Genomic DNA, 51,808 nt, shown 5'->3' on the forward strand with positions numbered 1-51,808 from the left:
GGCGCGGGGGGTGGGTGCACCCGCGGCGCGCCGCGGGGCCGGGGGGGGGCCCCCGGCGCGCCCCCCCCCCGCCCGCGCTGAACCACCCCGGGCCCCAGCCTGGTATTTCCCCGGGGCGGCCCCCGCCCGCGGCGGGGCCCCTCCTCTGTTTGTGATCGAAGTTAGGTTAGGCTAACCTAACTGACGCACCCCACCCCCCGCTCCCCCGCCCGGAGGAAAGTTGATGCGCTCGCATCTGCTGAACGAGACGACCGCGGACCTCTACCGGCGCTCCGTCACCGCCGGCGTCGACCGCGTCGCCGCCCGGCTCGCCGCCACGCAGCGGCCCCACACCGGCATATCCGTCGGCGAACTCGCGCCGGTCATCGACCGGATCGACCTCGACGAGCCGCTGGCCGACGCCGCCGCCGCCCTCGACGAGCTGGAGGACGTCTACCTCCGCGACGCCGTGTACTTCCACCACCCGCGCTACCTGGGCCACCTCAACTGCCCGGTGGTCATCCCGGCCGTGGTCGGCGAGGCGGTCCTGTCGGCCGTCAACTCCTCCCTCGACACCTGGGACCAGTCCATCGGCGGCACCCTCATCGAGCGCCGGCTGATCGACTGGACCGCCCGCCGCATCGGCCTCGGCGAGGACGCCGACGGCGTCTTCACCTCCGGCGGCAGCCAGTCCAACTTTCACGCGCTGCTCCTCGCCCGCGACGAGGCCTGCCGGACCGCCATGCGCCGCGCCCGTGACGAGGGCGCCGAGCGCACCAAGGCCGAACTGCTCCCGAAACTCCGCATCTTCGCCTCGGAGGCGAGCCACTTCAGCGTGCAGAAGTCGGCCGCCATGCTGGGCCTGGGCTACGAGGCGGTCATCCGCGTGCCCGTCGACCGCCACCGCCGCATGGACACCGCGGTGCTGGCCCTGGAGCTGGAGAGCTGCGCCGGCGAAGGCCTCGTCCCCATGGCCGTCGTCGCCACCGCCGGCACCACCGACTTCGGGTCCATCGACCCGCTCCCCGAGATCGCCCGGCTGGCCGCGGAACACTCCGCGTGGATGCACGTGGACGCCGCCTACGGCTGCGGCCTGCTGGTCTCCCCCACCCGCCGGCACCTCCTCGACGGCATCGAGAAGGCCGACTCGGTCACCGTCGACTACCACAAGTCGTTCTTCCAGCCCGTGAGTTCCAGCGCGATGCTGGTGCGCGACCGCACCACGCTGGGGCACGCCACGTACCACGCCGACTACCTCAACCCGCGCCGCATGGCCGAGGAGCGGATCCCGAACCAGGTCGACAAGTCGATCCAGACCACGCGCCGCTTCGACGCGCTCAAGCTGTGGATGACCCTGCGCGTGATGGGCGCCGACGGGGTCGGCTCCCTCTTCGACCAGGTCGTCGACCTGGCCGCCGCCGGCCACGGCCTCATCGCGGCCGACCCGCGCTTCGAGGTCGTCGTGGAGCCGCAGCTCTCCACCCTCGTCTTCCGCTACCTCCCCGGCGGCGACCTGCGCCCCGACCTCGTGGACGAGGCCCAGCTGCACGCCCGCAAGGCCCTGTTCGCCTCCGGTGAGGCCGTCGTCGCCGGAACCAAGGTCGACGGGAGGCAGTACCTGAAGTTCACCCTCCTCAACCCGCAGACCACGACGTCCGACATCACGGCCGTCCTCGACCTCCTCGCCGCCCACGCCGAGCAGTTCCTGGGAGAATCCCTTGCCGTCCACCGCTAAGCCCCACGACTTCATCGGCATCGGCCTGGGCCCCTTCAACCTGGGACTCGCCTGCCTGACCGCACCGCTCGACGAGCTCGACGGGCTCTTCATCGAGTCGAAGCCGCACTTCGAATGGCACGCCGGAATGTTCGTGGACGGCGCGCACCTCCAGACGCCGTTCATGTCGGACCTGGTCACCCTCGCCGACCCGACCTCGCCCTTCTCCTTCCTGAACTACCTGAAGGACAAGGACCGGCTGTACTCCTTCTACATACGGGAGAACTTCTACCCGCTGCGCGCCGAGTACGACGACTACTGCCGCTGGGCCGCCGACCGGCTCGACAACGTCCTCTACTCCACCACCGTCACCGAGGTCACCCACGACGAGGCCACCGGCCTGTACGAGGTCCACACGGACGGCGGGGAGACGTTCCGCGCCCGCCGTCTGGTCCTGGGCACCGGCACCCCGCCGTACGTCCCCCCGTCCTGCGAGGGCCTGGGCGGCGACTTCCTGCACAACTCCTCGTACATGCGGCACAAGGAGGCCCTCCAGGCGAAGGAGTCGATCACCCTCGTCGGCTCCGGCCAGAGCGCGGCCGAGATCTACTACGACCTGCTCGCCGAGATCGACGTACACGGCTACCGGCTCGACTGGATCACCCGCTCGCCGCGCTTCTTCCCCCTCGAGTACACCAAACTCACCCTGGAGATGACCTCACCGGAGTACGTGGACTACTTCCACGCCCTCCCCGAGGAGACCCGCTACCGGCTGGAGACCCAGCAGAAGAACCTCTTCAAGGGCATCGACGGCGACCTGGTCAACGCCATCTTCGACCTGCTCTACCAGAAGAAGGTCACCATGCCGGGCGCGGTCCCCACCACCCTCCTCACCAACACCTCCCTCAACAGCACGGCGTACGACACCACCACGGGCACGTACACCCTGGGCCTGCGCCAGGAGGAGCAGGAGCGGGACTTCACCCTCACCACGCAGGGCCTGGTCCTGGCCACCGGCTACCGGTACCGCGTACCGGAGTTCCTGGACCCGGTCCGCGACCGGCTGAACTTCGACGGCCACGGCCGCCTCGACGCGGCGCGCAACTACAGCATCGACGTGACCGGCCGCGGGGTGTACCTGCAGAACGGCACCACCCACAACCACTCCCTCACCTCGCCCGACCTGGGCATGGGCGCGTACCGCAACGCGTACCTCGTCGGCGAGCTGCTCGGCCGCGAGCACTACAAGGTCGAGAAGTCCATCGCGTTCCAGCAGTTCGCGGCCCCGGAAGGCGTCCCCGCATGAGCACCACCCCCGCCCCCCTGTTCTCCCGCACCGACCCGGCCCTGGGCACCTTCTCCGTCCGGCCCCTGGACCCCTTCTCGGACGCGGAACTCCTGCACGGCTGGGTCACGCACCCCAAGGCGTCGTTCTGGATGATGCAGGACGCCTCCCTCACCGAGGTCGAGCGCGAGTACGTCCGCATCACCGCGCACGACCACCACCACGCCTTCCTCGGCCTCCACGAGGGCCGCCCGGCCTTCCTGATGGAGAGCTACGACCCCTCCCGCCTGGAGCTCGTCGGCCTGTACGAGGCGAGCCCCGGCGACGTGGGCATGCACTTCCTGGTGGCCCCGACGGACACCCCCCTCGCCGGCTTCACCCGCGCCGTGATCACGACCGTGATGGCCGCCCTCTTCGCCGACCCCGCCACCCGGCGCGTCGTGGTCGAACCGGACGTCCGCAACACGGCGGTCCACGCCCTCAACGAGGCCGTCGGCTTCGTCCCCGAGCGCGAGGTCCGCAAGCCCGAGAAGGTCGCCCTGCTCAGCTTCTGCACCCGCGAGCAGTTCGAGGCGGCCACCGCCCTCACGACGGGAGTCACGGCATGAGCCTGACAGACGCCGTCTCCCACCTCTCCCCCGAGCGGTGGGCCCGCGCGAACCGCGCCCTGGTGCGCAAGGCCCTCGCGGAGTTCTCCCACGAGCGCCTGCTGACCCCGAAGGAGCTGGGGTCCGGCCTCTACCGCGTCCTCAGCGACGACGGGACGGTCGAGTACCGCTTCCGTGCGGCCCTGCACGCCCTGGACCACTGGGCGGTGGACGAGCAGTCGATCACCCGCCACCGGGACGGGGAGCAGCTGGAGCCGGACGCCCTGGACTTCCACACGGAGTTCCGGCAGACCCTGGGCCTGAGCGCGGAGGTCCTGCCCGTCTACCTGGAGGAGATCTCCTCCACCCTGGCCGGCACGGCCTTCAAGTACACGAAGCCGCAGACCCCCTCCCCGGTGCTGGCCAAGTCCTCCTTCCAGGACATCGAGACGGGCATGACGGAGGGCCACCCCTGCTTCGTCGCCAACAACGGCCGCCTGGGTTTCGGCGTGCACGAGTACCTCGCGTACGCCCCGGAGGCGGCGAGCCCGGTCCACCTGGTGTGGGTGGCGGCCCACAAGGACGTCTCCACCTTCACGGCGGGCGCGGGCCTGGACCACGACACGTTCCTGCGCGAGGAGCTGGGCGAGGCCGCGACGGCGGGCTTCCGCGCGAGGCTGACCGCCCTGGGCCTCGACCCGGCGGACTACCACTTCCTCCCCGTCCACCCCTGGCAGTGGTGGAACAAGACCACGGTCACCTTCGCCGCCGAGATCGCCAACCGCCGCCTGGTCCTGCTGGGCGAGGGCGAGGACGCCTACCTCCCCCAGCAGTCGATCCGCACCTTCTTCAACACCACCACCCCGACGAAGCACTACGTCAAGACGGCCATCTCGGTCCTCAACATGGGCTTCATGCGCGGCCTCTCCGCCGCCTACATGGAGGCCACCCCGGCCATCAACGACTGGCTGCACCAGCTGATCGAGTCGGACGACATCCTCCGGTCCGTCGACTTCTCGATCATCCGCGAGCGCGCGGCGATCGGCTACCACCACCGCCAGTACGAGCGCGCGACGGACCGCTACTCGCCGTACCGCAAGATGCTGGCGGCCCTGTGGCGCGAGTCCCCGGTGAACTCCCTCCGGGAGGGCGAACGCCTCGCGACCATGGCCTCGCTGCTGCACGTGGACGCGGACGGCAGGTCCTTCGTCGGCGCCCTCATCGCGGAATCGGGCCTCACCCCGGCGCAATGGCTCAAGCCGTACCTCCGCGCCTACCTCCTCCCCCTCCTGCACTGCTTCTACCGGTACGACCTCGCGTACATGCCGCACGGCGAGAACACCATCCTGGTCATCAAGGACGGGGTCGTTCAGCGGGCGGTCTTCAAGGACATCGCCGAGGAGATCGTGGTCATGGACCCGGACGCGGTCCTCCCGCCGGCGGTGGAGCGGATCAAGGCCGACGTCCCGGAGGACATGAGGCTCCTGTCCGTCTTCACGGACGTCTTCGACTGCTTCTTCCGCTTCCTGAACGCGATCCTGGTGGAGGAGGGCATCTGCACGGAGGAGGTGTTCTGGCGGGCGGTGGCGGACTGCGCCCACGACTACCAGGACTCCCTCCCCGCCCTGGCGGACCGCTTCGCGCGCTACGACCTCTTCACACCGGAGTTCCAGCTGTCCTGCCTGAACCGCCTGCAACTGCGCGACAACCGGCAGATGGTCGACCTGGCCGACCCGTCGGCGGCCCTCCAACTGATCGGCACCCTCAAAAACCCCCTCGCCCCCTTCGCCCGACGCTGACGCCCCGGGCGGGCGGGCGATACGAACGCCATGGCCCCAGACAAAGATGGATCGGTCCATGGGTATCAATTCAAAGGAGCCAAAAACCCTAAATCCACGTTTAAGAAGATTCTCGCAAATATTTTTGTGATTCGAGTCGAGGATGGAACACTCGTGTACCCGCCTGAAGCAACTCTCATGCCGGGAGGCTGGCCTTGATCGCGAGCACGCCTGTCGCACGATGGTCCTGGAGTGATGTCAGGGATGAGGCAGACCCGGTGGGGGCGGCTGTTCGCCATCTCTCTTCGGTACTCCAAGTCTTGGCTCGGCACAGGCTCGGAACCCTGCAGGGTGGCCGAGTAGAGGTAGCGGTACCGGAGCCCGGGCGCCGGAGGTTCTTGTTGCAGGCCGACATGCCGGCCGGCGCCCTTCAAGACGCGGACTCGGGGGCCGAAGGGGAATTGGTAGCGGAAATCCAGGAAAGCCTCGCCGTTGGCGAGATGCCCAGTGTGGAGATGATCGCACGGTGTAGCGGCGCCGTCGAAGGAACCGCCAGCGAGGATCCAGTCGAAACGCCGTTCGTTATCAGTGTCCGTGTGTCGACTGACTTCTTCCACGTGGACCTCGCAACGTACACCGACGCCTGGATGCCGTACGATCTCCGCGGGCGGCAGCACGCGGCCGTGTTCCAAGCGAACCGCCCGCGTTTGGCCGCGGTTTTGAAGGCTCTCGCGGAGACGCTCGGCGTCGAGACCGACCCCGATGACCCCACCTGGTTTGGCATTCCGACCGACGTGGGCGTCGATAACCACTTCGAGGACGACGGCTCTCCTTCGGACCGCTGGGGCCGGTTCGAGATCCCGCATCGAAATGAAGTATTCCGCTTGAACTCGACATCCGAGCCTGGTTATCGGCGGCAGGCCTCCGGGCCTGTCCGGTACGTTCCGGCAATCGGCGGCCACGGAATCTTGGGTTACCTGTGGGCGTCGGACGAGGAAGGGGCCGCGAGCTTCGAGCCGTGTGAGGCCGCTGACCTGGACGGGTACCGAGCTGGCCTGGTCTGGCTGGACCGACTACGGGAGGCGTACGTCCAAGGGTTGTCTCCCGCCGCCGCGCTCGCCCAGCTCGGAGCGCATGCCGGAGATCCCGTGGCTGGGCGGGCCGATGTGGGTGGGACGGCCGAGGTGGAGGAGCTCTGGCAGCTACTGGAACTAGCGCAGGGGTGAGGACTCCGTCCAGGTCCCAGATCCGACGACGAGTGTGGGAAGGACCGTCATGCACGGTGATCTCGCCGACCAGGGCCCCGTTTCCGGCGGGGGTCACACGCCGGACGCCACCTCCCACACCCCCGCCGGGGCGGGCTCCCGACCCGGCCCCCGGAAGCGCACCCGCCCCGCGCCCTGCTAGCGTCCGCGCCCATGGCGGAATTCACCCACAGGCGGCACATCACCTCGGTCACGCAGCTCGGTTCCGCGCAGCTCGAACAGGTCAGGCTGTGCGGAACCGCGTACGACGACGAGGACCTCCCGGCGGAGCGCCGCCTGAATCAGGACGCCCCCGACGACGAGGCCGTGCTATACGCGTGCGAACTCTGGGACGTGGTGGCGGCCGACGGAACGCCCCTCTACGAGGCGTGGTTCTACCAGTCGGACAGCGGCTCGATCTTCCGGGCCGGCACCACGGAGATGGTCGCGCAGATCATCCAGTGCGGCCTGGAATGCGAGGACCCGCAGCGCGAGCTGGAACTGGGCACCGCCATGACCCGCGCCGGCCTCCTCCCCCCGGGCGACTCGGAGTACGACCGCTTCGCATCGGGGGTCAGCTGACGCTCATCCCTCGCTCCGGCCACTCGCCGGCTTCCGCATGCATGGCGTTGATCTTCCGCGACGCCTTCAGGAAGGTGTAGTCCACCACACCGTCGTCAGCGCCCGCGCGGTGCAGATCCTTTTGCATGGTCAGCCGCCGCGAAAAGGCATGCGGATCGTCACCGAATTCGTAACCGACCACATACGGATCCTCGGAAGCCTTGCGAAAATAGACCAGCGAAGCCACTGCCACTCACCCTCGATATCTTCCCGCTCATTTCCTGCGCGTGGCGGCGCCACCTCCCCCGGGTCGATTCCCGGCGACGGGCCGGGCCCCGGGTCGCGGCCAGCCCTGGCGCCCATCGAACTGCCTGACCCTCCGGGGTCACCAGACGTGACTACACCAGTCAATGCACTACAAGAGGTGCCGCACCTGCTCGTAGACAGCAACGCGCTGTTCAGCCCCAACATCGGGCATGCAATATTCCCGTGCGCGAACTTGCTGAAGGAATTCAGCCGGCAGGGCAAGGTGGTATGTCAGCACATAAAACCACAGGTCTCCCCGCCAAACCCATTCTCCGTCGGTGACAACATTGTCGCCACCGAGGATTCTTTCGCCTGACCCCAGAACATCCTTTACCGACCCCATGAAGGACAGGATCTCGTAACCACTGTCGAGATAGCCCAGAATCGCAGCCTCGTCAGACCGCGCCGTCTCTCGCACGAGATCCCTGATCGAACCATTCGGGATTCCAGCCACCGTCGGCCACAGCTCCTCGCAGAGCCCGAGAATCTTCCCGAGGCATTCACCCTCCCCGGCTCGACGAATCCATCCGCATCGCCTCTGGTCCAGTGCCTGCTTCGATACGTCCAGATCAGCCGCGTCCCCGCTCACGCCGCCACCTCCCGTCCGGCGCCGCCGCATCCGGCTCGATCCCCCGCACCGGCGGGAACACCGCTCCGCCGGGCCCGGTGTTACGCCGTTCCTCGAAGCCGGCCGCTCGGCCGCAGCCGCCCGCAGCTCAGCCCACTCCTCGTCAAAACCCATTCCCTCAAGCCCCCTTGGTGCACGCCGGCCGCCTCCCCCGGTTCGACAGATCGTTGCACGGACCTGCGACAGCGCAGGAGGGCGCCCACGGCTGACGGTCCCCTTCACGCCACCCGGCGACGCCGGGCCGGCGCTATTCCCACGGGACCTCCGGGGCGCGGTGGTAGGTGATGCCCTGGGCCTCCAGGCGGGGGGCCTGGGCGGCCAGGCGGAGGCGGTACGCGGGCCAGTCCAGGGCGGCCGCCGGGGACCAGCCGAGTTCCGCGAGGCCCAGGAGGCGGGGGAAGGCCATCAGTTCCCACTCGGACCGGGTCGCGATGTTCTCCGTCCAGAGGGCGGCCTCGACCCCGAGGACCGAGGATTCGGGGACGTCCGGGAGGTAGGAGCCCGGGTTCCAGGAGTAGGAGCGCTGGACCGGGACGTAGCCGGCCCAGGACAGGCCCGGCTTCGTCGCCTTGTCGTACTTCATGTCCAGGTAGGCGCGGTCCGCCGGGGAGAGGATCAGGGGGTGGCCCGCCCTGGCCGCCGCGGCGACCGCCGACCGGTCCGCGGCGGGCGTCTTATCGTGGCCCCAGTACTGGAGCACCGCCCCCCGCGCCGGGCGGGCGCCGGCCAGCTGGTGCCAGGCCACCACCGTCTTGCCGTGCTTCGCCACCACCGCCTGGGCGCGGTCCATGAAGGCCGCGTAGTCCGCCGCCGGGGTGGAGTGCGCCTCGTCGCCGCCGATGTGGAGGTAGCGGCCGGGGGTGAGGGCGGCGATCTCGCCGAGGACGTCGTCGACGAACTCGTACGTGCGCTCCTTGCCCACGCACAGCGAGCTGAAGCCGACCTTGGTCCCGGTGTAGCGCTCGGGGGCCCTGCCGTCGCAGTTCAGCTCCGCGTAGGAGGCCAGGGCGGCGTTGACGTGGCCCGGCATGTCGATCTCCGGGACGACGTCGACGTAGCGCTGCGCCGCGTAGGCGACCAGGTCCCGGTACGCGGCCTTGGTCCAGTACCCGCCCGGGCCGCCGCCGACCTCGCTCGCGCCGCCGTACGTCGCGAGGCGCGGCCAGGAGTCGATGGCGATGCGCCAGCCCTGGTCGTCGGTGAGGTGCAGGTGCAGCGTGTTGATCTTGTACTGGGCGAGCTGGTCGACGTACCGCTTGACCTGCTCCACCGGGAAGTGGTGGCGGGCGACGTCCACCATCGCCCCCCGGTACGCGAAGCGCGGCGTGTCCGTGACCTCGCCGCCCGGCACCACGCCCGCGCCCCGCACCGGCAGCAGCTGCCGCAGCGTCTGCCCGGCGTGGAAGAGGCCCGCCGGGGTGCGCGCGGTCAGGGTGACCCCGGAGGCGGTGGTCCGCAGCCGGTAGCCCTCCGCGCCCAGCTCCCGGGCCGCGTCGTCCAGCCGCAGCCGGATCCCGTCCCCCTCCTGCCCCTGCGCCACCGGCAGCGGCAGCCCGCTCGGCCCGCGCAGCTGCTCCGCGAGGAGTTCGCCGACCTGCCGGACCTCCCGCGGCGCGTCCGGCCCGGTACGGATCACCGTGCCGGGGCCGAAGGCGTACCCGGCGCCTCCGGCCCGCGCGGAGGCGGGCGCCGGCAGGAGCCGTTCGTAGGGGGCGAGGGCGGCGCGCCGCCCGGCGCCGGGTCTGGCGTCGTCGCCGTGGGCCGCGGTACAGGAGACGGCGGCGCCGAGGCCGCCAAGGACGAGGAGGGTGCCGAGCGCGCGTCGCAGGACTCTCATGGGCCAGGTATAGGCCAACAGGGGCTCCGGCGTGGAGGGGTGGGCCGGTGGGACAATCACCGGATGGCGGAAATCATCCAGAAGGACGGTACGTGGACCTTCGACGGGGACGCGGTGCGCATCGTGCCGGGCCGCGACAAGGGGGTGGGACTGCTGCGGCAGCATCTCGGCGAGGTGCTGGTGCCGCTGCGGGCGATCGCGGGGATCAGCCATGAGCCGGGGCGCAAGGCGGGCCGCCTGCGGCTGCGGCTGCGCGACGGGGCGGACCCACTGCTCCAGGTGACGGGCGGGCGCCTGCCGGAGGCTTCGGACCCGTACCGGCTGTCCGTGGAGCCGGACCGCGGCGGGGTGGCGGAGTACTTCGTGGACGAGGTGCGCAACGCCCTGCTGCTGGACCAGGTGGACCCCGGACCGTGTGACGCGTACCTGCTGCCGGGGCCGCCGGTGCCGATCGCCTTCGGCGCGGGTGACGGGACGGCCTCCTTCGACGGTGACCGGGTGGTCCTGGACTGGAACTGGACCACCGAGGAGGCCAAGCGCTCGGGCGGGCCGCGCGAGTTCCGGCTCGCGGACGTGCGGGCGGTGGAGTGGTCCCCGTCCAAGGGGCTGGACAACGGCTGGCTCCGGTTCACCCTGGCGGGCGCCACGGGTACCCCCGCGCCCAAGTACGACCCGTGCACGGTCGAGCTGTTCGGCTTCAAGAAGGATCCGCTGATGGCGCTGGTCGCGGCGGCCGTGGCCGTACGGATGCCCCATCCGGCGGCCGCCGCGCCCGGGCCGGCCGGGGCGCTGCCGCTCGCGGAGTCGTCGGCGGCCCTGGCGGGCGAGCCCGTGGACCACGACACCCTGCTGCGGCGGCTGCGCGAGGCGGGCGACCTGCACCAGGCGGGCGTCCTCACCGCCGACGAGTTCGCGGCGGCGAAGGCGGCGATTTTGGGTCGTTTCTGACCACCCAGGACCGGAATCTCCCCTTCCCTGGTCCAGACCAGCGGGATCCTGCCCGATTCCGGGCAGGATCTTTGCGTTTCACCCCTTGGACAGTCAATATCTACTGGTGCTCGACCGCCGCCCGTCCCATGACGACCTCGTCGACCACCTGGTGCGCAGCACCGCGCTGCAGCGCGGCGAGGCCGCCCGGGTGGTGCTCGACGTGCTCGCGTACTTCAACGAGACGACCGAGGAGTTCGTCCGCCGACGCCACCGCGAGCTGCAGTCGGGCGGCGCGGTCAACGCGGAGATCTTCGAGCGGATCGCGGCCGAGCTGCCGCACCGTGCCGTGGCGCCCCCGGAGCTCTCGCTCCGGCAGCTGCGCCGCATCGTCTACGGCTGACGGGGCCGGGGCGGCCCCGTGGCCGCGCGCGGACGAGCAGGACACCGAACTTCAGGAGGGGCAACACCGTATGTGCGGAATCGTCGGTTACATCGGCAAGCGTGACGTGGCACCGCTGCTGCTGGAGGGCCTGGCACGACTGGAGTACCGCGGCTACGACTCCGCGGGCATCGTCGTCAACAGCCCGAAGGCCGCCGCGCTGAAGATGGTCAAGGCCAAGGGCCGCGTCCGCGACCTGGAGGCCCGCGTCCCCAAGCGCTTCGCCGGCACCACGGGCATCGCCCACACCCGCTGGGCCACCCACGGCGCCCCGAGCGACACCAACTCGCACCCGCACCTGGACCCCGAGAACAAGGTCGCCGTCGTCCACAACGGCATCGTCGACAACGCCGCCGAGCTGCGCGCCAAGCTGGAGGCCGAGGGCGTCGTCTTCGCGTCCGAGACCGACACCGAGGTGATCACCCACCTGATCGCCCGCTCCCGGGCCGACAGCCTGGAGGAGAAGGTCCGCGAGGCGCTGAAGGTCATCGAGGGCACCTACGGCATCGCCGTGATGCACGCCGACTTCGCCGACCGCATCGTCGTCGCCCGCAACGGCTCGCCCGTCATCCTCGGCATCGGCGAGAAGGAGATGCTCGTCGCCTCCGACGTCGCCGCGCTGATCGCCCACACCCGCCAGGTCGTGACCCTCAACGACGGCGAGATGGCCACCCTCAAGGCCGACGACTTCCGCACCTACACCACGAGCGGTACGACGACCACCGCCACCCCGGAGACCGTGGAGTGGGAGGCCGCCTCCTACGACATGGGCGGCCACGACACCTACATGCACAAGGAGATCTCCGAGCAGCCCGACGCGGTCGACCGCGTGCTGCGCGGCCGGATCGACGACCGCTTCAACACCGTCCACCTGGGCGGCCTGAACCTGGACCCGCGCGAGGCCCGCGGCATCCGCCGCGTCAAGATCCTGGGCTGCGGCACCTCCTACCACGCGGGCCTCATCGGCGCCGGGCTGATCGAGAGCATGGCCCGCATCCCCGCCGACGCCGAGCCGGCCTCCGAGTTCCGCTACCGCAACCCGGTCGTGGACCCGGACACCCTCTACATCGCCGTCTCCCAGTCCGGTGAGACGTACGACGTGCTCGCGGCCGTCCAAGAGCTCAAGCGCAAGGGCGCCCGCGTCCTCGGCGTGGTCAACGTGGTCGGCTCGGCGATCGCCCGCGAGGCCGACGGCGGCGTGTACGTGCACGCCGGCCCCGAGGTGTGCGTCGTCTCCACCAAGTGCTTCACCAACACGGTGGTGGCCTTCGCGCTGCTCGCCGTGCACCTGGGCCGGATCCGGGACCTGTCGGTCACCGACGGCAAGCGGATCATCGAGGGCCTGCGCAAGCTGCCCGCGCAGATCGAGGAGATCCTCAAGGGCGAGGAGGACATCAAGCGGCTGGCGGCCGAGTACGCCGACGCCAAGTCGATGATGTTCATCGGCCGGGTCCGCGGCTACCCGGTGGCCCTGGAGGCCTCGCTGAAGCTGAAGGAGATCTCCTACATCCACGCCGAGGCCTACCCGGCCTCCGAGCTGAAGCACGGCCCGCTCGCGCTCATCGAGCCGGCCATGCCGACGGTCGCGATCGTCCCGGACGACGACCTGCTGGAGAAGAACCGCGCGGCGCTGGAGGAGATCAAGGCCCGCAGCGGCCGGATCCTGGCCGTCGCCCACCGCGAGCAGGAGAAGGCCGACCACACCATCCTCGTGCCCAAGAACGAGGACGAGCTGGACCCGATCCTGATGGGCATCCCGCTCCAGCTGCTGGCGTACCACACCGCCCTGGCCCTGGGCCGGGACATCGACAAGCCGCGCAACCTGGCGAAGTCGGTCACGGTCGAGTAGTCACCGCCGCGAGCGCGGGACGGCCCCCGGGGGATCTCCCCCGGGGGCCGTCCGCGTTCCGGAGCCGTCGCAACTGCGGGGGCACCGTAGCGCCGTGACCTGGTGTCAGGTCCGCTCAGCCCGCGGCGACCGCCCTGCCCCGGGCCCTGCCGAGCGCCATCGGCCAGTGCGCCAGCGCGGCGGTGGCCCCGTACCAGGCCAGCAGCCCCGCCACGGCGGCGACCCAGCCGCCCGCCTTGGCCAGTGCGGAGCTGTCCGCGAAGGAGGCGACGGCCAGCAGGAGGAGGGAGAGGGTCAGCAGCCCGTAGACGCCCTGGCCGAACACTCCGCTCGCCGCGGCGAGCGTCAGGCTCAGCGCGAGCATCGCGAAGAGGACGAGGAACGCTCCGGCCGCCTCGTCCGAGACCGCGGCGCCCGCGCCCTTGGCCCAGGTGAACCAGAAGACGCCGAGGCCCGCGAAGGCCGTGCCGTTGAAGCCGTCGCCGCCGCGGTACTCGAGGAGGCCGAGGAGGAAGAGCGCCGCTCCGCCGACGTACATCGCGAGCGAAACGGAGTTGGCGGCGGTCACACCGGCGAGGACGCCCGTGTGGCCGATACCGAACGCGAGAAGGGTGAGACCCAGGGCGATGGTCCCCAGGGTCGAAGTCGAGGCCGTGCTTCCCGCAGAGACACCATTGTCCACGGCGGGCTCCCTTCGATCTGCAGTTGTTTGCTGCGTCCCAGCAGCATTTATCTACCCTTTACAAGGGGGTTCACAACCGCACAACCGAGATACAGGGGGTTACGGAATGACAACAACCGGTCGCTGCGCCCGCTTCGCCAGCCGGCCCGCCACGGAGCCGAAGATCCGGCCCACGAGTCCGTGGGTGGAACCCACCACGATGGCGTCCGCCGAGTATTCCCGGCCGACCTCCTCCAGCTCGTGACAGATGTCACCGCCGCGCTCGACCAGGATCCACGGGACCTCGGCCAGATAGTCCGCGCAGGCCAGCTCCAGGCCGAGGACCTCGGTGCGGTGGTCGGGCACGTCCACGAAGACCGGCGGCTCACAGCCGGCCCACACCGTCGTGGGCAGCCGGTTGGCCACGTGCACGATGATCAGACCGGAGCCGGAACGCCGGGCCATGCCGATCGCGTAGGCCAGGGCGCGCTCACTGGACGTGGAGCCGTCGAAGCCCACCACCACGCCGTGACGGAAGGCCGGGTCACAGGGGTGACGTGTCTGTTCCACCGCGCGCAGGTCGCTCGATACGGAATCGGCGAGGTGTTTGCGCTTGCGGTCCGCGGGTTCGGAGAATTCGTGACCGGCCATGGGTGTCTCGGCGAAGAGTCCTCGGGGGAAGCGACAGGGGCGGTTTCGGCGACTCGGACTTTCTGACGACGCGGACTGGGCCCACGAGCGCTTTTGACGACGCTGCGTGACGGAACTCTGTCCGGGAAGCATCTTCCCAGCCCTTACCCACCAGGGTACGGCGACACTCCTGTCCTGCACAGGGCGTGCCGCCCTTGGAGAGCGTCCCAGGGAGCATGCCGGAGCGCGGGCGCCTTTGCAATGGCAGCTGTCCCCTACAGCCAGTGACGGGCGGTGCCCGCGCCACCCGTGCGCGCAGTGACCGAGGCGCGCCGCGCGACGTTGGACAAGGGTCCGACCGTCCAGGAAGAGCCCGCAGGGAGTACGCCGTGCCCGGTCATCCGGTTCACCCCGTCCAGCCCGTCCAGCCCGCTCCGATGACGCGGTCCGCCCGGTCCGCCCGCTCCGTGCCGTCCTCCGGACGCGCCCCGCTTCACCCGTCCGGGCAGTCCGCCGGACGGCCCCATGACGACCCGGCGGGTGACGTGGTGCGCTGGGCCGCCTTCAGCTGCCTGCTCGTCCCGGTGGTCCTGGTGGTCTACGGGACCTCGTACGGCGGGGCCGCCGTGGCGACCCTGGGGCTGGCCGCCGTGACGGCCGCCTGCCGGGTGCTGCTGCGGTACTCGGAGAAGACGCAGCGGGCCGCGGCGCGGGTGCTGACGGAGGATCCGCTTCCGTCCGGCCACCGCGGCCGGCACTCGCGCACCGGGGCCGGTTCGCACCGCGGCTGCCACGGCTCCGGTGGCCCGTCCCCGCAGGGCTGACCGGTTCGCACGTACACACCCGGTTGTTTTCAGCCAACTTCCGGACCCAGTGCTTCCCTTGCCGGAATGTCCCCCCGATCCCCCCACCACCAGCGACTACGGACTCCGGGGGACGTATCCACCCCATGGGTACTGGCCACGGCCGGATCGCGGGCTTCCTCGCCGGGTAGCGGAGTGGAACGCTTCCTGATCGAATGCTTTTCGCCAAGTTGCCAAGTCGACATAGCGCTGCGTGCTGAACTTGTCACGCCGACACCACGGGACGCAGTAGATTCGATCATGTATTTACGGCGGGGGATCCACGTGCAAGGCCGAGGGGAAACGTGCAGGTGCGACCAGACCAAGGAGTCGCGACACCCAAGGGGGGCTTAGCGCCATGAGCCAGGATTCCACCGCCGTCGTCGCGGACGCGGGCCGGAAGCTCGCGGGGCGTCGCCGCAGGGAGATCGTCGCGGTGCTGCTGTTCAGCGGCGGGCCGATCTTCGAGAGTTCCATTCCGCTGTCCGTGTTCGGCATCGACCGGCAGGACGCGGGAGTTCCACGCTACCGACTGCTCGTGTGCGCCGGTGAGGACGGTCCGCTGCGGACCACCGGCGGACTCGAACTGACCGCGCCGTACGGGCTGGAGGCGATCGCCCGGGCGGGCACCGTCGTCGTGCCGGCCTGGCGCTCCATCACTTCTCCGCCGCCGCCGGAGGCGCTCGACGCGCTGCGCCTGGCGCACGAGGAGGGGGCCCGGATCGTCGGCCTGTGCACGGGAGCCTTCGTGCTCGCCGCCGCCGGGCTGCTGGACGGCCGGCCCGCGACGACGCACTGGATGTACGCGCCGACGCTGGCCAAGCGCTACCCGTCCGTCCACGTCGACCCCCGCGAGCTCTTCGTGGACGACGGCGACGTGCTGACGTCGGCGGGCACCGCGGCCGGGATCGACCTGTGCCTGCACATCGTGCGCACCGACCACGGCAGCGAGGCGGCCGGGGCCCTGGCCCGACGGCTCGTCGTCCCGCCGCGCCGCACGGGCGGCCAGGAGCGCTACCTCGACCGGTCGCTGCCCGAGGAGATCGGCGCCGACCCGCTCGCCGAGGTCGTCGCCTGGGCGCTGGAACACCTCCACGAGCAGTTCGACGTGGAGACGCTGGCCGCCCGCGCCTACATGAGCAGGCGCACCTTCGACCGGCGGTTCCGCTCGCTCACCGGCAGCGCGCCGCTCCAGTGGCTGATCACCCAGCGGGTGCTCCAGGCGCAGCGGCTGCTGGAGACCTCGGACTACTCGGTCGACGAGGTGGCCGGCCGCTGCGGCTTCCGCTCGCCGGTCGCCCTGCGCGGCCACTTCCGCCGGCAGCTCGGGTCCTCCCCGGCCGCCTACCGCTCCGCCTACCGCGCGCGCCGGCCGCAGGCCGACGTGTCCCCGGTTTCGGAGATGCAGGGCGCCCCGGTGCCGCACCAGCGCACCCCGCAGCCCCAGCGGGCGGCGGCGGCCCTGGCCGCCTCCGGTCCGAGCGTGACGGAGCTGTACGCCCCGAGCCGGGTGCTGCGCGAGCACGCGTAGCGGCCGCGTCGAAGCGGGGAGGTCCCCCGCACCGGTCGGGCACCGGTGCGGGGGACCTTCGGCATAAGGGGACCTTCGGCATAAGGTGGGGCGCATGAACGATCGCATGGTGTGGATCGACTGCGAGATGACCGGGCTCTCGTTGACGGACGACGCACTTATCGAGGTGGCCGCGCTGGTCACCGACTCGGAACTCAACGTGCTCGGCGAAGGCGTGGACATCGTGATCCGCCCGCCGGACGCGGCCCTGGAGACCATGCCGGACGTGGTGCGCGAGATGCACACCGCCTCCGGGCTGCTCGACGAGCTGGCCGGCGGCACGACCCTGGCCGACGCCGAGGCGCAGGTCCTGGCGTACGTGCGGGAGCACGTGAAGGAGCCCCGCAAGGCCCCGCTGTGCGGGAACTCGGTCGGCACCGACCGCGGGTTCCTCTTCCGTGACATGCCCGCGCTGGAGAGCCACCTGCACTACCGGATCGTGGACGTGTCCTCGGTCAAGGAGCTGGCGCGCCGCTGGTACCCGCGGGCGTACTTCAACAGCCCGCCGAAGAGCGGCAACCACCGGGCGCTGGCGGACATCAGGGAGTCCATCGCCGAGCTGCGCTACTACCGCGAGGCGGTCTTCGTGCCGCAGCCCGGACCCGACTCGGACACCGCCCGGTCGATCGCCGCCAAGCACGTGGTGGCGGGCGAGTAGCACCCCCGGAGGGGGGGCGCGGGGGAAAGGTGGAGCGAGCACCCTCACGGACCCTGTACCCTTTTCTTCGGCCGGTCGTTCTGCGACCGGACATGGTGGGTGTAGCTCAGTTGGTAGAGCACCTGGTTGTGGTCCAGGTGGCCGCGGGTTCAAGTCCCGTCACTCACCCTGCGGGAAGGCCCCGGTTCGCGAGAGCGGACCGGGGCCTTCTGCATGTCCGTACACCCGCCGGGCGCGCCCGGGCCGGCGCAGCCGCGGGCGCGGGGGCCGGCGTACGGCTGGGGTCGCCGGGGCTCACGCCGAGTGCAGCGCCCCCAGCGACTTCGCCAGTTCTGCCGCGGTCATGACGGGGGCGACCTCGATCTCGGCGTTGAACTCGTGGAAGAGGTCCCAGGTCAGCGAGGGCATGTCCGCGCTGTCCTGGAGGTCGAAGACCATCCAGCAGGAGCGCACTCCCTCGTGGAGGCCGAAGTAGGCAGCCTCCGGCTTCACCCTGTCCATCAGCTTCTTCATCGCCTGGGGCAGGCCGCCGGTCGAGATGCCCTCATTGGTGGCGGCCGTGTCCATGTGGGCCCTGAGCATGACTCTCATGCGCGGCTCCTTCCGTCAGGGCCACCCTCCGCGCGGCACGGGGCCGCGGCAACATTTGCGCCCCCGTCCGGGCGGGCCGTCCGTACCGGCGCCGGGCGGCGGGAGCCGTACGGTGTTCCCCGCGCGGCGGAACCCCTCAGTCCAGGATTCCGACGTCGTGGAAGAACCGGTAGCGCGAGGGGTCGTCCGGCAGGAACCAGTGGAAGCCCTCCTCCAGGAAGACCGCCACCAGGTTGACGGCGATGACCAGCCCCAGGAAGCCCAGGACGAGCATCCCCGCCGTCCGGTACGGGCCGGGGGCGGCCGTCGGGACGGTCCGGGCGGCCGTGGCGTGGGCGAGGGCGAGGACGACGCCGATCGCGACGGCCGAGGCGGAGAAGAGGATCCACGCCCACACGTACAGGTGCAGGCCGAACGCCTCGCTGCCGTATCCCTTGTCGCCGGGGAGGACGTGCAGCATCGTCTGCCGCCACGCGGCGAAGGAGCCGCACATCACGGCGACCAGGGCCATGCCCCAGCCCGTCATGTAGTCCCGGCCCGTCACCACGCCGGCCGTCAGCGCGGTGCGGACGATGTATCCGGCGCCGGCCGCGGCCAGCAGCATGAACATCCGCTGCACGACGCACAGGGGGCAGGGGTACTCCCCCAGCCCGAACTGGTAGAAGAGGCCGCCGCAGACGACCGCCGTCCAGCCGGCGGCGAAGAAGCACGCGAACCAGTACTGGACCCGCCCCAGCAGGCCGCTCTCCGGCGGCGCCTCCGACAGGAGGCTGTTCATCGTGGCCACGGGTCAGTAGCTCAGGTGGAGGGCGAGGCCGCTGGTGATGTGGTGGGCCATCAGCAGGAGCACGGCGACGAGCATGACCCACCAGGCGCCGAGCATCACGGTCCGGGACGTGTCCCGGTGCATCGCGACGAGGGTGGCGAGGAGCCCGCCGAAGATGAGGGTGTCCATGAGGCGGACCGTACCGACCTGCGGACTTCCGCCCCGCGAGGCGCGCCCCCGGGGGTACGCCGGTTGCCCCGGCCGGGGTCAGTCGCCCCGGCGCCTGCGGCGGGCGCGCCGCCCGCGCGCCCCGCGGTCGCCGCCCCGGGCCCGGTCGTCGAGCGCGATCCACACCCGTACCTCGGTCCCCCCGAGCACCGAGCGCCCCAGCCGTACGTCGCCGCCCGTGGACTCCGCGACCCGCCGGACGATGTCCAGGCCGAGTCCCGTGGAACCGTCCCGCGCGCCGTCGTTGCCGCGGCGCAGGGCGGCGTCCGGGTCGGCGATGCCGGGGCCGGCGTCCGAGACCAGGACGATGACGGCGTCCCCCGCGTCGTGCACGTCGACCGCGAAGGCGGTGGCCTCCGGGGTGTGCCGGAAGACGTTGCCGAGCATCGCGTCGAGGGCGGCCGCCAGCTCCGGGCGGGCCACCGGGATGCGCACGGTCCGGTCGACGCCCGCGAGCCGGACCTCGCGGCCCTCGTCCTCCGCCAGCGCCGACCAGAAGGCCATCCGGTCGCGGATCACCTCGGAGGCGTCGCAGCCGGCCGTGGCGGCCGCGGTGGGCGGGCGCTGCTCGCGGGCGGTACGGATGATCGTGTCGACCTCCCGTTCCAGCTGCTCCACCGCCGCCCGGGTGTGCTCGGCGGCCGGGCCGTCGCCGAGGGAGGCCGCGTTGAGCCTGAGCACGGTCAGGGGCGTGCGCAGCCGGTGCGAGAGGTCGGCGGCGAGCTCCCGCTCGTTGGCGAGGAGTTCCACGACCTGGTCCGCCATCGAGTTGAACGCGACGGCCGCCGAGCGGAGCTCCTTGGGGCCGTCCTCCGGCACGCGCGCCCCGAGCCTGCCCTCCCCCAGCTGGTGTGCGGCGTCCGCGAGGCGTTCGGCGGGGCGCACCAGGCGGGCGCCGAGCCGGTCCGCGACCGCCACCGAGCCGATGACGAGCGCGAGGCCGACCCCGCCGAGGACGAGCCAGGCCGTGGTGACGCCGTTGCTGACCTCGCTCTCCGGCACGTAGATCTCGATCACGGCGATGTCCCCGGAGCCGAGGGCGACGGGCTGGAGCAGCGCGGACCCCCCGCCGGGGACGCCGGTGGTCGTCGCCCGCCCGAGGGAGCGGGTCTCGGCCACCGCCTGCGCCGAGGCCCGGCCGTCGCCGACGTCCACCGCGGCGGCGCCGCCGACCGCGGGCACGTGGACGGCCATCCGCCCGGCGGCGCCCATCTCGGTGGACTCCACGGCCCGGCGCAGCTGCGCCGGGTCGGTGGTGATGGACAGGGTCGGCCCCATGGTGGCGGCCTGCCGCTCGGCGTTGGAGAAGGCGCGGTCGCTGGCCATCTCCCGCACCACCATCGCCAGGGGCACCGCGAAGGCCAGGACCACCATGGCCGTGACCGCGAGGCACACCTTGACCAGCGCCCATCTCACGGCGTCCGCCTCACTGCGTCAGCCTCACTGCGTCCGCCTCACTGCGGTGGCTCCAGTTTGACGCCCACGCCGCGCAGGGTGTGGAGGTAGCGGGGGCGGGCGGCGGTCTCGCCGAGCTTGCGGCGCAGCCAGGACAGGTGCACGTCGATGGTCTGGTCGTCCCCGTACGACTGCTGCCACACCTCGGCGAGCAGCTCGCGCCGGGCCACGACCACCCCGGGCCGTCCGGCGAGGAAGGCCAGCAGGTCGAACTCGCGCCGGGTGAGGTCGAGCACGCAGCCGTCGAGCTCGGCCTGGCGGCGCAGCGGGTCGATGGCGAGCCCGCCGACGTGCAGCACGCGGGAGGGGGGCTCGGCCCCCGCGGCGGCGCGGGCGCGGCGCAGCACGGCGGCCATCCGGGCGGAGAGGTGCTCGACGGAGAAGGGTTTCGTCAGGTAGTCGTCAGCGCCGTCGTTGAGCAGCCGGACGATCTCGGCCTCGTCGTCGCGGGCGGTGGCGATGATGACCGGTACGTCGGTGATGCCGCGCAGCATCTTCAGGGCCTCGGAGCCGTCGAGGTCGGGCAGCCCGAGGTCGAGGATGACCACGTCGAAACGGTGGTGGGCGACTTCGCGCAGGGCCTCCAGGGCCGTGCCGACGCTCCGCACGGTGTGGGAGGCCTCGGTCAGGTGCCGGATGAGGGCGGAACGTACGAACTGGTCGTCCTCGACCACGAGCACACTAGCCATGGGCGCACGGTAGTCCATCCGGGGGACCCGGGGAGGTGCCGGGCCGGGTCTGTGACGGGTGGGGCAGGATGGGCCCCGATGCGACGAGGACCTGTACATGCCGTGGCCTGGGTGCTGGCGACCGCGGCCGCCGTGACCCTGACGTGGTGGGGCGTGCACACGGTCATGTCCGGAACGGCCTACGACCCTCCGCTCGCGGTGCCGTTGACGGCGCGGGCGCCGTCCGCCCCGCCGCCGTCCTCCGCCACGCCGGGCCCGGAGCCGTCGCCGGGCTCCCCGTCCCCGGCGGCGTCCGCCTCCGCGTCCGCGTCGGGGCCCGCTGCGGGCGGCCCTTCGGCCTCCCTGTCCGCGAAGCCGAGGCAGGCGGCGCCGCCGCCCGGCCGGAGCCCGTACCCGGAGGACGGGCAGGGCGGCGGATCCGGCACGGTGAGGAGCTACGCGGTGTCGGGGGGCCGGGTCGTCTTCGACCTCGGGACCACCTCGGCGGGGCTGGTCTCGGCCACACCGGAGGCGGGCTGGCGGATGCAGGTGTGGAAGCAGGACTTCTGGATCCGGGTCACCTTCACCCAGGGCGGCCGCGAGGTGTCGGTGTTCTGCACCTGGCACGACCACCCGCCGGTGGTGGAGATCGTCGACCCGTAGGCGGTGTCGACCCGTGGGCCGTGTCGACCCGTGGGCCGTGCCGCCCGTGGGCCTCGTCAGCGGAAGACCGAGGGCGGCGGCTGGGGGGAGGCCACCGCCGAGGCGTCCGCGACCGGGGCGGCGCCGCCGGCGAAGTCCGCGAGCGCGCGGCCGTGTTCGACCCGGCCGGGGTGCGGGTCGCTCGCCACGCGGCGCGTGAACTCCGCGACGGGCAGCTCTCGGTCGGAGGCCACGAGCACCGCGTTGCCGAAACGTTTCCCCCGCCAGACGACCGGATCCGCCGCCAGCGCCAGCTCCGCGAACCGGGAGGCGGCCGTGGCGATCTGGCCCCGCAGGTGCGCCAGCGGCGGGCCGTCCGCGAGGTTGGCCACGTACCATCCGGAGGGCGCCAGGGCCCGGCGTACGTCGTCCAGGAACTCCGCGCTGGTCAGGTGGGCCGGGGTGCGCGCCCCGCTGAACACGTCCGCGACGACCAGGTCCGCCCAGCCGTCCGGCACCTTCGCGAGCCCCGCCCGGGCGTCCACGGCCCGTACGCGGATCCGCGCCTGGGGGTCCAGCGGCAGGTGCTCCCGCACGAAGGCCACCAGGGCCCCGTCGATCTCCACCACCTGCTGCGTGGAGCGGGGGCGCACGGCGGCCGTGTAGCGGGCCAGGGTGAAGGCGCCGCCGCCCAGGTGCACCACGTTCAGGGGCCGGCGGGCCGGGGCGATCAGGTCGATGAGGTGCCCGATCCGGCGCTGGTACGCGAAGTCCAGGTGCTCGGGGTCCGCCAGGTCCACGTGCGACTGCGGGGCCCCGTCGATGAGCAGGGTCCAGGCGCGGGGGCGTTCGCGGTCCGGGACCAGCTCGGCGAGGCCACCGCCCACCTGCCCGACGACCGGTTCCGCGCCGCCCCGATTACCCCTGCTGCCCTTGCTCTTGCCTGCCACGCCCCCATTATGGCTGGTCAGCGCCTCAGCGGCAGTTGTCGGCCGCCTCGATCAGCCGGGCCGCCTCGCCGAGCGCGGCACGCAGCACCTCGGGGTCGGTGACCGGGCCCACCGCCTCGGGCGGCAGCAGCCAGCCCGTGCCGCCCGCGGTGGGCGAGGCGGCGTCGCCGAAGCGCATGCCGCGCCCGTTGGTCTGCGTACAGGCGCTCCCCGGCAGGTCCCAGGCGTCCGCCGTGCCGGGCGGGACGAGGAACCCGAGGGTCCCGCCGGAGCCGTCGTGCAGCACCGGGCCGACGCCGGGGGCGGCCTGCCCGGCGCCGCGGCGGATGATGTCCACCGCCTCCAGGCCCTGGCGGGCGGGCACGGTCACCAGGTCCGGCGCCGCGAAGGGCACGACGTACGAAGGGGCGGACGCGGCGACCGGTGACGGGACGGGCTCGGCGGCGGTCGTCGCAGCCGGTGACGGGACGGGCGCAGGGGTCGGTGACAGGACCGCCGAGGGGGCCGCGCCCGGGGTCGCGGCCGGGCTCGCGGCCGGGGAGGTCGCGCCGGGCCCGGGCGCGGTGTTCGTTCCGATGCTGTCCATGCCGGCCTCCACCAAGGGGAACCCCTCCTCGATCCGTATCCGCATGGGTTCAACGCGCGGAAGCGTCAACGGGTGCGGCGGCAAGACGCCGCAAAGGATGGCAGTTCATGGCGGATGACGGGTGAGATATCCGTTTTGTAGCCAAACACCGCATGAAGCACCCCTCGCCGGCGGTACGTTCATGCGCGCCGGAGCCCTGACTCCGGGGCGAGATCGACCGGGATCGACAGGGTCCTGCGGGACACCTGGGATTGTCCAGAGAGGCACACGTCCATGGCGGCGTCCCCCCACTCACCCAACTCCTCCTTCCGCCGGCTGCGCGGTCAGCACTCCCCGGCCGAGTTCGCGGCCATGGTCCGCCGCGCGGCCCGCGAGATCGGCGAAACGGTTTCCTGCGACGCCCGCTACATCGGCCGCGTCGAGTCGGGCGAGATCCGCTGTCCCAACTACGCCTACGAGCGGGTCTTCCTCCACATGTTCCCGGGCCGTACCCTCGCCGACTTCGGGTTCTCCCCCCGCGAGACGGTCCGCGGCCGGTCCGCGCAGCGCGCCCGGCCCGCTCCCCCGGTCTTCCCCCACCTCATCCAGCGTTCCAAGGAGAGCGACGTGCTGCGTCGCGCGTTCATGACGGGCGGCTCCGCGACCGTGGCGGCCGCGACCCTCAGCCTCACCCTGCTCGGCGACAGCCGCCGGATCCCCGCCCGCGCCGGGGAGGCCGAGGCCGCCGCGGTCGAGGACGCGGTACGCCAGATCCGGCTGCTGGACGACCGGCACGGCGCCGACGCCCTCTACCGGCGGGCGGCGCAGCCCCTGCAGACCGCCTACGCGCTGCTCGACGCGGGGGCCGCCCGGCAGTCCACCGAGGACCGGCTGCACGCGGGGGCCGGGGAACTGGCCGTCTCGGTGGGCTGGCTGGCGCACGACTCGGGCCGCTTCGAGGACGCCCGCTCGCACTACGCGGAGGCCCTGGCCACCGCCCGGGTCTCGGGGAACGCGGCCCTGGAGGCGCACGCCTTCAGCAACATGGCCTTCCTGGCCCGGGACCGCGGACGCCACCGCGAGTCGGTACGGGCGGCCCAGGCGGGCCTGCGCGCGGCCCGCCCGCTCGGCTCGCCCCGGCTGCTGGCGCTGCTGGCGCTGCGGGAGGCCGGCGGCTGGGCGGGGCTCGGGGACCGCAGGGCCTGCGAGGAGTCCCTGGCCCGGGCGCACGCGGAGTTCGCGCGGGGCGAGTGCGGCGCCGACCCGGAGTGGATGTCGTTCTTCGGCGAGGCGGAGCTGGAATCCCTGGAGTCCCGCTGCTGGGCCGCGCTCGGGGAGCACGTCCGCGCGGCCCGGCACGCCCGGCGCGCGGCGGACCTCCAGGACCCGCACTTCTCGCGGAACGTCGCCCTCTACACGGCGGAGCTCGCCGAGAACCTGGCCCGCGCCGGGGCGCCCGACGAGGCGGCCTGGGCGGGCGGCCGGGTGCTGGACCTGCTGGCCGACGTCCGCTCGACCCGGATCCGGTCCATGCTCGCGGGCACGGCCCGCACCCTGGTCCCGCACCAGCGCTCCCCGCGCGTGGGCGCCTTCCTCACCCGGCACGCCGAGGCCTGAACCGCCGCCGCGGCACCCCGGAGGCAACCGCGCGCCACCCGGCCCGGATGCCGCACACCGGAGCCGGGGTCAGCCTTCGAGGTGGCCGGTGTCGTTCCAGCGCTCCAGCGCGGGGGCCCCGTAGGCCCAGCCGAGGACGGACAGGGAGGTGGGGTCGAGCCGGATGCGGGCGCCGAAGGAGGCCTCGAAGCCGAGCCAGCGGGCGGCGAGGGTGCGCAGGATGTGGCCGTGGGCGAAGACGAGGACGTCGCGCTCCGCCGAGCGGGCCCAGGCCACGACCTCGTCGGCGCGCGCCGCGATGTCGGCGACGGACTCGCCGCCGGGGACCCCGTCGCGCCAGATCAGCCAGCCCGGCCGGACCGCCTGGATCTCGGCCGGGGTCATGCCCTCGTAGTCGCCGTAGTCCCACTCCATGAGGGTGTCCCAGGCGTCGGCCTGCGCGCCGAAGCCCGCCAGGTCGCAGCTCTCGCTGGCGCGGACCAGCGGGCTGGTGCGCACCTCCAGGCCGCGCAGGTCCGCCCAGGGCTCGCGGGCCAGGCGCTCGCCCAGCCGCTGCGCGCCCAGCCGGCCCTCCTCCAGCAGCGGCACGTCCGTGCGTCCGGTGTGCTTGCCGAGCCGGGACCATGCCGTCTGGCCGTGCCGGGCCAGCAGGATGCGCGGGGCCATCTGTGTTTCTCCTGGTCAGAGGTGCTCACCCCGGGACGCACGGCGGGCGCGACCGGGACGGGGGATGCGGTCAGGGCGTCCGTCCATCATCCCCGACGCGGGCGGCCGGCGTTCCGGCCGCCCCCGGGCCCGCCCCGCTGGGGCAAGGCGGGCTGGACCGTTTCCGCCGTATGACCACGATTGTCAGTGGCGGATGGGACACTTCCGCCCGTGAGCTCCTACCCGCCCAGCGGCCCGCCCCAGACGACGACACTGCGGCAGCGGCTCGCCGACCTGCGCGGCCCCGCCGTGCCGCCCCGCCCGCTCGACGCCCGGGCGCTCGCCGCTCTCGCCGCCAACCCCGGCTGCGGCAGACGGGCCCTGCTCGACGGCGCCGGAGTGGACAAGACCGCGCTCGCGGCCGCCCTGGGCTCCCCCGCCGCCTTCGGGCAGTCGCAGTTCGCCATCGTCCGCGGCAACTCCTTCGAGGCCAAGGTCAAGGGCGACGGCGGCGCCGAGCTGCTGCGGCTGACGCACGCCCGCCTGGGCGGCGCGGCCGAGCCGCCCGGGCGGGACGCGCGGGTGCCCGACCTGACCGCCGCCGGGCCCGAGGGGCGTGCCGCGCGGACGGCGCTGGCCCTGCGGGAGGCCACCGCCGCCGGGGCGTGGACGCTGCTGGACCATCCCATGCTGGCCCTGGAGGTCGCGGGCACCCCCGCGTACCTGGAGCCGGACGCCGTCGTGGTGCACCCCGACGGCCGCTGGACCGTCGTGGAGATCAAGTCGTTCCCGCTGATCGACGGGGCCGCCGACGCCGCGAAGGTGGGGGCCGCCGCGCGGCAGGCCGCCGTGTACGTGCTCGCCCTGGAGCAGACCGCCCGGAAACTCGCGGGAGCCGAGGTGGGCCACCAGGTGCTGCTCGTCTGCCCGAAGGACTTCTCCAACGTGCCCACCGCCGCGCTCGTGGACGTGCGCCGCGAGCGGTCGGTGACCCGCCGCCAGCTGGAGCGGCTGACCCGGGTCGAGGAGCTGGCCGACGGGCTGCCGGAGGGGCTCTGCTTCGACCCCGCGCGGCCCGCCGCCGAGCTGACCGCCGCCGTCTCCGCGGTCTCCGCCGCCTACGCCCCCGAGTGCCTCGCCGCCTGCGAGCTGGCCTTCCACTGCCGCGAGCGGTCCCGCGCCGCCGGGGAGCCGGCCGCGCTCGGCCGTTCCGTACGGGGCGAGCTGGGCGGCCTGACCACCGTCGAGGCGGCCCTCGCGGCGGCCGCCGGGGCCCGCTCCGGCGACGCCCCCGCCGACGATCCCACCGCGGCGGCGCTGCGCCGGGCGGCCCGGCTGCGCGCCGAGGCGCTGGAGGCGGCCGCCGCCCGACCCCCGTACGCACCGGAGAGCCCCGAATGCCCCTGCTGAGCACCCTGGCCCGGCTGGAGGCGGTCCGCGCGGGCCGCGCCCGGCCGCTCGCGACCGTGCGCCACCGCCACCTGGGCGAGCGGCCGCTGGTCTTCGTCCCGCTGACCACCGCCGGCGAGGCCGGGGCGCCGCTCGGCGCGATGCTGGGCACCGACCCGGACGACCCGTCCGTCTTCGTCATACCTCAGCCGCGCGACCGGGACCTGCGCTGGGAGTTCCTGGCCGCCCTGGCCGCGCAGGTGATGGCGTACGTCGACGCGTACGCGGACGTCGTGGAGCCGGCCGAGCGCACCGAGACCGACCCGGAGACCGGCAAGAAGGTCAAGGTGGAGGCCGAGCTGTGCGTGGACGCGCCGCAGATCATCGTGCCGAGCCGGGCCGGCATCGAGTACGTGCGCCTGCTGGGCCGCTCCATGCGCTTCCGCCGCACCGCCGAGGAGGACCCGGAGAACCCGTACCCGGCCCCCACCCAGGTGCCGCTGCTGGGCCGCTGGTTCACGCACCTCGCCGAACGCTCCCGCGTCCCCGGCTCCTCGATGCTGATGGCCGCCACCGAACTGCTCGGCCGGCACTGGGCGACCGGCCAGAGCAGCCTGGAGGACCAGCACCTGGGGGCCCTGCTCGGCTGGATCGACCCGCCCGAGGGCACGTCCGGGGCCGAGCGGGCGCTGCACGTGGAACTCGCCCGGGACGGGGAGGGCCTGCTGCTGTTCCCGCCGGCCGGCCCGGCCACCGACCCGGCCTTCGACAACAAGCTGCTGGCCCCGGCGATCACGCGGTTCGACGCCGCCCGCACGGCGGCGGGCGGATCCCGCGACGCGGAGCCCGTGCGGCGCGCCGAGGAGGCCGTGCGGCAGCTGGTCGAGGGGCAGATGCGGAACACCTGGCGGCAGACCTGGGAGGCGATCGCCCTGCTGCGCGCCCTGCCCCCCGGCGAGCGCACCGAGGAGCGCTGGACCCGCGACCGCTGGTCCTTCACCGGCCACCGCGACCGGGTCCGCGCGGGCGAGCCGCCGCAGCCGCGCCGCGACGACGCGGTGACGGCCGCGCAGAAGCTGGCCACGCGGGAGACCGAGCAGGTGCGCCTCGACGCGCAGGAGGCCCTGGACGACCCGCTGGTCATGGCGGGCCGGCGGTTCGCGGGCGAGGCGTTCGCCGGGGAGGTCACCGAGGTGGTGATGGAGTGGACGGACGGCAAGCGCCCCCGCCCGCGCCCGCTGGTGACGGTGGCCACCGAGGACCGGCCGCAGCTGGCGGAGGAGGGCGGCGGGAAGGTGTACCGCTCGCTGGACGGGCGCCCGCAGGCCTTCGCGTTCGTACGGTACGAGGAGGACGGGCAGCTGGTGCTGCGCGTCCTCGACAAGATGGGCGCGGGCCGGGAGCCGGTGGCCGGCTCGGTGCCGGAGAAGGGCGACCGGGACTGCTGGACCCTCTTCGAGCACGACGCGCGCGGCGGCCCGAAGCTGCCCGACCCGGAGAACACCCCGTGGACGCACGGCGGCCCTCCGGGCTCCGCGACCGCCCCCGCCCTGGACGCCGTGACCGACGAGGACCTCCTGTGACCACCGCCTTCGACCCCGGCGCGGCCGCCGGCCGGGCCACCGCCGCCATCCTCCACGACACCCTGCACGGCACCGAGCGGGGCGTGGTGGTGGACTCCCCGCCGGGGGCCGGCAAGTCCACGCTCGTGGTGCGCGCGGCCCGGGAGCTGGCCGCCGCCGGGCGCCGGCTGATGGTGGTCGCGCAGACCAACGCGCAGGTGGACGACCTGGTGCTGCGCCTCGCCGACGCGGATCCGGGGCTGAAGGTGGGCCGGCTGCACAGCAGCGACGGGGACGCCTACGACCCGGCGCTGCGCGAGCTGGCGTCCGTCACCCTGTCGGCGAAGCCGGCGGACCTGGCGGAGCTGCCGGTGACCATCTCCACCGCCGCGAAGTGGGCGTACGTCAGGGACGCGGAGCCGTGGGAGCACGCCATCGTGGACGAGGCGTACCAGATGCGCTCGGACGCGCTGCTGGCGGTGGCCGGGCTGTTCGAGCGGGCGCTGTTCGTGGGCGACCCGGGGCAGCTGGACCCGTTCAGCATGGTCGGCGCGGAGCAGTGGGCGGGTCTGTCGTACGACCCCTCCGCCTCGGCGGTCTCCACCCTGCTGGCGCACAACCCGCAGCTGCCGCAGCACCGGCTGCCGGTGTCGTGGCGGCTCCCGGCGACGGCCGCACCGCTGGTCTCGCGCGCCTTCTACCCGTACTCGCAGTTCCGCAGCGGCACCGGCCCCGGCGAGCGGCGTCTCGCGTACGGGGTCCCGTCGGACGGCTCGGGCCCGGACCGGGTCCTGGACGAGGCCGCCGAGTCGGGCTGGGGGCTGCTGGAGCTGCCGGCGCGGCACACCCCGCGCACGGACCCGGAGGCGGTGCGGGCGGTGGCGCTGGTGGTGCGCCGGGCGCTGGACCGGGGTGCGGTGACCTCCGACGAGCGGTCCGGGGGGCCCTCGCCGCTGACACCGGACCGGATCGCCGTCGGCACCGCCCACCGCGACCAGGCGGCCGCCGTGCGCTCGGCGCTGGCCGCGCTGGGCGTGGGCGGGGTCACCGTGGACACCGCGAACCGGCTCCAGGGCCGCGAGTACGACCTCACCGTGGTCCTGCACCCCCTGTCGGGCCGCCCCGACGCGACGGCGTTCCACCTGGAGACGGGCCGCCTGTGCGTGCTGGCCTCCCGGCACCGGCACGCCTGCGTGGTGGTGGCCCGGGCGGGGATAGCGGAGCTGCTGGACGACCACCCGTCGACGGAACCGGTCCAGCTGGGCGTGACGGTCAAGTTCCCGGACGGCTGGGAGGCGAACCACTCGGTCCTGGCCCACCTCGCCGAACACCGCGTCCCCTGGAGGCCGTAGCCGGGGATCCCGGTGAGGGGGGTGGGAACCGGACGGCCGGACGGTGGACGAGGCGGTGCCCGGCCCCCGCTTCGCGGGGTACCGCGACCTCGTGGCGGCCTGGCCGGGTTGAGGACCGGCCGGCGCGCTACTGCTCTCCGTACGCCATCCACTTGGCGGGGGTGGCCAGCGGTTCGAAGCCCGCGCGGGCGTAGACCTCGTGCGCGTCGGCGGTGGCCAGCAGGATGCGGCGGAGCCCGTAGGGGGCAAGCCGGGCCTTGACGGCGTCCACGAGGGCGCTGCCGAGGCCCTTGCCGCGCGCGCCGGGGTCCACGTACACGTCGCAGAGCCAGGCGAAGGTCGCCCGGTCGGTGACGACCCGCGCGTAGCCGAGCTGGGCGCCCGAAGCGCTGTCGTAGGCGCCGAAGTTCAGTGAGGCCGAGATGGCCGCGTCCTGCTTCTCGCGGCTGCGTCCGAGGGCCCAGTAGGCGTCCTGCGACAGCCAGCGGTGGACCAGCGCGGCGTCGAGCCGGTCGGGGTCGGTGGAGATCTCGTAGCCGTCCATCGGGCCATCCAAGCAGCGGCTGCCGGGGCCCGGCCAGCGGATATCGGACGGGGCGGGCGGGCCGGTCGCCGCCCGGTCAGGGCGCCGGGGGGCGGCCGGCGGTGCGGGGGCGGGCCCGGTCGGGCAGCAGGTCCCAGGAGTCGCGGCCGAGCCACTCGCCGAAGGTGGCCGGCCGGCCGGCGCCCGCGTGGTCGAGGGAGAGGGGGACGATGAGGTCGCAACTGGCGCGGCCGTCCCACCACATCGTGCCGGCGAGCGGTCCGGACACCGCCAGCAGGGTGGAGAAGCCGCAGCCGTGCTCCTGGAGGCACAGCGCGCCCGCCGTCCGGCGGTCCTCGAACTCCTCGCACTCGGCGTCCCAGGCGGCCCAGGCGGCGAGGTAGGAGGCCAGGTCGGGGAAGTCCGCCTCGTCGGGCTCGCGCGCGCACAGCTCCGCGTCGGCCCGCGCGTACGAGTCGGGGTGCGGGAACGGCTCGGTCAGCAGGTCGCGCCGCAGCCGGTCGTCCCCCGGCCACCGCCAGCCGGCGTCGGTGCGCACCACGCGGTACCCGCCTGCGTCGATTCCGGTGTCGCGCAGGTACGCGCGGTACTCGGCGGGGAAGCGGACGCCGAGTTCGCGTTCGGCGTCGGCCACCTCGGCCTCGGTCAGCGGCGGTCGCAGGGGGGCGGGGCGCGGGGGCACGGGGTGATCCTACGGGCGGCGGGCGCTACCCGGTGTGGTCCTTGCCGCTGATGCCGAAGTGCCGGCGGAGGGTCTCGCCGGCCTCGGCGAGGTCGCCCTGCCCTTCCTGGACGAGCCGGAGTACGCCTCCGGCGAGGGCCTGGCCGACGGGCTCGCGGGCGGGCTGGACGACGTCGCGGCCCTGGCGAAGGAGCCCGCCGCGGCCTGACGCGGCACCCTTGCGCGACGCTGGAGAATGGAGGGTGGCCCAGGATTCGCAGCGCAGCAGGAGGACAGGCATGGCAGAGCCCGAGCGGACCCGGCGCAGGCAGCGGCCTGCGCCCCTGCTGTTCGAGCCCTCGGCGGCCGCCACGGACCCGGAGCACTTCTTCGACCTGGAGTCGATCGAGGACCCGCGCGAGCTGCTGACCCGGGCCACCGAACTGACGCTGGCCTTCCGGGCGGCGCAGGACCGGGCGGTGGAGTTCCAGGCCTTGGCGGCGGCCCAGCTGGCGGACCCCCGGCGCTTCGACCGGCTCCCGCCGCAGGCCATCGCGGCGCTCGCGGAGTGGACCGAGGACTACGCCCGCAAGATGATCGAGTTCGGCGAGGACCTCCAGCGCGGCACCAGCCCCGACCCGGCCTGACCCGCCTCCGGCCGGCGGGGCGGGGCGGGGGCCCCGGGCGACGCGCGGCGCGCAGTGGCATATGCGCGGCGCAACATACCCCAGGACCACCCGCCCCGTCCCGGTTTTCGGTAACTCCGCGGAACGGGAGCGCTACGCCCGGTACACCTGGCATATGACGACCCTGACGACGGCTGCCGGCTGCCCCGCCCTCGACGGCCCCGACGCACGCACCGCGCCCGCGACCCAGGTCACCCCGCAGGGCGCCCTCTGGCTGGCCTCGGCCTGTGCCCGGCCGCACGACACGCTCGCCGTCTGGCAGGCGCGCCCCGGGGCGACCGCCGTACTGCCCTGCGGGACCGCGTTCGACGTCGTCAACGTTCCGCTCGTGCTGGGCCGCCGGATGCTCGACCTGCTGTGGGAGCAGGGGCCCGGCTCGGGTCCGGCCGCCGTCCACCGCGGCCGGATGCTGCTCTTCGCCACCCCCGGTACGGCCCATCGGCTTCCGGCCCTGCTCGCGTGGGAGGAGTGGGGCCCGGCCGCCCCGGCTCCGCTCTGCCACGGCCACGGCGACGCCGTCACCGTGCCCCCGCTGGCCGCCGGTCCGGGGCCTTCGCGGTGGCTGGTGGCCCCGGACACCCGGCGGCCCTGGCTCCCCGGGCCGGACCCCCTGCTCTGGGCGTTCCTGCACGCCGCCCGGGGTCCGGTATCGATTTTCGGTTCGGCCGGTACGCCTGCTAATGTCTACGACGTCAGCAGGCGCCGCTAGCTCAGTTGGTTAGAGCAGCTGACTCTTAATCAGCGGGTCCGGGGTTCGAGTCCCTGGCGGCGCACAGACGGGAGAAGGCCCCCGCTCTTCGGAGCGGGGGCCTTCTTCGTGTCCGGAAACCGCCCCCGTCAGGTCGTGATCTTGACCGTGTACGCGCCCGACTGGGTCCGGTCCGCCACCTCGATGGTGATCCGCTCCCCCGGCACGGTGAAGGTCTCCCCGACCTCCAGCGGCGCGTCCGCCAGCGGCGGGTACACCGAGCGGTCCCAGCACGCCTCCGTCCGCGGATGCCCGTCCACCACCTCGATCGGCCCGCCGCCCGAGGCGGCCTCGTTGCGGACCCGGTAGACCAGCACCCCTTCCGTGCAGGTGTCCCCGTCGTTCCCCGCGGAGCCCCGCGCCTCGACCGCGATCGCGCTGCCGGGGCCGGTGCGCACCACCGCGAGGCGGGTGCCGCCCGTACCGCCCGTGGGAGGGACCTCCGACAGCGGCTGGAGCGTGTGCAGCGAGGTGCCGGACCGTACGCAGTCCACCTGCGCGGGGTCCAGCCAGCCCAGCTTCCACTTGTGCCAGGCGAACAGGTCGGGAGCCATTCCGAACTGGCTGCCCATGACGTCCCAGTCGCCGACGTACGTGTCCCAGTCGCCCTTGCCGTCCGTCGGCCGGTGGTAGAGGTCGGGCAGGTCGAAGACGTGCCCGGTCTCGTGGGCCAGGACGTTGCGGTCGGGCGGATGCCGTTCGAAGACGGTGACGATCCGCCGCAGCTCCGCCCCGTCCGCCACGATCGGGCGGTCGAAGTTGACGACCTTGGTGGCGTCGGAGTCGACGCCCGGCGCGCCCGGGTCGGCGACGAAGTACACGACGTCGTACGCGCCGAAGTCCACCTGCGGATCGGCGGCGGCGACCGCGTCGCGCAGGTAGGCCGCCCGGTCCTCGGGGGCCCAGTCGCGCTGTATCCCGTACGCGGTCGCGGGCCGGGGCATCCGGATCCACTGCTTCTGCGGGTGCGGGACGAGCCGGAACCGCCCGTATGAGGCCCGCTCGAAGAACTCGGAGGTCGCCGGGAAGTAGTCGGAGGTGAGCTCCTCGGGCGTCACGGCGGCGCGGTGGCCGGGGAAGGAGAGGAAGACCATGACCGCGTGGAGGGTGCGCTCCGGCTTGGGGTAGGCGCCGTTCCAGGTGTCCACGCCGAGGGAGTGGTGGGCGGCCGTGCGGGTCAGCGCGCAGGGCCCCGCGGTGGTGGTGTCGGCCACCGCCGGCCCCGCGACGAGCGACATGGCGGCGAGTGCCGTCAGGGAGGTGAGGGCGGCGGCCGTACTTCGCATGCGGGAGCGGTCCACTCCCCCGGGTGCCTGCTCGAGCCGCACGTCGACCTCCGCCGCTGGTGGATTCGTCCCGTCCCATCCACCTTGAGGCGATTGTCTTACTAATGTCCTGTTCCGCTGCCCCACATGAGTGAGCGGTGCGGCAAGCCGGTGACCCCTGATGCCATGCTCATGACTACTCACCGTCATGATCGGTCACATGAGATCGGCCGACGTCACCAGGTGCTCACAAGCGCGCGCGAACGGTCGTCCGACCGTCCTCCGACCGTCGTCCGACACGCCGTCAGCAGCCCTCCCGGAAGGCGTCAGCACGGCGAAGGCCCCGGCCCCGCACGGCGACGCCGCTGGATAGGGCCTCCGGCAGCCTCTATGATCGGCACACTTTCCTGCGCGGACACTCACGAACACTGCGGGAGCCAACGGTGAGCGGAACCTCAGAGGAAACCGGTTCGGCGGCCGACAGCATCCGACCGGCCCTTACGGAGCGTCACCCGGCAGTGCCGGCGGTGCCCGAGCCGCGCGACTACCGCGCCGCCTTCGACGCGGCCCACCTCGCCATGGCCGTCGTCGGCCGGGGCGGCGAGGTGATCGCCGCCAACCGGGCCCTGGCCGCCCTCCTGGGCGCCGAGCCCGGGAGCCTCGCCGGGCGGAGCGCCGCCGACCTGGTGGACCTCGCGGCGGAGGCCCGTACCTGGCAGGCCTACCAGGAGGTGCTGCGCGGACGGCAGGCCCGGCTGCGGTGCACGCGGCGCCTCAAGCACCCCGACGGGCACTCGCTGTGGACCGAGGTCACCCTGGGGCCCGTACCCGGCACCCGGGACGTCCTGCTGTCCGTCGCCGACATCAGCGACCGGCGCGACCTCCAGGCGCGGCTGCGCCACCTCCAGATGCACGACCCGGTCACCCGGCTGCCCAACCGGGCGCTGTTCTTCGAGCGGCTCTCGGCCGCCCTGGAGGCCTCCGCGTACGGAACGGGCGGCACCGGCCGGATCGGCCTGTGCTACCTGGACCTCGACGGGTTCAAGGCCGTCAACGACACCCTGGGCCACCGCGTCGGGGACCGGCTGCTGACCGCGGTCGCCGCCCGGCTGACCCAGTGCGCCGACCAGTCCGGCTACGGCCGCTCGGGCGGCCACCTCGTCGCCCGGCTCGGCGGCGACGAGTTCGCGCTGCTGGTCGAGGACTCCACCGGCACCGAGCAGCTCGCCGACCTCGCCCGCAGCGTGCTGGCCGCCGTACAGGAGCCCTTCGACCTGGCGGGGCAGCGGCTGTCGGTGTCCGCGTCGATCGGCGTGGTGGAGCGGGACGCCGCCGGCACCTCGGCGACGGGGCTGATGCAGGCGGCGGACACCACCCTGTACTGGGCCAAGGCGGACGGCAAGGCCCGCTGGACCCTCTTCGACCCCGAGCGCAACGCGCACCGGATGACCCGCCAGGCACTGTCCTCCAGCCTGCGCCCGGCGGTGGAGCGGGGCGAGTTCGAGCTGGAGTACCAGCCGCTGGTCGACCTGGAGAGCGGGGTGGTGCGCGGGGTGGAGGCGCTGGTCCGCTGGAGGCACCCGCAGTTCGGCGTCCTGACGCCGAATCGGTTCATCGGCATCGCCGAGGAGGACGGCTCGATCGTACAGCTGGGCCAGTGGGTGCTGCGTACCGCGTGCCGGCAGGCGCGGCGCTGGCAGATCGAACAGCCCAGCGACTCGCCGGTGTTCGTCTCCGTGAACGTGGCGGTGCGCCAGGTGTGGGACTCGGACCTGGTGGGCGACGTCGCGGAGATCCTCGCCGAGACCGGACTGGCCCCGCAGCTGCTCCAGCTGGAGTTGACGGAGTCCGCGGTGATGGGGTCGGCCGGCCGGCCCCTGCAGGCCCTCCAGGCGCTCAGCGACATGGGCGTGCGGATCGCCATCGACGACTTCGGGACGGGCTACTCGAACCTCGCCTACCTGAGCCGGCTGCCGGTCTCGGTGCTGAAGCTGGACGGCTCCTTCGTCCGCGGCTTCCGCTACGAGGAGGGCACCCACCCGAACCCGGCCGACGAGACCATCGTGGAGGCCCTGGTCCAGCTCGCGCACCGGCTCGGCCTGACCGTCACCGCCGAGTGCGTGGAGACCGCCGGGCAGGCGGCCCGGCTGCGCCGCGTCGGTTGCGACACCGGGCAGGGCTGGCTGTACTCCCGCGCGGTGGCGCCGGAGCGGATCGCGGAGATGATCGCGCCGGCGCCGGGCGCCCGGTTCGCCTCCGGGACGCCGGACGCCTGACGGCACGGTCCGGGGAAACGGAACCGGAACCGCCCCGCCCCGGGAGGAGGGGCGGGGCGGGCCGGCACTCGGCGCGGGGTGGGGGGAGATCAGCAGGCGCCGAGGTCCTTCCAGACACCCCATTCACCGGTGGTGCCGGGCACCTCGTTCTGCGTCCACCACTGGGCCCGGTACCTGCGGCCGTTGTGCGACACCTCGTTGCCGGCGGTGTAGACGGTGCCCGGGACGTAGGCCGGGACGCTGCCGCAGCCGGTGGTCGGGGGCGTCGTCGGCGGTGTCGTCGGCGGCGTGGTGGGCGGGGTGGTGGGAGGCGTCGTCGGCGGGGTGGTCGGCGGGACCGTGGCACCGCCGAGGGCGTCCGAGATCTGGTTCAGCAGCGTGGTCCTGTCGTCCAGGCCGAGCAGGGAGTACATCATCGCGCCGGCCAGGCCGCGCTGCTTGCCGTAGTCGACCCGGGCCTGGATCGACTTCTGGTTCAGGCCGGTGAAGAACTCGCCGTCCTTGTAGAAGTAGGAGGCCTTGGCCTGGTCGTCCCAGTAGGTGGCCGCCGGGTTGTCGACGATCCCGCCGAGCTCCTTGTAGTTGGCGATGCCGGCCTGCTGGCTGGTGGGCCTGGCGCCGGAGGCGCCGGTGGCGGGCTGTGCGAGGCCGCCCGCCGTCCCGGCGGGGACGCCCTTCCAGCCGCGGTAGTAGAACTCGTAGCCCAGGGTCAGCTTGTTGGCGGGGAACCCGCCGGTGATGCCGTAGGCCGGGTTGCCGTCGATCCAGGAGTCGATGGCGTTGTCGACGCTGTACTTCTGGGTGCCCGGGGCGATCGGGTCGGTCGGGTCGTTCGCTCCGGAGTACAGCGGGGACTGGTGGTACGTCGGCCCGTCGCCGTCCCAGGCGCCGTGCATGTCGTACGTCATGATGTTCGCGTAGTCGAGGTACGCGCCGATCTTGTCCGTCTCGATGTACTTGATCTTGTCCTGGCCGGCCGGGAGGGCCGCGGTCAGCAGGTACTTCCTGCCGCCGTTGGCCTGGCCGTAGGCGTCGAGCTGGGTGCGGAACTCCTTGAGCAGGAGCGTGAAGTTCTGCTTGTCCTCGGGGGCGTAGTGGTTGCCGAGGTGGCCGCCGGACGAGCCCGGGTACTCCCAGTCGATGTCGATGCCGTCGAAGATCCCGGCCGCGGAGCCGGGGCCGCCGAAGCCGCCCTCGACCGGCAGGTTGCCCTTGATGTACTGGTCGATGCAGGAGGAGACCAGCTTCTTGCGGGAGGCGTCGGTCTTCGCCGCGTCGCTGAAGTACTTCGAGTACGTCCAGCCGCCGATCGAAATGTTGATCTTCAGGTGGGGGTACTTGGCCTTCAGCTGCTTGAACTGGTTGAAGACGCCCACGATCGGCTGGTCCCACTTGTCGGCGGTGCCGCTGACGCTGTCGGCCGCGCCGAAGGACTTCTGGTAGTCCGCGTACGAGTCGCCCGCGCCGTCACCGGCGTTGGGGTTGTTGTCGTCGCCCGCCGCCTTGTTGGCCTCGAAGCACGTGAGGTTGGTGGGGTGGATGTTGCCGAACGAGTAGTTGATGACATCCAGCTTGCCCGCTATGCCCCGGGTGTCGAGGTGCTTGGGGTAGAAGGCGTTGCCGTAGACGCTCCACTGGTCGTAATAGGCGATCCTCACGCCGCCGGCCGCGGCCGTGGTGGAGGCGTCGGCGGCCTGGGCGGTGCCGAGTCCCGCGAAGGCTGCCAGTGCGCCGGCGGCCAGCGCGGCCGTGGCGGCGGCCGCGACGAGGGGTTTACGGATGTGCATGTACTGCCTCCGTGGGGGTGGGAGGGAAGAACATCAGCGGTAGGTGAGAGAAGTGATAGCGATCCGCCGACACCGCAGTCAATGGTTTGGACCAAAGAAGGACTAGACCACTGAACGGTAAAACTCCCTCGTCAGAGACCTGAGCGCACAAGGAAAACCGCCCGCCACCCCGGGTGACGAGCGGTTTAAGGCTGCCTTACGCCATGCTCCGGCAAGGTTTCGGCAACAAACCAGCCGAACCCCGTTCTCCCCCGGTCCGGCCGCGCTCAGCCCGCCGTCAAGGGCTCGACGGGCATCCCGTACGCATCTGCGACGAGCCCGTACGAGCGCAACCGGGCGGCTCCGCCATGTGCGTTGGCGGTCAGCATCAGCTCGTCCGCACCCGTCCGCGCCACCAGTGCGTCGAGCCCGGCCCGCACCTCGTCGGGGGTGCCGTGGACCACGTGGGAGAGCCAGCCGTCCACGAACTCCCGCTCCAGGGGCGAGAAGTCGTACGCGGCCGCCTCCTCGGGCGTCGGGACCAGCCCGGGCCGGCCGCTGCGCAGCCGCAGCATCGACAGCGCGCCGGTGAGCACCTGCGCGCGGGCCTGCGCCGCCGTGTCGGCGGCGAGCGCCGAGACGCCGATCAGGGCGTACGGGGCGTCCAGCACCGCCGAGGGGCGGAAGCTCTCGCGGTACAGCTCCAGGGCGGGCAGGGTGCCCGCCGCGGAGAAGTGGTGGGCGTACGCGAAGGGCAGGCCCAGCTCCCCCGCGAGCCGGGCGCTGAAGCCGGAGGAGCCCAGCAGCCAGACCGGCGGGCGCCCGGCGGGTCCCTGCACCGGGCCGGGCACCGCGTGCACGCGGGCGTACGGGTGCCCGTCGGGGAAGTCGTCGTCGAGGAAGCGGATCAGCTCCGCGAGCCGCCGGGGGAACTCGTCCGCCGCCTCGTCCAGCCGCCCGGGCCCGCGCAGCGCGGCCGCCGTCCGCGGGTCGGTGCCCGGGGCCCGGCCGAGCCCGAGGTCGACCCGGCCGGGGGCGAGCGCCTCCAGGGTGCCGAACTGCTCGGCCACGGCCAGCGGGGCGTGGTTGGGCAGCATGACCCCGCCCGAGCCGAGGCGGATCCGGGAGGTGTGTGCCGCGAGGTGGGCCAGGATCACGGCCGGGGAGGAGCTGGCGACCCCGGGCATGGAGTGGTGCTCGGCGACCCAGTGGCGGTGGTAGCCGCGGGACTCGGCCTGCCGGGCGATCCGCACGCTGGTGCGCAGGGACTCGTGGGCGGTGGAGCCGCTGCCGACCGTGACCAGGTCGAGCACCGACAGCGGCACCGGCGCCGCGCCCCGGACCGCCCCGCGCACCGGATCCGCGGCCGCCTCGCGACCCCCCTCCGCGGAGGTGCCCTCCGTCCGCCCGTCCGTGCGCCGGCCCGCGTCCCCGGTGTTGCTCATCGTCGCTCCCGTCCCGTCCCGTCCCGCTCGTGCGCCCCGCGGCGCCCCGTACACCACGTACGTCTCGTACGGCGTTCGTACGAAGAACTCGAACGGGAAGTGCTCGCCGGGCATTCCCGGCAGACCGGGGCATGCCCATGCCGCTGGCATATGCCCGTCGAGTAGGCCCAGGCGGGGCGACTTGATTAAGCCATCAATCTCATCAACACACGCTCCACGTGGGCCTCTTGGTGGCTATCGTGGTAGAGCAAGCGGTAACAACCTGGTAGGGGGAAACCGTGGCGCTGAAGCCCGAGCCGACCGCGCCGTTCCACTCGGTGCAGTACGCCCTGCGCGTACTCGAAACGATCTCGCGGCACACCGGCGGTGTGACCGACGTGCAGATCGCGCGTGAGACCGGCCTGCCCGCGGTCCACCTCGCCCCCATGCTCCTCATGCTGCGGCGCGAGGGATACGTCCTCCAGGTCTCCGACGGCGCCTACGCCATAGGGGACTCCCTCGTCCTGCTCGGATCCGGCACCGACCGGCAGCAGGCCCTCCAGGAGAAGCTCCAGGACACCCTCGACAAGCTGCGCGACTCCGTCGGCGCGGCCGTGTACATCAGCCGCTACGTCGACGGCGAGGTCCGGATCACCCAGTTCGCGGACAGTCCCCGCACCCCCAAGGTCCACGAGTGGGTCGACTTCCGCTCGGCCGCACACGCCAGCGCGGTCGGCAAGTGCTTGCTGACGCAGCTCGACCAGAACGGGCGCCGCGACCACCTGTCCCGGCACAAGATCGCCCGGCTCACCTCGAAGACGATCGTCAACGAGCGGATCCTGTTCTCCAAGCTGGACTCCCAGCCCGCCACCGTCCCCGTCCTGGACCTCCAGGAGTACGCGGTGGGCACGGTCTGCGCGGCGGTCCCCATCACGGCCGGCGCCGCGGTGGGCTGCCTGGCCCTGTCCATGCCGGTCGAGCACGCCCACCGGCTGCGCGCCGCGGCCGACACCCTGAACCGCAAGGCCGCGCCGCTGCTGCTGTCGCTCACGCTCTGAGAGCGGGCGGGATACGCGGGCGCGGCGTGCCGGAACGCGCGGACCGGCCCGGAAAACACTTCGGGCGGTTCCCGGTGAACCGGAAACCGCCCGAAGATCAGGTGCGCCGCCAGGGACTCGAACCCCGGACCCGCTGATTAAGAGTCAGCTGCTCTAACCAACTGAGCTAGCGGCGCCTGCTGACAGAGAAAATACTACCTGGTCCCCGGGGGTGCTCCAAACCAGTGGGCGGGGCCCGCACGGGGGTGCGCCCCGGGGGTCCGGCTCAGCGGTCCAGGAGCTCCCGGCGGCCCTGGGCCTCGTACGCCGACAGCAGCGCGGCCAGGTCCTCCCCGTCGAGCGGCCGGTAGGAGCCGCCGGACCGGTGCCAGACCGGGCCCGGCCCGAGGAAGCCGGCCCGGCGCAGGGCGACCCGGTGGATCTTGTTCGTGGCGGTGACGGGCAGGGCGTCGAGGACCCGGACGTAGCGCGGGGCCATCTTCGTGCCGAGGTCCGGCTGCGCGGCCAGGAATGCGGCGAAGGCCTCCGGGTCGAAGGCGGCGCCCCCGCGCAGGGCCAGGGCGGCCATCACCTGGTCCCCCGCCACCTCGTCCGGGACCGCGTACACGGCGACCGCGGCCGCCGCCTCCCAGCGGGCCAGGACGTTCTCGATCACCGCGGCGGCCAGGTTCTCGCTGTCGACCCTGAGCCGGTCGTCGGTGCGGCCCGCGAAGTAGAGGAAGCCCTGCGGGTCCCGGAAGAAGAGGTCCCCGGTCCAGTACCAGCCGTCGCGGGTGCGGGCCGCCTCGGCAGCGGGATTGCGCCAGTATCCCTCGAAGAGGCTGCGGCCCCGGTTGACGAGCTCGCCGATGGCCTCGTCCCCGTTGAGCAGCCGGCCCCGCCCGTCCAGGACCGCCGGCGGGCACTCCCGGCCCGTCTCCGGGTCGACCACGGCCAGGTCGTCGCCCGGGGCCGCCCGGCCGAGGGCGCCCGGAGGGGTGCCGGGGCCGCGCTGCACCGAGGCGCCGCCCTCCGTGGCCCCGTACCCCTCGACCAGCCGGACCCCGAACCGGTCGGCGAAGCGGGCCGCGTCGACCGCCCCCGCCTCGGTGCCGAAACCGAGGCGCAGGGGGTGCTCGCGGTCGTCGGGGCGGGGCTCGGTGGCCAGCAGGTACTGGACGGCCCGGCCGACGTAGGTGAAGTACGTCGCGCCGTAGGCCCGTACGTCGTCCAGGAACGCGGAGGCGGAGAAGCGGCGGCGCAGCGCCACCGGGGCGCCCGCGGCGAGGGCGGGCAGCCAGTCGGCGATCACGGCGTTGCCGTGGAAGAGCGGCATGCAGACGTAGTGCACGTCGTCCGGGGTGACGGAGAAGTGCCGGGCGAGGGAGGCGCCGGCGGCGGCGAGGCGGCCCTGGCTGCAGACGGCCGCCTTGGGAGCGCCGGTGGAGCCGGAGGTGAAGTACAGCAGGAGCCGGGTGCCGGGGCCGGGCGCACCCGCGTGCACCACCGCCTCACCGGGCACGGCGGCGGCGTACGGGGCGAGCAGCGCCTCGTACTCCTCGCTCCCGGTCACCAGCAGCCGTACGCCGGGCAGGTCGAGGCCGCGCAGCAGCGGGAGGTGCGCGGGCTCGGTGACCAGGATCCGGCAGTCGGTGTGCAGGATGTCGCGGGCCAGCTCGGGCCCGCGCCGGGTGGGGTTGATGCCGGCGACGGCGGCCCCCGCGAGGGCCGCCGCGCCGAGCCAGAAGGGGAACTCGGGGGTGTTGTCGAGCAGCACCCCCAGGTGCGGCTCCGCCCCCGGCGGGAGCAGGTCGGCGAGGAGCGCGGCGCGGGCGGCGGCCTCCTGGGCGGTCCGGTGGCGGCTGAGGACGGTGGGCCGGGCGCCGTCGGGCGCGCCGGCCCCGTACATCAGCCCGGGCCGGTGGTCGCCCCACTGGCACGCGATGAGTTCCGCGACGGTCTCGCCGGCGGGGCCGGTACCGCCGGCGCCGCCGGCGCGGGGTGCTGTCGGGGTCCGCATGCCGCCGGAGGTTAGCTGACGTTGCGTCAGAACTGAACGTCGGAGCAGGCGTAGAAGGCCATCGGGGTGTCGTTGACGGTCCAGACGGCCAGGATCACGTGCCGTCCGGTCTTCCCCGCCGGCATGGAGCCGCGGTGGATGGTGGTCATGTCCGGGCGGCCGCCGTTGTAGGGGACGACGAGGAAGGGCTGGGGGTCGAGGGAGGCCCGGGTGAGGGGCTTGGACGGGTCCCAGCCGTTCCTGGTGACGTAGTACCTGAAGTCGGTGGTGGAGTGGTTGGCGGTGAACTGCCACCGGAAGTCGAAGGCCTGGCCGGAGGTCACCCGGGTCGCGGGCCAGGTGCCGCCGCGCGGGTCGTCGAGCTGGGCGAACTCGCTGTGGCCGCCGGCACATATCTTGCCGTCGGCGGGGCCGGCGGCCGGGAAGCCCTTGTAGCCCTCGACGCTCTGCGGCTCCCACTGCACGGGGCCGCAGTCGGAGACCGTCCTGTTGGCGCAGAGCTTCTGGCGGCTGATGGGGGTGTCGGTGTAGCCGTGGCCGCTGGCGGTGGGGGCGCCGAGCAGGGTGGCACCGGCGAGGAGGCCGAGACCGAGCGTTACGGCGGCGCCGGCCCGGGCGGGGCGGGAGGGCCGGGGGACCCGTGAGGGCCATGAGGGCATGCGGAAGGAACGCATGGTGCTCCTTGGACGTGGGGGGATCTGGCGGAGACGTGCGCACGCGGGGATCGGCCCTGGCGGACCGGCGGAACCGAGGCTGCCGATGTAGGTCTAGACCAAGTCCCACAGTATTGACGGGAGTTGGCCGTGTCCATACCAACGAGAAAACGGGTGGTCCGGTCCATACCGGCCACCCGTTCGCCCGTGGAATCCCCGTGACGGCTGCTACTGGTCGGACCTCCCGGTGTAGAAGGCGACGGTGAGGTCCTTCACCAGGGCCTTGCGCTCGTAGTCGTCGAGCTCCACGATCCCCCGCGAGGTCAGCCGGTGGACGGTGTCGTCCACGGCGTCGACCACCGAGGTCAGCACCGCATCCCGGTGCTTGGCGTCGATCGCGGCGACCCGGCGGCGGCGCATGGCCTCCGCGACCTCCGGGGCGTACTCGATCCGGATCGGCTGGGCGGAGAACACCTCGATCCCCACCGCCTCCGTTTCGGCCGCCAGCATCCGCGTCAGCGCGTCGCCGACGGCCTCGGCGTCGCGCAGGGTCGGGGCGTCCTCGTGGAAGGCGTCGGCGGGCAGCTGGGACAGCACCCGCGCCATGGCCGACTCCACCTGTTCGGCGAGGTAGCCGGTGTGGTCCTCGACGGCGAGGGTGGCCCGGGCGGTGTCCTTGACCTGCCAGACGACCTGCACGACGACCTGGAGGGCGAGACCGCCCGAGTCCACGGCCGGCATCGGCTCGCTGCGCCAGTGCCGCAGCCGTACGTCGACCCGCCGGCGCAGCAGGAGCGGACTGATCCAGGTGAGGCCGGTACGGCGGACCGTGCCGCGGTAGCGCCCGAAGAGGGTGAGCACCCAGGCGTGGCCCGCCTTGGCCCGGCCGAGGCCGCCGAGCGCGAGGAGGGTGACGACGCCGAGGAAGGCGAGCGGGGGCCAGTGCGTGGCGCGCAGCCCCCGGTAGGCGCGGGGGGAGGCCCCGAAGGCGGCCGCCACGGTGGCGGGGACGACCCCGGCCCGCCACAGCACGGCCGCGCAGCCGGCGAGGGCGAGGCCACCGACGGCCACCGCGATCCAGCCGGGCAACACGGGGCCCCGGTGCTCGCGGAGCCGGTCGTCGCCGCGGGGGACGCGGCGGCCGGCCGGGGGCTTCGGCGCCGGGCGGGCGGCGGGAGGGGCGGCCGGGGACGCGGGGGGCTGCGGCCGGGGGCGGAACGGCAGGTGGAGCGGGAGCTCCGTGACGGCCGTGCCGCGCGGCGGCCGCGGGGTGGCCGGGGGTGCCTCGGCGCGCATCCCGCGCGCGACGGCCTGCGCGGCGATTTCGGCCGGGCCGGGCCCGGGTACGCCGTGCGCCGGCTCGGGGGTGGGGTGCGGGATCCCGCCCGCCGCCCCTCCCCGAGCCGCGGGCACGTCCCCCCGGGGGCGCCCCGGCGGAACGGGGGCGGCGGGGTGCGGGGGCCCTGGCCGGGCGGGGTCGGAGGGAGCGGGGTGTCCGGCCCGGACCGGCTCCGGGGCGGGCGGGTGCGCGGCGGGAGCGGGGGCGGGGTCGGGCACGCCGGCCCGGGCGGCGACGGCGGCGGGGTGGGGGTCGGCGTCGGCGGGGTGGGGGGGTACGGCCGCCCCGGCCGGCTCCGGGGCGGCCGGGGGTGCGGAGCGGGACGGGGCCGGGTGGGGCACGGCTGCCCGGGCCGCGCCCGCGTCGGCCGGGTGGGTGGACACCGGGGGCGGCTGCGGGGTCCCGGTCTGGGCCGGGCGGGCGGGGGCAGGGCCGGAAGCCGGTTCGGGGAGAGCCGGGTGCCCGGACCCGTACGGAGCCGGGTCGGAGGCCGCGGACCGGCCCGCGTACGCGGACACCGCCACCTGCGCCGGGGGCGGAGTGGTCGGGTGCCCGGGCCCGGATGCGGGCGCGGCCGGGTGCGCCCGGTGGGACGGCGGCCCGGGGGGTTCGGCGTCCCGCGGAGCGGGGGTGTGGCCCACCGCCCCGCCCGGCTGCGGGCCGGCGGGGTGGGCGGCGACGGCCCCGGAGCCGGACCGCGTGGCTCCGGCCGGCCGGGCCTGAGCCACGCGCGGCTTGGCCGGGTGCGCCTCGGGGGCCTCCGGCCGGGCCGGGGCCGGGGCGAGGGGCTCCGGCGCGGGCACCCGGGACGCCGCGACCGGCTCGGGGCCGGCCCGATGGGCGGCCCGCACCGGCGGGGAGACGGGGCCCGAGGCGTAGGCGGTGGCTCCGGCCGGGTGGGCGGGGGCCGGGCGCAGGGCGGGGATCCGGAAGGTGCCCGTCGTGGACGTGGTGCGCGTGGGGTACATCGTTGCCTCCGTCATGCGAACAGCCGGCGCCAGGTTTCCGGGCCCGGGTAGCCGTCGGCCGAGGCGCCGCGCCAGCCCTGGGCGCGCTGGAAGGCCTCGACGTTGCGGCGGTCCTCCTCGCTCCACCAGGGGCCCGGGTCGGACGTGTAGTACGTGCCGAAGCCCTTCTCCGCCAGCCGGCGGGCGAGGGCGGTGACGGCCGGATGGGACTGCCCCGGGCGGAAGACCCGCAGCCCCGGGTAGGCGGGTACCCCGCCGGCCCCCGCCCGGCCCGGCGGTTGCGCCGTACCCGGCGCTCTGCCCGGCGGCTTCGCCGAGCCCGGCGCCGCACCGGTCGGCGGACCCGGCGGCCTCACCGTGCCCGGCGGCTTCGCGGGGGTGGTGCGGCCCGTCGGGGGGATGTCCTTGCCCTGGCGCTGGACCAGCAGCCGCCAGGTGTGCTCGCCGGGGATGCCGTCGGCGTCCGCGCCCGTCCAGCCCTGCGCCAGCTGGAAGGCCTGCGTGGCCTGCCGGTCGGCCTCGCTCCACTTCGAGTGCGGCCCCTTCGGGTAGAACCGCAGGCCCCCGCGCCCGATCAGCATCTTGGCGAGCTCCGTGACGTACGCGTTGTCGGCGCCCGGCCCGAACTTCGCCGCGCCGGGGAAGGCGGCCGTGCCCGCCGCCGGGGCGCCGGGCACCGGGGCCTGCGGCAGGACGCCGCTGGTGACGCCGTTGTACCGGTACGGGAGGTACTTGTCCGAGTTCTTCCAGTAGCCGTACGGCGTGGCCTGCTTCCGCGTATACGGGCGGGTCTGCTCGTACGCGATGTAGTGCGTGCGCGTCTCGTCGACCCAGCCGCCGAAGACGACGACGTGCGAGCCGTTGCTGGGGTCCGCCGGGTTGTGGAACAGCAGGATGTCCCCCGGCAGCAGCTCCTCCTTGGTGATCTTCGTGGCGAAGGTGTCGAGGCTGCCGGTCCACTCGTTCGAACCGAGGTTCCAGACCATGGAGACGTACCCCGAGCAGTCCTGCCGGTAGCCGTCCGACCAGTACTCGGTCATGCTGTACGGCACCTTGGCGTCCAGCCAGAGCTTCGCCCGGTTGATGATCGTGGCCCGGTCGATGGCCCGCATGGCGGGCGGCGCGCCAGGCCGGCCCGTCGACGGGGACGTCGGACGCGGGCCCGGCGCGGGGCGTCCGTGCAGCGGGGCCCGGCCGCCCTGCGGGGTGCCCGGATCGTCCGGGCCCGGCGCGCCGTCCGGCCGGGGCGGGCCGGCCGGGCCGTCCCTCCCGTCCAGGGCCACCGACCCCGCTCCCGGCCCCGGATCGGCCGCAGCCAGCGCCGCCGCCGATCCGCCGCCGCCCAGGACCACCCCTGCGGCGGTCGCCAGCACCAGCGCCCGGCGGGCCCCGCGCGCGGCCGGGTGGCCCCCGTCGCGCGGCGCCATGGCCCGCCCGCGCGCGAGGGCGCGGCGCCGCTGCGCGCACCCGGGGCACACGCAGTCGCCGGCGGGCTCGTACTCCTGGAAGACCGGCATCGTCATCGGCGCCGGCATCTGCACATGCACCGGAGGCTGCATCGTCATGCGGTTCCGTCCACTCCCCTGCTCGTCCACTGGTCGGCCGCCGGGCACGCATCTGTCGGGGCGTCAGTTTCGGCTCGACCAGACATATCGTGCACGACAAACCCCCTAAACATGGGTTAATCGGACAACGTGGGCGCGGCTGGTCACGAGCACCTCCCCAGGTGGGGTAGAGTTTTCCCTGTCAGCAAGCGCCGCTAGCTCAGTTGGTTAGAGCAGCTGACTCTTAATCAGCGGGTCCGGGGTTCGAGTCCCTGGCGGCGCACAGACACGAGGAAGGCCCCGCAGCGAAAGCTGCGGGGCCTTTCTCTTTCCTTCCTTGTCCATCGGGAGGACCATCCGCCTCCCCCGGACGGCCTACGTCGCCGCCGCCGCGCCGGACTCGGCACCGGCGCCCGTCAGGTACGCGGAGACCACCACGTTCGCCGAGTACTGGCCGGCCGCCTTGTCGTACGTCCCGCCGCAGGTCACCAGCCGCAGTTCGGCGCGGCCCTCGACCCGGGGCCCGTACGCCCGGTGGGGGTCGAAGCCCGCGCGCTCGTAGACCCGTACGTCCTCGACGGTGAACTCGGCGACCGTCCCGTCCGCCCGCACCACGCGGATCTTCTGCCCCGGCTTGAGCGAGCTGAGCCCGTAGAACACGGCCGGCTTGGACTTCGTGTCCACGTGCCCCACCAGCAGCGCCGCCCCCGCCGCGCCCGGCGCCGGGCCCGCGCCCCACCAGCCCACCGTGCCGGGGAGCTCGTACGGCGGCGGCTCGATCGCCCCCTGTGCGTCCAGGCCGCGCGCGATCACCGGCGCCCGGACGCCCAGCGCCGGTACGTGGACCCGCGCCGGCATCGCCCCGGACAGCGGCGGCCGCGCGGCCGGAAGGGACGTCCCCGGCCGGCCGCCGCCCTGCGCGGCGGGCGGACCGGGCGGGACCCCGGTGATCTCCTTGCCCCACAGCCACAGGCCGAGCACCAGCACCGTCCAGGCGGCGAAGGTCAGCAGCCGGCCGCCGGCGGAGGCCTTGGCCTCGTTCATCCGCCGTTGCGGCGGCGGCGCAGGGTGAGGGCCCGGCCGGCGACCGCCAGGGTGGCCGCGGCCGCGAGGACGGCGCCGATCACGGTCTGCGGCAGCCCGGGGCCGTCACCGCCGTGGCTCTTCTTCGCGGCCGCCGCCAGCCGGGTGGTCTCGGCGACCTCGGCGGACATCGCTCCGCCGCCCGCGTGGACCGGCCAGACCGGCGAGTGGTGGGGGGCGGGGCGGTGGTGGTGGTCGCGGTGGCGGACCTCGATCGAGCCGCGCAGCCCCTGGGCGCCCTCGCACTTGACGTGGATCTCGTGCCAGCCGGGCTCGGTGTGCGGGCGGACCGTGGCCTCGCCCCAGAGCGTGCGGCCGTCGCCGTGGCCCGCGGACAGGCGCGCCTCCGACTCGAACACGGGGGAATGGGCCACCCCGTGGTCGCCGTGGCAGCCCCGGACGCGGATCTTGACGCGCGCTCCCGGTTCGGCCGGGTTCGGTTCCGCCGAGACGCCGCCGCGGTCCCACTCGTTCGCGAGGGCGGCGGGGGCGGTCACGGCGGTGAGGGCCGTCAGGGCGACGGCGGCCCCCGCGACACGGAGAGCGATCAGAGAACTGCGCATGGTGAACCTCCTCATCAAGGAGATTCACCCGCGGCGCGCCGCTCCGCATCCGCAGCGGCGCTCTCTTGGCCCGTACGTGTCAGCGGTACGTGTCAGCCGTACGCGCACCCGCGCGGCCCCACCCGCTACACCAGGTCGACCAGATCGGCGATGGAGTCCACCGTCTTCGTCGGGCGGTACGGGAACCTCTCGGTGTCCTGGGCCGTGGTCAGGCCGGTCAGCACGAGGAAGGTCTGCATGCCCGCCTCCAGCCCGGCCAGCACGTCGGTGTCCATGCGGTCGCCGATCATCGCGCTGGTCTCGGAGTGCGCGCCGATGGCGTTGAGGCCCGTACGCATCATCAGCGGGTTGGGCTTGCCGGCGAAGTACGGCTGCTTGCCGGTGGCCTTGGTGATCAGCGCGGCGACCGCGCCCGTCGCCGGCAGCGGGCCCTCGGTGGAGGGGCCGGTCTCGTCGGGGTTGGTGCAGATGAAGCGGGCGCCGGCGTTGATCAGCCGGACGGCCTTGGTCATGGCCTCGAAGCTGTAGGTGCGGGTCTCGCCCAGGACCACGTAGTCGGGCTCGTGGTCGGTCAGGACGTACCCGATGTCGTGCAGGGCGGTGGTCAGGCCCGCCTCGCCGATGACGTAGGCGGTGCCGCCCGGGCGCTGGTCGTCGAGGAACTTCGCGGTGGCGAGCGCCGAGGTCCAGATGTTCTCGACGGGCACGTCCAGGCCCATCCGGCTGAGCCGGGCCTGGAGGTCGCGCGGGGTGTAGATGGAGTTGTTGGTCAGCACCAGGAAGGGCTTGCCGGAATCGCGCAGCCGCTTGATGAAGGCATCCGCACCGGGGATCGGCGTGCCCTCGTGGATGAGGACCCCGTCCATGTCGGTGAGCCAGGATTCGATCGGCTTGCGCTCTGCCACTGGACTGTTCTCCGCTCTCGGTGGCCGTCACCTCTGACCCGTGACGCTGGTCTGTACCACCCTATCGGGGCCGGGCCGCGGACGGGTTGGGCGTCCACAGCCCGGACCGCGGGGGCCGGATCGGCGGACGGTGACGTCGTCCACGGCGCAGTACCGGTTGCTGCTGCCGCTGTGGCGGAGGCGGAAGCGGAAGCGGACCTGGACGCCGGTGGTCCCCGCGGGACCGGAGGGACGGTCGCAGGGCGTCGAAGGGGGTCGCTGCCGGGTGCGTCGAGCGGTACGCCGTCCAGCGCGGTGGTGGGGACGCCGTGGCCGCCGGTGTCGGTGTGGCCGTGGGCGGTGGTGACGCGTACGCGGGCCGGTTCTCGACGGCGGTGAGGACCTGTCCGACCAGCGCGTCGACGCGGCCGATGACGTCGGGGTACTGCCGGCCGGCGGCGCCGTGGGGGTGCCCGGCGGAGTCGGCCTGGCCGAGGTGGACGAAGGCGGCGTCCGGGTTCCGGTGCGCAGTTCGGGGCGGTCCTCGGGTACTCGGGTCCTCGTGGGCGTAGCCGTCGCCGTCGCCCTTGAGGGAGAGGCGCTGGTCGACCTTCGCGGAAAAGACCGGGGCCGCCCGCGTCGGGGGCTCCCAGTCGGCGGGCGCGTCCGTGTGGAGGGCCGGCCGGGTTCTCGATGCGGGTCAGTCAGGAAGTCGGGGTGGCTCCGCCGGGGGCGGCTGTTACGCGGAGCGGTCCCTCAGCCGGCGGGCGCCGATCAGCAGCCCGCCGCCGGCGGTGAGGGCGGCGACGGCTCCGGCGCCGTAGGCCCACTCGCGGGGGCCGGTGTGCGCGAGCGAGCCCGCCTCGGCCGGCTCCTGCGGCCCCTCCACGGAGAAGCGGTACGCGCCGGCCTCGCCGACCCACTCGCCGTCGTCCGGCTGGCGCTGCACCAGTGCCGCGTCGGCGACGACCTCGCCGAGGGGGGCGTCCGGGGCGAAGGCCAGCTGCACCTTGACGGTGGCGGAACCGCCGGCCGGCACGGCGAAGCCGGAGAACCTGTTCCCGCCGTCGAACACGGCGATGATCTCGTCGCGGTCGGAGCGCTCGAGGGTGACGGGGTAGGGGCCGCCGGGGGCCTCGAAGTGCATGCGCAGGTGGAGGGGGCGCAGGGCCCGGGCGGCGTCGGTGAAGACGACGACGGGGTGGATGGCGGTGCAGGGGCCGCTCGTGGTGTTCGTCAGGTCCAGCAGCCAGGTCTGCGGGCCCCCGCCGGCCCGGTAGACCGCCGGCCCTCCCCGGATCCGGGCCCCGATGGGGAACGCGCCGGCCTTGCCGTCGCCGCAGGTGGCGTGCGCGCGGGAGGGCAGCGCGGGGGCGGGGCGGGCGCCGCCGCCGGTGCCGATGTCGGCGGAGGCGGTGGGTGCGGTGAGGGCGAGGAGGAGGGCGGTGAGGGCAAGGGCGTTGCGCAGTCGCATGGAAGACCTTCGCTGCTCGCCGGACGGAACGGGAACTTCAATGATGATCGGACGAGGCGACAATCACCCCGGCCCTCCCCCAACCTCCCACGCCCCCGAACCCCCTCCCCACCCCCCACGCCCAACCCCCACCCCTTTACCCCCGAACGGCGGCCCGGGGCGGCTGGGGGGCGGGCGGGGTTGAACCCGTCCCTGTCGGCGCTGGAGGCGCGGGGGCGGGGGCGAGCCCGGTTGCGCGGCGCAGCCCAGGGTTGCGGGGCGCAGCCCCGAGGGGGCCGGGGGCACAGCCCGGCGCTGCGGAGCGCAGCCCCAAGGCGTCCGGGGCACAACCCCAAGGGGATCGAGGCACAACCACCAGGGGATCGAGGCACAACCACCAGGGGTCCGGGGCACAACCCCCAGGGGGGTCCGGGGCCCAGCCCCGAGGGGAGCGGGGCGCAGCGCCCGAGGGGTCCGGGGCCAGCCGGCGGGCGGGGCTCAGCACGGCGTTCCGCGACGCAGCCCGGGGGCGTCCGGGACGCAGCCCTGGGGTACGGGCACAGCCCGGGGGCGGGGCACAGCCCGAGGGGTCCGGGGCACAGCCTGGGGGGTCCGGGGCACAGCCTGGGGCGGGGCTCAGCCCGGGGTTGCGGGGCGCAGTTCCCAGGGGGTCCGGAGGCGCAGCCCGGGGGCGGGGACGCAGCCCGAGGGGTCCGGGGCTCAGCCCCGCGTTCCGGGACGCAGCCCGGGGTCCCGGGGGCAGCGCCCGAGGGGTCGGGGGCGCAGCCCGAGAGGTCCGGGGGCGCAGCCCCGAGGGGTCGGGGCGCAGCCCCGAGGGGTCCGGGGCGCAGCCCCGAGGGGTCCGGGGCGCAGCCCCGGGGGGTCGGGGCGCAGCCCCGGGGGGTCCGGGGGGGCGCCCCGGGGGACGGGCCGAGGGGGGGGGGGGGGCGGGCCCGCGCCGCGGCC

Annotated in this window: 49 protein-coding genes and 4 tRNA genes; 25 read left to right on the forward strand and 28 right to left on the reverse strand. The window is 73.7% G+C overall.

Annotated elements, in window-relative coordinates; all coding sequences use genetic code 11:
• The first annotated feature begins 223 nt into the window (after nt 1-223).
• The 6 genes from AB0D45_RS20335 to AB0D45_RS20360 all read left to right on the forward strand — a co-directional run bounded on the left by AB0D45_RS20335 (nt 224) and on the right by AB0D45_RS20360 (nt 7,169).
• Nucleotides 224-1,714: an aspartate aminotransferase family protein gene (locus AB0D45_RS20335; RefSeq protein ID WP_362460894.1), complete on the forward strand. Its 1,491-nt coding sequence runs from the start codon at nt 224-226 to the stop codon at nt 1,712-1,714.
• Nucleotides 1,698-2,999 (forward strand): SidA/IucD/PvdA family monooxygenase, encoded by a 1,302-nt coding sequence (locus tag AB0D45_RS20340; RefSeq protein WP_362460896.1) that lies wholly within the window; start codon nt 1,698-1,700, stop codon nt 2,997-2,999. The genes AB0D45_RS20335 and AB0D45_RS20340 overlap by 17 nt, the downstream gene beginning before the upstream one ends.
• Nucleotides 2,996-3,586 (forward strand): GNAT family N-acetyltransferase, encoded by a 591-nt coding sequence (locus tag AB0D45_RS20345; RefSeq protein ID WP_362460899.1) that lies wholly within the window; start codon nt 2,996-2,998, stop codon nt 3,584-3,586. Before AB0D45_RS20340 ends, AB0D45_RS20345 begins: the two co-directional genes overlap by 4 nt.
• A complete protein-coding gene (locus AB0D45_RS20350) occupies nt 3,583-5,364 on the forward strand; it encodes an IucA/IucC family siderophore biosynthesis protein (RefSeq protein WP_362460902.1) in 1,782 nt (593 codons plus the stop codon). Before AB0D45_RS20345 ends, AB0D45_RS20350 begins: the two co-directional genes overlap by 4 nt.
• Nucleotides 5,365-5,744: 380 nt before the next feature.
• The gene (locus AB0D45_RS20355) at nt 5,745-6,569 is read left to right on the forward strand and encodes a hypothetical protein (protein ID WP_362460904.1); all 825 of its coding nucleotides are present in this window, start codon (nt 5,745-5,747) and stop codon (nt 6,567-6,569) included.
• 192 nt (nt 6,570-6,761) lie between these two features.
• Nucleotides 6,762-7,169 (forward strand): hypothetical protein, encoded by a 408-nt coding sequence (locus AB0D45_RS20360; RefSeq protein WP_362460907.1) that lies wholly within the window; start codon nt 6,762-6,764, stop codon nt 7,167-7,169.
• Here AB0D45_RS20360 and AB0D45_RS20365 read toward each other — a convergent pair.
• The 3 genes from AB0D45_RS20365 to AB0D45_RS20375 form a co-directional block, all read right to left on the reverse strand.
• On the reverse strand, nt 7,162-7,395 hold the full coding sequence (locus tag AB0D45_RS20365) for a hypothetical protein (RefSeq protein WP_362460910.1): 234 nt from the start codon (nt 7,393-7,395) through the stop codon (nt 7,162-7,164). The genes AB0D45_RS20360 and AB0D45_RS20365 overlap by 8 nt on opposite strands.
• Before the next feature lie 168 nt (nt 7,396-7,563).
• Complete coding sequence (locus AB0D45_RS20370) at nt 7,564-8,043, reverse strand: hypothetical protein (RefSeq protein WP_362460912.1); 480 nt, start codon at nt 8,041-8,043, stop codon at nt 7,564-7,566.
• Between the two features lie 286 nt (nt 8,044-8,329).
• The gene (locus AB0D45_RS20375; RefSeq protein ID WP_362460914.1) at nt 8,330-9,919 is read right to left on the reverse strand and encodes a beta-N-acetylhexosaminidase; all 1,590 of its coding nucleotides are present in this window, start codon (nt 9,917-9,919) and stop codon (nt 8,330-8,332) included.
• Between the two features lie 63 nt (nt 9,920-9,982).
• Between AB0D45_RS20375 and AB0D45_RS20380 the strand changes: the two genes are divergently transcribed.
• The 3 genes from AB0D45_RS20380 to glmS all read left to right on the forward strand — a co-directional run bounded on the left by AB0D45_RS20380 (nt 9,983) and on the right by glmS (nt 13,137).
• The gene (locus AB0D45_RS20380; protein ID WP_362460917.1) at nt 9,983-10,867 is read left to right on the forward strand and encodes a DUF4429 domain-containing protein; all 885 of its coding nucleotides are present in this window, start codon (nt 9,983-9,985) and stop codon (nt 10,865-10,867) included.
• A gap of 106 nt (nt 10,868-10,973) precedes the next feature.
• Nucleotides 10,974-11,249, forward strand: a complete 276-nt coding sequence (locus AB0D45_RS20385; RefSeq protein WP_007264192.1) for a hypothetical protein — start codon at nt 10,974-10,976, stop codon at nt 11,247-11,249.
• Nucleotides 11,250-11,319: 70 nt separating this feature from the next.
• Entirely contained in the window at nt 11,320-13,137 is a 1,818-nt protein-coding gene (glmS, locus tag AB0D45_RS20390; RefSeq protein WP_361611266.1) for a glutamine--fructose-6-phosphate transaminase (isomerizing), read from the forward strand.
• A gap of 115 nt (nt 13,138-13,252) precedes the next feature.
• Here the strand turns inward: glmS and AB0D45_RS20395 are convergent, their stop codons facing one another.
• Together AB0D45_RS20395 and AB0D45_RS20400 are read right to left on the reverse strand one after the other, a co-directional pair.
• The gene (locus tag AB0D45_RS20395; RefSeq protein WP_361602512.1) at nt 13,253-13,819 is read right to left on the reverse strand and encodes a GPR1/FUN34/YaaH family transporter; all 567 of its coding nucleotides are present in this window, start codon (nt 13,817-13,819) and stop codon (nt 13,253-13,255) included.
• Nucleotides 13,820-13,918: 99 nt separating this feature from the next.
• Nucleotides 13,919-14,449: a universal stress protein gene (locus tag AB0D45_RS20400; RefSeq protein ID WP_361602515.1), complete on the reverse strand. Its 531-nt coding sequence runs from the start codon at nt 14,447-14,449 to the stop codon at nt 13,919-13,921.
• 368 nt (nt 14,450-14,817) lie between these two features.
• Between AB0D45_RS20400 and AB0D45_RS20405 the strand changes: the two genes are divergently transcribed.
• The 4 genes from AB0D45_RS20405 to AB0D45_RS20420 all read left to right on the forward strand — a co-directional run bounded on the left by AB0D45_RS20405 (nt 14,818) and on the right by AB0D45_RS20420 (nt 17,666).
• Nucleotides 14,818-15,252, forward strand: a complete 435-nt coding sequence (locus tag AB0D45_RS20405) for a hypothetical protein (RefSeq protein WP_362460922.1) — start codon at nt 14,818-14,820, stop codon at nt 15,250-15,252.
• Nucleotides 15,253-15,628: 376 nt separating this feature from the next.
• A complete protein-coding gene (locus tag AB0D45_RS20410; protein ID WP_361602521.1) occupies nt 15,629-16,801 on the forward strand; it encodes a helix-turn-helix domain-containing protein in 1,173 nt (390 codons plus the stop codon).
• A gap of 94 nt (nt 16,802-16,895) precedes the next feature.
• Entirely contained in the window at nt 16,896-17,498 is a 603-nt protein-coding gene (gene orn / locus AB0D45_RS20415; protein ID WP_361602524.1) for an oligoribonuclease, read from the forward strand.
• 95 nt (nt 17,499-17,593) lie between these two features.
• Nucleotides 17,594-17,666, forward strand: a tRNA-His gene (locus tag AB0D45_RS20420).
• 126 nt (nt 17,667-17,792) lie between these two features.
• On the opposite strand, the gene AB0D45_RS20425 is transcribed toward AB0D45_RS20420, so the two are convergent.
• From AB0D45_RS20425 to AB0D45_RS20450, 6 genes are all read right to left on the reverse strand, one after another.
• Nucleotides 17,793-18,089: a hypothetical protein gene (locus AB0D45_RS20425; protein ID WP_361602527.1), complete on the reverse strand. Its 297-nt coding sequence runs from the start codon at nt 18,087-18,089 to the stop codon at nt 17,793-17,795.
• A gap of 136 nt (nt 18,090-18,225) precedes the next feature.
• Nucleotides 18,226-18,867 carry a disulfide bond formation protein B gene (locus AB0D45_RS20430; protein ID WP_361602599.1) on the reverse strand — a complete coding sequence of 214 codons (642 nt, stop codon included), beginning with the start codon at nt 18,865-18,867 and terminating at the stop codon, nt 18,226-18,228.
• 12 nt (nt 18,868-18,879) lie between these two features.
• Nucleotides 18,880-19,044, reverse strand: coding sequence for a DUF5993 family protein (locus tag AB0D45_RS20435; protein ID WP_361602530.1), 165 nt, complete (start codon nt 19,042-19,044; stop codon nt 18,880-18,882).
• Nucleotides 19,045-19,122: 78 nt separating this feature from the next.
• Nucleotides 19,123-20,499 carry a HAMP domain-containing sensor histidine kinase gene (locus AB0D45_RS20440; RefSeq protein WP_362460927.1) on the reverse strand — a complete coding sequence of 459 codons (1,377 nt, stop codon included), beginning with the start codon at nt 20,497-20,499 and terminating at the stop codon, nt 19,123-19,125.
• 38 nt (nt 20,500-20,537) lie between these two features.
• Nucleotides 20,538-21,227 carry a response regulator transcription factor gene (locus AB0D45_RS20445; RefSeq protein WP_361602536.1) on the reverse strand — a complete coding sequence of 230 codons (690 nt, stop codon included), beginning with the start codon at nt 21,225-21,227 and terminating at the stop codon, nt 20,538-20,540.
• A 179-nt stretch (nt 21,228-21,406) separates the two neighbouring features.
• Nucleotides 21,407-21,652: a hypothetical protein gene (locus AB0D45_RS20450; protein WP_362460930.1), complete on the reverse strand. Its 246-nt coding sequence runs from the start codon at nt 21,650-21,652 to the stop codon at nt 21,407-21,409.
• A gap of 1 nt (nt 21,653) precedes the next feature.
• Between AB0D45_RS20450 and AB0D45_RS20455 the strand changes: the two genes are divergently transcribed.
• The gene (locus AB0D45_RS20455) at nt 21,654-21,869 is read left to right on the forward strand and encodes a hypothetical protein (RefSeq protein ID WP_362460933.1); all 216 of its coding nucleotides are present in this window, start codon (nt 21,654-21,656) and stop codon (nt 21,867-21,869) included.
• A 56-nt stretch (nt 21,870-21,925) separates the two neighbouring features.
• Here the strand turns inward: AB0D45_RS20455 and AB0D45_RS20460 are convergent, their stop codons facing one another.
• Both AB0D45_RS20460 and AB0D45_RS20465 read right to left on the reverse strand, forming a co-directional pair.
• Complete coding sequence (locus AB0D45_RS20460) at nt 21,926-22,798, reverse strand: fused MFS/spermidine synthase (RefSeq protein ID WP_362460936.1); 873 nt, start codon at nt 22,796-22,798, stop codon at nt 21,926-21,928.
• Between the two features lie 25 nt (nt 22,799-22,823).
• Nucleotides 22,824-23,384: a hypothetical protein gene (locus AB0D45_RS20465; RefSeq protein ID WP_362460939.1), complete on the reverse strand. Its 561-nt coding sequence runs from the start codon at nt 23,382-23,384 to the stop codon at nt 22,824-22,826.
• A gap of 273 nt (nt 23,385-23,657) precedes the next feature.
• Here AB0D45_RS20465 and AB0D45_RS20470 point away from each other — a divergent pair, with 273 nt between their 5' ends.
• The gene (locus AB0D45_RS20470; RefSeq protein WP_362460941.1) at nt 23,658-24,980 is read left to right on the forward strand and encodes a tetratricopeptide repeat protein; all 1,323 of its coding nucleotides are present in this window, start codon (nt 23,658-23,660) and stop codon (nt 24,978-24,980) included.
• A 69-nt stretch (nt 24,981-25,049) separates the two neighbouring features.
• Here the strand turns inward: AB0D45_RS20470 and AB0D45_RS20475 are convergent, their stop codons facing one another.
• Entirely contained in the window at nt 25,050-25,646 is a 597-nt protein-coding gene (locus tag AB0D45_RS20475) for a histidine phosphatase family protein (RefSeq protein ID WP_362460944.1), read from the reverse strand.
• A 210-nt stretch (nt 25,647-25,856) separates the two neighbouring features.
• On the opposite strand from AB0D45_RS20475, the gene AB0D45_RS20480 reads away from it, so the two are divergent.
• The 3 genes from AB0D45_RS20480 to AB0D45_RS20490 are packed head-to-tail and all read left to right on the forward strand — an operon-like array spanning nt 25,857 to nt 29,928.
• The gene (locus tag AB0D45_RS20480) at nt 25,857-27,035 is read left to right on the forward strand and encodes a hypothetical protein (RefSeq protein WP_362460947.1); all 1,179 of its coding nucleotides are present in this window, start codon (nt 25,857-25,859) and stop codon (nt 27,033-27,035) included.
• Nucleotides 27,023-28,597 (forward strand): hypothetical protein, encoded by a 1,575-nt coding sequence (locus AB0D45_RS20485; RefSeq protein ID WP_362460950.1) that lies wholly within the window; start codon nt 27,023-27,025, stop codon nt 28,595-28,597. Before AB0D45_RS20480 ends, AB0D45_RS20485 begins: the two co-directional genes overlap by 13 nt.
• Nucleotides 28,594-29,928: an AAA domain-containing protein gene (locus AB0D45_RS20490; protein ID WP_362460953.1), complete on the forward strand. Its 1,335-nt coding sequence runs from the start codon at nt 28,594-28,596 to the stop codon at nt 29,926-29,928. The genes AB0D45_RS20485 and AB0D45_RS20490 overlap by 4 nt, the downstream gene beginning before the upstream one ends.
• Before the next feature lie 127 nt (nt 29,929-30,055).
• Here AB0D45_RS20490 and AB0D45_RS20495 read toward each other — a convergent pair whose 3' ends face one another.
• Nucleotides 30,056-30,472: a GNAT family N-acetyltransferase gene (locus AB0D45_RS20495; protein WP_362460956.1), complete on the reverse strand. Its 417-nt coding sequence runs from the start codon at nt 30,470-30,472 to the stop codon at nt 30,056-30,058.
• A 76-nt stretch (nt 30,473-30,548) separates the two neighbouring features.
• Nucleotides 30,549-31,154: an SMI1/KNR4 family protein gene (locus AB0D45_RS20500; protein ID WP_361602569.1), complete on the reverse strand. Its 606-nt coding sequence runs from the start codon at nt 31,152-31,154 to the stop codon at nt 30,549-30,551.
• A 58-nt stretch (nt 31,155-31,212) separates the two neighbouring features.
• Between AB0D45_RS20500 and AB0D45_RS20505 the strand changes: the two genes are divergently transcribed.
• From AB0D45_RS20505 to AB0D45_RS20520, 4 genes are all read left to right on the forward strand, one after another.
• Nucleotides 31,213-31,362, forward strand: a complete 150-nt coding sequence (locus tag AB0D45_RS20505) for a hypothetical protein (RefSeq protein ID WP_362460959.1) — start codon at nt 31,213-31,215, stop codon at nt 31,360-31,362.
• 70 nt (nt 31,363-31,432) lie between these two features.
• Nucleotides 31,433-31,780 (forward strand): hypothetical protein, encoded by a 348-nt coding sequence (locus tag AB0D45_RS20510; protein WP_362460962.1) that lies wholly within the window; start codon nt 31,433-31,435, stop codon nt 31,778-31,780.
• 154 nt (nt 31,781-31,934) lie between these two features.
• Nucleotides 31,935-32,528, forward strand: a complete 594-nt coding sequence (locus tag AB0D45_RS20515; protein ID WP_362460965.1) for a hypothetical protein — start codon at nt 31,935-31,937, stop codon at nt 32,526-32,528.
• A tRNA-Lys gene (locus AB0D45_RS20520) sits at nt 32,519-32,592 on the forward strand. The genes AB0D45_RS20515 and AB0D45_RS20520 overlap by 10 nt, the downstream gene beginning before the upstream one ends.
• Nucleotides 32,593-32,656: 64 nt before the next feature.
• Here AB0D45_RS20520 and AB0D45_RS20525 read toward each other — a convergent pair.
• Nucleotides 32,657-33,853 (reverse strand): M6 family metalloprotease domain-containing protein, encoded by a 1,197-nt coding sequence (locus AB0D45_RS20525; RefSeq protein WP_362460996.1) that lies wholly within the window; start codon nt 33,851-33,853, stop codon nt 32,657-32,659.
• Nucleotides 33,854-34,359: 506 nt separating this feature from the next.
• Here AB0D45_RS20525 and AB0D45_RS20530 point away from each other — a divergent pair.
• Nucleotides 34,360-36,108: an EAL domain-containing protein gene (locus tag AB0D45_RS20530; protein ID WP_362460968.1), complete on the forward strand. Its 1,749-nt coding sequence runs from the start codon at nt 34,360-34,362 to the stop codon at nt 36,106-36,108.
• 89 nt (nt 36,109-36,197) lie between these two features.
• Here the strand turns inward: AB0D45_RS20530 and AB0D45_RS20535 are convergent, their stop codons facing one another.
• Together AB0D45_RS20535 and AB0D45_RS20540 are read right to left on the reverse strand one after the other, a co-directional pair.
• Nucleotides 36,198-37,895: a glycosyl hydrolase family 18 protein gene (locus tag AB0D45_RS20535; protein ID WP_362460971.1), complete on the reverse strand. Its 1,698-nt coding sequence runs from the start codon at nt 37,893-37,895 to the stop codon at nt 36,198-36,200.
• Nucleotides 37,896-38,161: 266 nt separating this feature from the next.
• On the reverse strand, nt 38,162-39,319 hold the full coding sequence (locus AB0D45_RS20540) for an LLM class flavin-dependent oxidoreductase (RefSeq protein ID WP_362460974.1): 1,158 nt from the start codon (nt 39,317-39,319) through the stop codon (nt 38,162-38,164).
• A gap of 278 nt (nt 39,320-39,597) precedes the next feature.
• Here AB0D45_RS20540 and AB0D45_RS20545 point away from each other — a divergent pair, with 278 nt between their 5' ends.
• Nucleotides 39,598-40,356 carry an IclR family transcriptional regulator C-terminal domain-containing protein gene (locus AB0D45_RS20545; RefSeq protein ID WP_361602590.1) on the forward strand — a complete coding sequence of 253 codons (759 nt, stop codon included), beginning with the start codon at nt 39,598-39,600 and terminating at the stop codon, nt 40,354-40,356.
• 102 nt (nt 40,357-40,458) lie between these two features.
• On the opposite strand, the gene AB0D45_RS20550 is transcribed toward AB0D45_RS20545, so the two are convergent.
• From AB0D45_RS20550 to AB0D45_RS20570, 5 genes are all read right to left on the reverse strand, one after another.
• A tRNA-Lys gene (locus AB0D45_RS20550) sits at nt 40,459-40,532 on the reverse strand.
• 89 nt (nt 40,533-40,621) lie between these two features.
• Complete coding sequence (locus AB0D45_RS20555; protein ID WP_362460977.1) at nt 40,622-42,355, reverse strand: AMP-binding protein; 1,734 nt, start codon at nt 42,353-42,355, stop codon at nt 40,622-40,624.
• A gap of 26 nt (nt 42,356-42,381) precedes the next feature.
• A complete protein-coding gene (locus AB0D45_RS20560; RefSeq protein WP_362460998.1) occupies nt 42,382-43,014 on the reverse strand; it encodes a lytic polysaccharide monooxygenase auxiliary activity family 9 protein in 633 nt (210 codons plus the stop codon).
• A gap of 222 nt (nt 43,015-43,236) precedes the next feature.
• Nucleotides 43,237-45,315 carry an SPFH domain-containing protein gene (locus AB0D45_RS20565; protein ID WP_362460980.1) on the reverse strand — a complete coding sequence of 693 codons (2,079 nt, stop codon included), beginning with the start codon at nt 45,313-45,315 and terminating at the stop codon, nt 43,237-43,239.
• Nucleotides 45,316-45,326: 11 nt separating this feature from the next.
• On the reverse strand, nt 45,327-46,838 hold the full coding sequence (locus AB0D45_RS20570) for a peptidoglycan-binding protein (RefSeq protein WP_362461000.1): 1,512 nt from the start codon (nt 46,836-46,838) through the stop codon (nt 45,327-45,329).
• Between the two features lie 230 nt (nt 46,839-47,068).
• Between AB0D45_RS20570 and AB0D45_RS20575 the strand changes: the two genes are divergently transcribed.
• Nucleotides 47,069-47,142 (forward strand) — tRNA-Lys (locus tag AB0D45_RS20575).
• Nucleotides 47,143-47,234: 92 nt separating this feature from the next.
• Here the strand turns inward: AB0D45_RS20575 and AB0D45_RS20580 are convergent.
• The 4 genes from AB0D45_RS20580 to AB0D45_RS20595 all read right to left on the reverse strand — a co-directional run bounded on the left by AB0D45_RS20580 (nt 47,235) and on the right by AB0D45_RS20595 (nt 50,863).
• Nucleotides 47,235-47,903, reverse strand: coding sequence for a class F sortase (locus AB0D45_RS20580; protein WP_362460984.1), 669 nt, complete (start codon nt 47,901-47,903; stop codon nt 47,235-47,237).
• On the reverse strand, nt 47,900-48,505 hold the full coding sequence (locus AB0D45_RS20585) for a hypothetical protein (protein ID WP_362460987.1): 606 nt from the start codon (nt 48,503-48,505) through the stop codon (nt 47,900-47,902). Before AB0D45_RS20585 ends, AB0D45_RS20580 begins: the two co-directional genes overlap by 4 nt.
• 125 nt (nt 48,506-48,630) lie before the next feature.
• Nucleotides 48,631-49,410 carry an HAD-IIA family hydrolase gene (locus AB0D45_RS20590; RefSeq protein ID WP_361597528.1) on the reverse strand — a complete coding sequence of 260 codons (780 nt, stop codon included), beginning with the start codon at nt 49,408-49,410 and terminating at the stop codon, nt 48,631-48,633.
• A 718-nt stretch (nt 49,411-50,128) separates the two neighbouring features.
• A complete protein-coding gene (locus tag AB0D45_RS20595) occupies nt 50,129-50,863 on the reverse strand; it encodes a hypothetical protein (protein WP_362460990.1) in 735 nt (244 codons plus the stop codon).
• Between the last annotated feature and the right edge of the window lie 945 nt (nt 50,864-51,808).

The sequence above is a fragment of the Streptomyces sp. NPDC048352 genome (genome assembly GCF_040651895.1).
GTDB lineage: Bacteria > Actinomycetota > Actinomycetes > Streptomycetales > Streptomycetaceae > Streptomyces.

Coding starts and splice junctions, on each gene's coding strand:
- AB0D45_RS20335 (WP_362460894.1), top strand. CDS start 224: ATGCGCTCGCATCTGCTGAACGAGACGACCGCGGACCTCTACCGGCGC.
- AB0D45_RS20345 (WP_362460899.1), top strand. CDS start 2,996: ATGAGCACCACCCCCGCCCCCCTGTTCTCCCGCACCGACCCGGCCCTG.
- AB0D45_RS20350 (WP_362460902.1), top strand. CDS start 3,583: ATGAGCCTGACAGACGCCGTCTCCCACCTCTCCCCCGAGCGGTGGGCC.
- AB0D45_RS20360 (WP_362460907.1), top strand. CDS start 6,762: ATGGCGGAATTCACCCACAGGCGGCACATCACCTCGGTCACGCAGCTC.
- AB0D45_RS20375 (WP_362460914.1), bottom strand. CDS start 9,919: ATGAGAGTCCTGCGACGCGCGCTCGGCACCCTCCTCGTCCTTGGCGGC.
- AB0D45_RS20380 (WP_362460917.1), top strand. CDS start 9,983: ATGGCGGAAATCATCCAGAAGGACGGTACGTGGACCTTCGACGGGGAC.
- glmS (WP_361611266.1), top strand. CDS start 11,320: ATGTGCGGAATCGTCGGTTACATCGGCAAGCGTGACGTGGCACCGCTG.
- AB0D45_RS20400 (WP_361602515.1), bottom strand. CDS start 14,449: ATGGCCGGTCACGAATTCTCCGAACCCGCGGACCGCAAGCGCAAACAC.
- AB0D45_RS20410 (WP_361602521.1), top strand. CDS start 15,629: ATGAGCCAGGATTCCACCGCCGTCGTCGCGGACGCGGGCCGGAAGCTC.
- orn (WP_361602524.1), top strand. CDS start 16,896: ATGAACGATCGCATGGTGTGGATCGACTGCGAGATGACCGGGCTCTCG.
- AB0D45_RS20425 (WP_361602527.1), bottom strand. CDS start 18,089: ATGAGAGTCATGCTCAGGGCCCACATGGACACGGCCGCCACCAATGAG.
- AB0D45_RS20430 (WP_361602599.1), bottom strand. CDS start 18,867: ATGAACAGCCTCCTGTCGGAGGCGCCGCCGGAGAGCGGCCTGCTGGGG.
- AB0D45_RS20435 (WP_361602530.1), bottom strand. CDS start 19,044: ATGGACACCCTCATCTTCGGCGGGCTCCTCGCCACCCTCGTCGCGATG.
- AB0D45_RS20445 (WP_361602536.1), bottom strand. CDS start 21,227: ATGGCTAGTGTGCTCGTGGTCGAGGACGACCAGTTCGTACGTTCCGCC.
- AB0D45_RS20465 (WP_362460939.1), bottom strand. CDS start 23,384: ATGGACAGCATCGGAACGAACACCGCGCCCGGGCCCGGCGCGACCTCC.
- AB0D45_RS20470 (WP_362460941.1), top strand. CDS start 23,658: ATGGCGGCGTCCCCCCACTCACCCAACTCCTCCTTCCGCCGGCTGCGC.
- AB0D45_RS20475 (WP_362460944.1), bottom strand. CDS start 25,646: ATGGCCCCGCGCATCCTGCTGGCCCGGCACGGCCAGACGGCATGGTCC.
- AB0D45_RS20485 (WP_362460950.1), top strand. CDS start 27,023: ATGCCCCTGCTGAGCACCCTGGCCCGGCTGGAGGCGGTCCGCGCGGGC.
- AB0D45_RS20495 (WP_362460956.1), bottom strand. CDS start 30,472: ATGGACGGCTACGAGATCTCCACCGACCCCGACCGGCTCGACGCCGCG.
- AB0D45_RS20510 (WP_362460962.1), top strand. CDS start 31,433: ATGGCAGAGCCCGAGCGGACCCGGCGCAGGCAGCGGCCTGCGCCCCTG.
- AB0D45_RS20515 (WP_362460965.1), top strand. CDS start 31,935: ATGACGACCCTGACGACGGCTGCCGGCTGCCCCGCCCTCGACGGCCCC.
- AB0D45_RS20525 (WP_362460996.1), bottom strand. CDS start 33,853: ATGCGAAGTACGGCCGCCGCCCTCACCTCCCTGACGGCACTCGCCGCC.
- AB0D45_RS20535 (WP_362460971.1), bottom strand. CDS start 37,895: ATGCACATCCGTAAACCCCTCGTCGCGGCCGCCGCCACGGCCGCGCTG.
- AB0D45_RS20540 (WP_362460974.1), bottom strand. CDS start 39,319: ATGAGCAACACCGGGGACGCGGGCCGGCGCACGGACGGGCGGACGGAG.
- AB0D45_RS20555 (WP_362460977.1), bottom strand. CDS start 42,355: ATGCGGACCCCGACAGCACCCCGCGCCGGCGGCGCCGGCGGTACCGGC.
- AB0D45_RS20560 (WP_362460998.1), bottom strand. CDS start 43,014: ATGCCCTCATGGCCCTCACGGGTCCCCCGGCCCTCCCGCCCCGCCCGG.
- AB0D45_RS20565 (WP_362460980.1), bottom strand. CDS start 45,315: ATGTACCCCACGCGCACCACGTCCACGACGGGCACCTTCCGGATCCCC.
- AB0D45_RS20570 (WP_362461000.1), bottom strand. CDS start 46,838: ATGACGATGCCGGTCTTCCAGGAGTACGAGCCCGCCGGCGACTGCGTG.
- AB0D45_RS20580 (WP_362460984.1), bottom strand. CDS start 47,903: ATGAACGAGGCCAAGGCCTCCGCCGGCGGCCGGCTGCTGACCTTCGCC.
- AB0D45_RS20585 (WP_362460987.1), bottom strand. CDS start 48,505: ATGCGCAGTTCTCTGATCGCTCTCCGTGTCGCGGGGGCCGCCGTCGCC.
- AB0D45_RS20595 (WP_362460990.1), bottom strand. CDS start 50,863: ATGCGACTGCGCAACGCCCTTGCCCTCACCGCCCTCCTCCTCGCCCTC.